This is a genomic window from Asanoa hainanensis (assembly GCF_900188485.1).
Taxonomy (GTDB): Bacteria; Actinomycetota; Actinomycetes; order Mycobacteriales; family Micromonosporaceae; genus Asanoa; species Asanoa hainanensis.
In genome coordinates this window covers 1-57,218 of record NZ_FZPH01000032.1, presented here as the reverse complement: position 1 = coordinate 57,218, position 57,218 = coordinate 1, and the positions used below count along the sequence as shown (strand labels likewise).

General features: G+C 71.2%; 49 protein-coding genes, 1 pseudogene and 1 riboswitch (1 of these 51 running past the window's edge). Of the genes and pseudogenes, 20 read left to right on the top strand and 30 right to left on the bottom strand.

The genetic code is table 11. From position 1 onward, the window contains the following. On the bottom strand, positions 1–1,175 hold part of the coding region annotated (locus CHC05_RS39430; RefSeq protein ID WP_089255813.1) for an ATP-dependent Clp protease ATP-binding subunit (this coding region is incomplete at its 3' end). Its footprint begins 669 nt before the window's first position; 1,175 of 1,844 annotated nt are visible. Between the two features lie 405 nt (positions 1,176–1,580). Then, positions 1,581–1,931 (bottom strand): histone-like nucleoid-structuring protein Lsr2, encoded by a 351-nt coding sequence (locus CHC05_RS39425; RefSeq protein WP_089255811.1) that lies wholly within the window; start codon positions 1,929–1,931, stop codon positions 1,581–1,583. 294 nt (positions 1,932–2,225) lie between these two features. Between CHC05_RS39425 and CHC05_RS39420 the strand changes: the two genes are divergently transcribed. Further along, a complete protein-coding gene (locus CHC05_RS39420) occupies positions 2,226–2,966 on the top strand; it encodes a class I SAM-dependent methyltransferase (RefSeq protein WP_089255809.1) in 741 nt (246 codons plus the stop codon). On the opposite strand, the gene CHC05_RS39415 is transcribed toward CHC05_RS39420, so the two are convergent. The 6 genes from CHC05_RS39415 to CHC05_RS39390 all read right to left on the bottom strand — a co-directional run bounded on the left by CHC05_RS39415 (position 2,939) and on the right by CHC05_RS39390 (position 9,037). Then, entirely contained in the window at positions 2,939–3,706 is a 768-nt protein-coding gene (locus CHC05_RS39415; RefSeq protein WP_089255807.1) for a type III pantothenate kinase, read from the bottom strand. The two genes, CHC05_RS39420 and CHC05_RS39415, sit on opposite strands and share 28 nt — an antisense overlap. Positions 3,707–3,712: 6 nt before the next feature. Further along, positions 3,713–4,615: a carboxylating nicotinate-nucleotide diphosphorylase gene (nadC, locus tag CHC05_RS39410; RefSeq protein ID WP_089255805.1), complete on the bottom strand. Its 903-nt coding sequence runs from the start codon at positions 4,613–4,615 to the stop codon at positions 3,713–3,715. Then, entirely contained in the window at positions 4,615–6,261 is a 1,647-nt protein-coding gene (locus CHC05_RS39405; protein WP_089255803.1) for an L-aspartate oxidase, read from the bottom strand. The genes nadC and CHC05_RS39405 overlap by 1 nt, the downstream gene beginning before the upstream one ends. 61 nt (positions 6,262–6,322) lie before the next feature. Further along, entirely contained in the window at positions 6,323–7,213 is an 891-nt protein-coding gene (locus CHC05_RS39400) for a septum formation family protein (RefSeq protein WP_089255801.1), read from the bottom strand. Positions 7,214–7,307: 94 nt separating this feature from the next. After that, on the bottom strand, positions 7,308–8,144 hold the full coding sequence (panC, locus tag CHC05_RS39395; protein ID WP_089255799.1) for a pantoate--beta-alanine ligase: 837 nt from the start codon (positions 8,142–8,144) through the stop codon (positions 7,308–7,310). Next, positions 8,141–9,037, bottom strand: a complete 897-nt coding sequence (locus CHC05_RS39390; protein ID WP_089255797.1) for a Rossmann-like and DUF2520 domain-containing protein — start codon at positions 9,035–9,037, stop codon at positions 8,141–8,143. Before CHC05_RS39390 ends, panC begins: the two co-directional genes overlap by 4 nt. 121 nt (positions 9,038–9,158) lie before the next feature. Between CHC05_RS39390 and CHC05_RS39385 the strand changes: the two genes are divergently transcribed. Continuing rightward, positions 9,159–10,214: an SAM-dependent methyltransferase gene (locus CHC05_RS39385; protein ID WP_089255795.1), complete on the top strand. Its 1,056-nt coding sequence runs from the start codon at positions 9,159–9,161 to the stop codon at positions 10,212–10,214. Continuing rightward, positions 10,189–11,340, top strand: a complete 1,152-nt coding sequence (locus CHC05_RS39380; protein ID WP_089255793.1) for an NADH-quinone oxidoreductase subunit D — start codon at positions 10,189–10,191, stop codon at positions 11,338–11,340. The genes CHC05_RS39385 and CHC05_RS39380 overlap by 26 nt, the downstream gene beginning before the upstream one ends. A gap of 4 nt (positions 11,341–11,344) precedes the next feature. Here CHC05_RS39380 and CHC05_RS39375 read toward each other — a convergent pair whose 3' ends face one another. From CHC05_RS39375 to CHC05_RS39360, 4 genes are all read right to left on the bottom strand, one after another. Then, entirely contained in the window at positions 11,345–12,820 is a 1,476-nt protein-coding gene (locus tag CHC05_RS39375) for a hypothetical protein (RefSeq protein WP_089255791.1), read from the bottom strand. Between the two features lie 150 nt (positions 12,821–12,970). Further along, positions 12,971–13,972 carry a glycine betaine ABC transporter substrate-binding protein gene (locus CHC05_RS39370; protein ID WP_089255789.1) on the bottom strand — a complete coding sequence of 334 codons (1,002 nt, stop codon included), beginning with the start codon at positions 13,970–13,972 and terminating at the stop codon, positions 12,971–12,973. 238 nt (positions 13,973–14,210) lie between these two features. Next, positions 14,211–14,930 carry an ABC transporter permease gene (locus CHC05_RS39365; RefSeq protein ID WP_089255787.1) on the bottom strand — a complete coding sequence of 240 codons (720 nt, stop codon included), beginning with the start codon at positions 14,928–14,930 and terminating at the stop codon, positions 14,211–14,213. Next, entirely contained in the window at positions 14,927–15,613 is a 687-nt protein-coding gene (locus CHC05_RS39360; protein WP_089255785.1) for an ABC transporter permease, read from the bottom strand. The genes CHC05_RS39365 and CHC05_RS39360 overlap by 4 nt, the downstream gene beginning before the upstream one ends. A gap of 2 nt (positions 15,614–15,615) precedes the next feature. On the opposite strand from CHC05_RS39360, the gene CHC05_RS39355 reads away from it, so the two are divergent. Further along, a complete protein-coding gene (locus tag CHC05_RS39355) occupies positions 15,616–16,632 on the top strand; it encodes an ABC transporter ATP-binding protein (RefSeq protein WP_089255783.1) in 1,017 nt (338 codons plus the stop codon). A 52-nt stretch (positions 16,633–16,684) separates the two neighbouring features. Here the strand turns inward: CHC05_RS39355 and CHC05_RS39350 are convergent, their stop codons facing one another. The 7 genes from CHC05_RS39350 to folP form a co-directional block, all read right to left on the bottom strand. Further along, entirely contained in the window at positions 16,685–17,179 is a 495-nt protein-coding gene (locus CHC05_RS39350; RefSeq protein ID WP_089255781.1) for a hypothetical protein, read from the bottom strand. Between the two features lie 56 nt (positions 17,180–17,235). Further along, positions 17,236–17,529 carry a hypothetical protein gene (locus CHC05_RS39345; RefSeq protein WP_089255779.1) on the bottom strand — a complete coding sequence of 98 codons (294 nt, stop codon included), beginning with the start codon at positions 17,527–17,529 and terminating at the stop codon, positions 17,236–17,238. Positions 17,530–17,548: 19 nt separating this feature from the next. Next, entirely contained in the window at positions 17,549–18,856 is a 1,308-nt protein-coding gene (locus CHC05_RS39340; RefSeq protein ID WP_245871467.1) for an ABC transporter permease, read from the bottom strand. A 73-nt stretch (positions 18,857–18,929) separates the two neighbouring features. Continuing rightward, on the bottom strand, positions 18,930–19,457 hold the full coding sequence (locus CHC05_RS39335; RefSeq protein WP_089255777.1) for a DUF3180 domain-containing protein: 528 nt from the start codon (positions 19,455–19,457) through the stop codon (positions 18,930–18,932). Beyond that, positions 19,454–19,981, bottom strand: a complete 528-nt coding sequence (folK, locus tag CHC05_RS39330) for a 2-amino-4-hydroxy-6-hydroxymethyldihydropteridine diphosphokinase (RefSeq protein WP_089255775.1) — start codon at positions 19,979–19,981, stop codon at positions 19,454–19,456. Before folK ends, CHC05_RS39335 begins: the two co-directional genes overlap by 4 nt. Next, positions 19,978–20,346: a dihydroneopterin aldolase gene (gene folB, locus CHC05_RS39325; RefSeq protein ID WP_089255773.1), complete on the bottom strand. Its 369-nt coding sequence runs from the start codon at positions 20,344–20,346 to the stop codon at positions 19,978–19,980. The genes folK and folB overlap by 4 nt, the downstream gene beginning before the upstream one ends. Next, a complete protein-coding gene (folP, locus tag CHC05_RS39320; protein WP_425426923.1) occupies positions 20,343–21,182 on the bottom strand; it encodes a dihydropteroate synthase in 840 nt (279 codons plus the stop codon). The genes folB and folP overlap by 4 nt, the downstream gene beginning before the upstream one ends. A 355-nt stretch (positions 21,183–21,537) precedes the next feature. On the opposite strand from folP, the gene CHC05_RS39315 reads away from it, so the two are divergent. From CHC05_RS39315 to CHC05_RS39285, 7 genes and pseudogenes are all read left to right on the top strand, one after another. Then, on the top strand, positions 21,538–21,855 hold the full coding sequence (locus CHC05_RS39315) for a hypothetical protein (protein ID WP_089255769.1): 318 nt from the start codon (positions 21,538–21,540) through the stop codon (positions 21,853–21,855). A gap of 15 nt (positions 21,856–21,870) precedes the next feature. Next, on the top strand, positions 21,871–22,233 hold the full coding sequence (locus CHC05_RS39310) for a hypothetical protein (protein WP_089255767.1): 363 nt from the start codon (positions 21,871–21,873) through the stop codon (positions 22,231–22,233). A gap of 1,378 nt (positions 22,234–23,611) precedes the next feature. Continuing rightward, positions 23,612–26,206 (top strand): annotated as a pseudogene (locus tag CHC05_RS39305) (ATP-binding protein); the annotation flags it as partial. After that, entirely contained in the window at positions 26,207–28,114 is a 1,908-nt protein-coding gene (locus tag CHC05_RS39300; RefSeq protein WP_089255765.1) for a hypothetical protein, read from the top strand. A gap of 12 nt (positions 28,115–28,126) precedes the next feature. Then, positions 28,127–28,684: a hypothetical protein gene (locus tag CHC05_RS39295; RefSeq protein ID WP_245871463.1), complete on the top strand. Its 558-nt coding sequence runs from the start codon at positions 28,127–28,129 to the stop codon at positions 28,682–28,684. Further along, entirely contained in the window at positions 28,684–29,823 is a 1,140-nt protein-coding gene (locus tag CHC05_RS39290; RefSeq protein WP_089255821.1) for a M23 family metallopeptidase, read from the top strand. The genes CHC05_RS39295 and CHC05_RS39290 overlap by 1 nt, the downstream gene beginning before the upstream one ends. Before the next feature lie 36 nt (positions 29,824–29,859). Continuing rightward, positions 29,860–30,462: a hypothetical protein gene (locus CHC05_RS39285; RefSeq protein ID WP_089255761.1), complete on the top strand. Its 603-nt coding sequence runs from the start codon at positions 29,860–29,862 to the stop codon at positions 30,460–30,462. Here CHC05_RS39285 and CHC05_RS39280 read toward each other — a convergent pair whose 3' ends face one another. Next, entirely contained in the window at positions 30,463–30,957 is a 495-nt protein-coding gene (locus CHC05_RS39280) for a hypothetical protein (protein WP_144022983.1), read from the bottom strand. A 77-nt stretch (positions 30,958–31,034) separates the two neighbouring features. Between CHC05_RS39280 and CHC05_RS39275 the strand changes: the two genes are divergently transcribed. The 5 genes from CHC05_RS39275 (at position 31,035) to CHC05_RS39255 (ending at position 37,027) form a co-directional block, all read left to right on the top strand. Beyond that, positions 31,035–33,608, top strand: a complete 2,574-nt coding sequence (locus tag CHC05_RS39275; protein ID WP_425426920.1) for an FtsK/SpoIIIE domain-containing protein — start codon at positions 31,035–31,037, stop codon at positions 33,606–33,608. Further along, entirely contained in the window at positions 33,605–34,399 is a 795-nt protein-coding gene (locus tag CHC05_RS39270; RefSeq protein ID WP_245871458.1) for a hypothetical protein, read from the top strand. The genes CHC05_RS39275 and CHC05_RS39270 overlap by 4 nt, the downstream gene beginning before the upstream one ends. 9 nt (positions 34,400–34,408) lie before the next feature. Next, positions 34,409–34,669, top strand: a complete 261-nt coding sequence (locus CHC05_RS39265; protein ID WP_089255755.1) for a hypothetical protein — start codon at positions 34,409–34,411, stop codon at positions 34,667–34,669. A 280-nt stretch (positions 34,670–34,949) separates the two neighbouring features. Beyond that, complete coding sequence (locus CHC05_RS39260) at positions 34,950–35,903, top strand: DMT family transporter (protein ID WP_245871456.1); 954 nt, start codon at positions 34,950–34,952, stop codon at positions 35,901–35,903. A gap of 551 nt (positions 35,904–36,454) precedes the next feature. Continuing rightward, complete coding sequence (locus CHC05_RS39255) at positions 36,455–37,027, top strand: class I SAM-dependent methyltransferase (protein WP_089255751.1); 573 nt, start codon at positions 36,455–36,457, stop codon at positions 37,025–37,027. A gap of 241 nt (positions 37,028–37,268) precedes the next feature. Here the strand turns inward: CHC05_RS39255 and folE are convergent, their stop codons facing one another. From folE to CHC05_RS43230, 4 genes are all read right to left on the bottom strand, one after another. After that, positions 37,269–37,931, bottom strand: coding sequence for a GTP cyclohydrolase I FolE (gene folE / locus CHC05_RS39250; protein WP_089255749.1), 663 nt, complete (start codon positions 37,929–37,931; stop codon positions 37,269–37,271). Continuing rightward, on the bottom strand, positions 37,928–39,949 hold the full coding sequence (gene ftsH, locus CHC05_RS39245; protein WP_089255747.1) for an ATP-dependent zinc metalloprotease FtsH: 2,022 nt from the start codon (positions 39,947–39,949) through the stop codon (positions 37,928–37,930). Before ftsH ends, folE begins: the two co-directional genes overlap by 4 nt. 249 nt (positions 39,950–40,198) lie before the next feature. Then, on the bottom strand, positions 40,199–40,780 hold the full coding sequence (gene hpt / locus CHC05_RS39240; protein ID WP_089255745.1) for a hypoxanthine phosphoribosyltransferase: 582 nt from the start codon (positions 40,778–40,780) through the stop codon (positions 40,199–40,201). A gap of 152 nt (positions 40,781–40,932) precedes the next feature. Beyond that, positions 40,933–41,067: a hypothetical protein gene (locus CHC05_RS43230; protein WP_281257797.1), complete on the bottom strand. Its 135-nt coding sequence runs from the start codon at positions 41,065–41,067 to the stop codon at positions 40,933–40,935. Between the two features lie 154 nt (positions 41,068–41,221). Between CHC05_RS43230 and CHC05_RS39235 the strand changes: the two genes are divergently transcribed. Next, a complete protein-coding gene (locus tag CHC05_RS39235; protein WP_089255743.1) occupies positions 41,222–42,169 on the top strand; it encodes a GlxA family transcriptional regulator in 948 nt (315 codons plus the stop codon). On the opposite strand, the gene CHC05_RS39230 is transcribed toward CHC05_RS39235, so the two are convergent. The 4 genes from CHC05_RS39230 to dacB form a co-directional block, all read right to left on the bottom strand. Beyond that, on the bottom strand, positions 42,166–43,233 hold the full coding sequence (locus CHC05_RS39230; protein ID WP_218824822.1) for a hypothetical protein: 1,068 nt from the start codon (positions 43,231–43,233) through the stop codon (positions 42,166–42,168). The two genes, CHC05_RS39235 and CHC05_RS39230, sit on opposite strands and share 4 nt — an antisense overlap. A gap of 20 nt (positions 43,234–43,253) precedes the next feature. Beyond that, positions 43,254–43,337, bottom strand: a riboswitch (ZMP/ZTP riboswitch). 10 nt (positions 43,338–43,347) lie between these two features. Further along, complete coding sequence (gene tilS / locus CHC05_RS39225) at positions 43,348–44,334, bottom strand: tRNA lysidine(34) synthetase TilS (RefSeq protein ID WP_425426919.1); 987 nt, start codon at positions 44,332–44,334, stop codon at positions 43,348–43,350. Between the two features lie 3 nt (positions 44,335–44,337). Beyond that, positions 44,338–45,417 carry a zinc-dependent metalloprotease gene (locus tag CHC05_RS39220; protein ID WP_089255739.1) on the bottom strand — a complete coding sequence of 360 codons (1,080 nt, stop codon included), beginning with the start codon at positions 45,415–45,417 and terminating at the stop codon, positions 44,338–44,340. 43 nt (positions 45,418–45,460) lie between these two features. Next, positions 45,461–46,891, bottom strand: coding sequence for a D-alanyl-D-alanine carboxypeptidase/D-alanyl-D-alanine endopeptidase (gene dacB / locus CHC05_RS39215; protein ID WP_089255737.1), 1,431 nt, complete (start codon positions 46,889–46,891; stop codon positions 45,461–45,463). Positions 46,892–47,367: 476 nt separating this feature from the next. Between dacB and CHC05_RS39210 the strand changes: the two genes are divergently transcribed. Then, positions 47,368–47,868, top strand: a complete 501-nt coding sequence (locus CHC05_RS39210) for an inorganic diphosphatase (RefSeq protein WP_089255735.1) — start codon at positions 47,368–47,370, stop codon at positions 47,866–47,868. Here CHC05_RS39210 and eccD read toward each other — a convergent pair whose 3' ends face one another. After that, positions 47,869–49,230, bottom strand: a complete 1,362-nt coding sequence (gene eccD / locus CHC05_RS39205; RefSeq protein WP_089255733.1) for a type VII secretion integral membrane protein EccD — start codon at positions 49,228–49,230, stop codon at positions 47,869–47,871. A 119-nt stretch (positions 49,231–49,349) separates the two neighbouring features. Here eccD and eccCa point away from each other — a divergent pair, with 119 nt between their 5' ends. Together eccCa and mycP are read left to right on the top strand one after the other, a co-directional pair. Continuing rightward, positions 49,350–53,084 (top strand): type VII secretion protein EccCa, encoded by a 3,735-nt coding sequence (eccCa, locus tag CHC05_RS39200; protein ID WP_089255732.1) that lies wholly within the window; start codon positions 49,350–49,352, stop codon positions 53,082–53,084. 243 nt (positions 53,085–53,327) lie between these two features. Then, a complete protein-coding gene (mycP, locus tag CHC05_RS39195) occupies positions 53,328–54,650 on the top strand; it encodes a type VII secretion-associated serine protease mycosin (RefSeq protein ID WP_089255731.1) in 1,323 nt (440 codons plus the stop codon). Positions 54,651–55,584: 934 nt separating this feature from the next. On the opposite strand, the gene CHC05_RS39190 is transcribed toward mycP, so the two are convergent. After that, complete coding sequence (locus CHC05_RS39190; protein WP_089255815.1) at positions 55,585–56,763, bottom strand: MarP family serine protease; 1,179 nt, start codon at positions 56,761–56,763, stop codon at positions 55,585–55,587. Positions 56,764–57,218 lie beyond the last annotated feature (455 nt).

Here is a 57,218-nt window from a genome sequence, read left to right as displayed (position 1 = left end):
AGGAAGCGGTCGGAGATGTAGCGGTCGGCGAGCGTCGCCGCGGCGACCAGCGCCGCGTCGGTGATCGACACGCGGTGGTGCGCCTCGTAGCGGTCGCGCAGGCCCTTGAGGATCTCGATGGTGTGCGCCAGCGAGGGCTCACCCACCTGGATCGGCTGGAACCGGCGCTCGAGCGCGGCATCCTTCTCGAGGTGCTTGCGGTATTCGTCGAGGGTCGTCGCGCCGATCGTCTGCAGCTCGCCCCGGGCCAGCATCGGCTTCAGGATCGAGGCGGCGTCGATCGCGCCCTCTGCGGCACCCGCACCCACCAGGGTGTGGATCTCGTCGATGAACAGGATGATGTCGCCGCGGGTGCGGATCTCCTTGAGCACCTTCTTGAGGCGCTCCTCGAAGTCACCGCGGTAGCGGGAACCGGCCACCAGCGCGCCCAGGTCGAGCGTGTAGAGCTGCTTGTCCTTGAGCGTCTCGGGCACCTCGCCCTTGATGATCCGCTGGGACAGGCCCTCGACGACCGCCGTCTTGCCGACGCCGGGCTCACCGATCAGGACCGGGTTGTTCTTGGTGCGGCGGGAGAGCACCTGCATCACCCGCTCGATCTCCTTCTCGCGCCCGATGACCGGGTCGAGCTTGCCCTCGCGGGCGGCCTGGGTGAGGTTGCGGCCGAACTGGTCGAGCACGAGGCTCGTCGACGGCGCGGCCTCGCCCGGGGTGGCGCCGGCAGCGGCCGGCTCCTTGCCCTGGTAGCCGGAGAGGAGCTGGATGACCTGCTGGCGGACCCGGTTGAGGTCGGCGCCGAGCTTGACCAGCACCTGGGCGGCGACGCCCTCGCCCTCACGGATCAGCCCGAGCAGGATGTGCTCCGTGCCGATGTAGTTGTGACCGAGCTGCAACGCTTCGCGCAGCGAAAGCTCGAGCACCTTCTTGGCCCGCGGCGTGAACGGGATGTGCCCGCTCGGCGCCTGCTGGCCCTGGCCGATGATCTCTTCGACCTGCTGGCGGACGCCTTCCAGGGAGATACCGAGACTCTCCAGCGCCTTCGCCGCGACACCCTCACCCTCGTGGATGAGGCCGAGCAGGATGTGCTCAGTGCCGATGTAGTTGTGGTTGAGCATCCGGGCTTCTTCTTGAGCCAGGACGACAACCCGTCGCGCTCGGTCGGTGAACCGCTCGAACATGCCCTCGTGCTCCTCACGTGCCGTGCGCCTGAGTCTGGCCGGACCAGCGACTTGGCGGAACCAAGCACAGTCGCCTGGGGAAGACGCCTGCGCACCCTCACTCTATCGCCGCGGGCCGAGTCAGCTACGGCCGTGCGCGCCGGACTGACCCCTGTCCGCGACGTATCTGCCAACTCTGCACGCTTATCGGGTGTTCCCGGGTAGGAACGTCTACGCGCAGAGCGAACACGGCGAGGTTTGATTCATGAAGATCAAGAGCGTTCGGTGTGACAAGGGACCGGTATCAGGCCCACAAAACCGGACAAACACCTAGGGCTTGTCCGAGGCGGCGGCCGGGGCGGGGACGGCCGGCCGCGTGGTGCGGCCGGCAGGGAGGAGTCCCCGCCCAGCGACGCTTTTCCTTGCCTAACGACCGGCCTTCGCGTGGTACTCGTCGACGATCTCCTGCGGGATCCGGCCCCGGTCGGAGATGTCTTTGCCTTCCTTCTTGGCCCAGGCGCGAATGGCCTTGTTCTGCTCCCGGTCGGCGGCAGCACCGCCACGACCGCGAGCCGCGCGCCCGCCAACCACGACCCCGCCCCGACCCACCTTGGAGCCGGCCGCCAGGTAGGGCGCGATTGCGTTCCGCAATTTGTCGGCGTTCTTCTTCGAGAGGTCGATCTCGTACTGAACACCGTCGAGGGCGAACTTCACCGTCTCATCGGCGTCGCCACCGTCGATGTCGTCGACCAGCTTGTGAATGATCTGCTTGGCCACGGGCCGTTGTCCTTTCGCGTGGTCCCTCCCACAAACAAGAGCACAATAGCCCGTTCGCCGCGCGATCGGTCAATAGGACGGCAAAATCAAGGCCGAGTCTTGCTTTTTCGTTAATTCGTCAGCCCGGGCCGGGCGCTGCGTTTCCGATTGCACGACAGAGCGTGGTGGCCCCGAACCCGGTCGCGAGTTGTTGTTAGGCGCGTCACGCTCTGATCCCAATCTCGTGGATCGGACCGGGAACGGTGGCCGACACATTGCCGTCGGTCACGAATAGCTGGGGTACGCTCCGCCGCGATGGATGCGAAGAAGCGCAGGGCCCTGTCGTTCGGAGCGGTCGCCGTCCAGTACGACCGATTCCGCCCGCCGTATCCGCGGGCCGCCCTCGAATGGGCGGTCGGCGCGCCGGCACCACGCCGGGTGGTGGACCTCGGCGCGGGCACCGGAATCCTCACCCGGGGCCTGATCGCCGCCGGTTACGAGGTGACCGCCGTCGAACCCGATCCGGAAATGCGTGCCCAACTTGCCGCCGCCACCGACGGCCGAACCGCGTTGCCCGGCAGCGCCGAAGACATTCCATTGCCCGACGGAAGTGTCGACGCGGTGATCGCCGGTCAGGCGTACCACTGGTTCGATCCGGATTTGGCACATGCCGAAGCGGCCCGGGTGCTGCGCCCTGGTGGCTATTTCGCGGCCGTCTGGAACCTGCGGGACGCCCGGGAACCATGGGTCGCGGCGCTCGACGTGATCACCACTGCCGCCGGTGACCGGGAACACGACCGACCGACCTCGTTCGGGGCCGCGTACGCCGCCGTGGAGCACCAGGAATTCACCCACGAGACGTCGCTCACCAGTGCCCAACTGGTGGAAATGATGACTACCCGCTCCTATTACCTGACCGCGGAGCCGGACGTCCGGAAACGCTTCGAAGCGGAGCTGACCAAGCTCGCCACGACACATCCCGACCTAACCGGTCGGGAATCCTTCCCGCTGCCCTACCGGACGGTGGTCTACCGGGCGTCGACGTTGCGCTCGTAGACCATCCGCAGGCCGATCAGCGTGATCATCGGCTCGTGGTGGGTGATGGTGCGGCATTCGCCCAGCACCACGGGTGCGAGCCCGCCGGTGGCGATCACGGCCTTCACGGAGCCGAGCTCCTCGGTCATCCGGTCGACGATGTGGTCGACCTGCCCGGCGAACCCGAAATAGAGGCCGGCCTGGAGGCACTCGACGGTGTTCTTGCCGATCACCGAGCGCGGCTTGGCCGGCTCGACCTTGCGCAGCTGTGCGGCCCGGGCGGCCAGCGCGTCGAAGGAGATCTCGATGCCCGGCGCGAACGCGCCGCCGAGGAACTCACCGCGCGCGCTGATCACGTCGAAGTTGGTGGTGGTGCCGAAGTCGACCACGATCGACGGACCCCCGAACAGGGTGTACGCCGCCAGGGTGTTGACCACCCGGTCGGAGCCGACCTCCTTGGGGTTGTCGATCGCGAGCTGCACCCCGGTCTTCACGCCCGGCTCGACGATCACGTTGGGCAGGTCGCCGTAGTAGCGGGCGAGCATGGTGCGCAGCGAGCGCAGCGCGGCCGGCACGGTCGAGCACGCCGCCACCCCGGTGATCTCGACCGCGTCACCCGCGAGCAGGCCGCGGAACATCAGCCCGAGCTCGTCGGCCGTCGACCGGGCGTCGGTCTTGATCCGCCAGTTGTGCACCAACTTGTCGCCGTCGAACGTGGCGAGCACCGTGTTGGTGTTACCGATGTCGATGCACAGCAGCATGTGGGGTCAGCTCCGGCTCAGGTGCGGCGGGCGAAGATCGAGTGCGATGTCCAAGATAGGTGACGAATGCGTCAGGGCCCCTACGGAAAGGTAGTCGACGCCGGTGGCGGCGTACGCCGGTGCGACCTCCAGAGTGAGTCCGCCGGTGGCCTCGAGCTCCGCCCGGTCACCCACCGCGGCGACCACCTCGCGGAGGACCGCCGGCGACATGTTGTCGCAGAGCAGGAAGTCGGCGCCCGTCTCGACCGCCTCGACGGCCTCTTCGACCGTGGTGACCTCCACCTGCACCGGGACGTCCGGGAAAGCCTCCCGGACCCGGCGGTACGCCTCGGCGACGCTGCCCGCGGCCAGCTTGTGGTTGTCTTTGATCATGGCGACGTCGTAGAGGCCCATCCGCTTGTTGGTGCCGCCGCCGGCCCGCACGGCGTACTTCTCCAACGCCCGTAGCCCCGGTGTGGTCTTGCGGGTGTCGAGGACCATCGCCTTGGTGCCGGCCAGCGCGTCCGCCCAGAGCCGGGTGTGCGTCGCCACCCCGGAGAGGCGGCTGAGCAGGTTGAGCGCGGTGCGCTCGGCGGTGAGCAGGGTCCGGGTCGGACCGGTCACGGTGGCCAACTGGTCACCGGCCAGGACCTCGTCACCGTCCCGGGCCTTGAGCACGATCTCCGGTGTGGTGCCCGCGGTGGCGAGCGCGAAGACCGCGGCCGCGACCGGCAACCCCGCGACGACGCCGTTGGCCCGGGCCACCACATCCGCGGTGTCGACCTGCTCGGCCGGAATGGTCGCCTCACTGGTCACGTCGCGATGCGCCGGGCCCAGGTCTTCGTCCAGGGCACCGCGCACCACCCGCTCGACCTCGGCCGGGTCGAGCCCCTTGGCGCGCAGGTCATTGGTGATCCACTGCGGCAACATCACGCCTCCCAGGTGAGGGTCGGGGTCCCCGCGCCGTCGAGGGCGGGGAACAGGTGGCCGAGCCACTCGGCGCGGGCCGCCGGGAAGTCCTCGCGCCAGTGGCAGCCGCGGGTCTCCTCGCGGGCGGTGGCGGCGGCGACCAGCGCCGCGGCCACGGTCACCAGGTTCGTCGCCTCCCAGCTCGCGGTCGCCGGTCGGCCGCGGGTGGCGCCGAGCCCGACGATCGTGCCGGCGGTGGCGGCCAGCGAGCCGGCGGAGCGCAGCACCCCGGCGCCTCGGGTCATCGCGCGCTGCAGGGCCGGCCGCACGCCCGGGTCGAGTACCCACGCGTCGCCGGTCGCCGGCGCCGCCTCGGACTGCTCCGGCAGGTCGCCCGCGATGTGGTCGGCGATCCGCCGGGCGAACACCAGCCCTTCCAGCAGCGAGTTGCTGGCCAGCCGGTTGGCGCCGTGCACGCCGGTGCAGGCCACCTCGCCGCAGGCGTAGAGCCCCGGGATCGAGGTGCGGCCGTGCAGGTCGGTGCGGACGCCACCGCTGGCGTAGTGCGCCGCCGGCGCGACCGGGATCGGCTCGGTGGCCGGGTCGACCCCGGCGGCCAGGCAGGAGGCCACGATCGTCGGGAACCGCTGAGAAAGGAAGTCGCCACCGAGGTGCCGGGCGTCGAGATAGACGTGGTCGGTGCCGTTGGCCAGCATCACCCGGTGGATGCCCTTGGCGACCACGTCGCGCGGGGCGAGCTCGGCCAGGTCGTGCTGGCCCACCATGAACCGCTTGCCGTCGGCGTCGACCAGGTGGGCACCCTCACCGCGCAGGGCCTCGCTGACCAGCGGCTGCTGGGCCCGCGGGTCGTCGCCACCGCCGAGGAAGAGCGCGGTCGGGTGGAACTGCACGAACTCGACGTCGGTGACCTCCGCGCCGGCCCGGATCGCCAGGGCCACACCGTCTCCGGTGGACACGACGGGGTTGGTGGTCGACGCGAAGACCTGACCCATGCCGCCGGTGGCCAGCACGACCGCGCGGGCCATGATCGCCCCGACCCCGTCCTCGGTGCCCTCGCCCAGCACGTGCAGCGTGATCCCGCAGGCCCGGCCGGTCGCGTCGGTGAGCAGGTCGAGCACCAGCGCGTGGTCGACCACCCGGATCCACGGGTCGCGCCGGACCGCGGCGTGCAGCGCGCGCTGCACCTCGGCGCCGGTCGCGTCGCCCCCGGCGTGCACGATCCGGTTGGCGTGGTGGCCGCCCTCGCGGGTGAGCATCAGGGAGCCGTCGGGGTTGCGGTCGAACTCCGCACCCAGCCGCATCAGCTCACGGACCCGGGTCGGGCCCTCCTCGACCAGCGCCCGCACCGCGGCCGGATCACAGAGCCCGACTCCGGCCGTCTCGGTGTCGGCGGCATGCGCCTCGGGGGTGTCGAACGGGTCGAGCACCGCGGCGATGCCGCCCTGTGCCCAGCGGGTCGAACCGTCGTCGATGTTCTCCTTGGTCACCACTGTGACGTGGCGGCCGGCCGCACGCAGGTGCAGCGCGGCGGTCAGCCCGGCGATGCCCGAGCCGACCACCACGACGTCGGTCGACTCGGCCCAGCCCGGCTCCGGGCCGGCGAGGCGTCGAGGCAGTTCCGGCAACTCCGCGACACGGGGGTCCATCTGTTCAGTGAACCCTGTCGGATCGGCGGGTGTCCGCCCGGAGCACCGAAACGTGCGCAGGCTAACTCGGGCGCGCGATGTTCGGCGGGAAGCCCTTCTCGCCGACGCCCTTCGTCGATGCCGTCAGTGGCCGGAACCGGATCCAGATGAAGCAGCGCACGCCCCGGTCGCCCAGCGTCCAGGCGTCCTTGGCGGCCATCACCGGGATGTATCCCGTCCGCGTCGCGAAGCCGCTGTCATACGGCATGTCCACGTACGCGGCGATGGTCTTCAGGCAGCCCTCGTAGAACGGCACGTAGTCGCGGTCCTTGACCGGGTACGGCACCTTGGCCGGCGCGGTCCAGACCCCGGCGAACTCGCCCTCGTGCTTGACGTCGCAGGCGCTGTCGGCGACCGTCTCGACGTTGCTGCGCTTGTCGAGCTTGACCAGCGCGCACCGCAGCAGCAGCGGCGAGTCGGCGGTGAGCGCGCCGGCCAGGCTGCCCGAGCGGGCCGCGACCTTCCCGTCGGGGCCGACGCCGGTCAGCTCGACCAGGTCACAGCGGTACCAGCGCTGGCCCGCCCGCCACGCCGCCGCCGTGGGCAGCACCACGTCGAGCCGGAGCCGGGCCGTGCGCCAGTCGGCGCCGATCGTCGCGGACGCCTGCTTGTCGCACTCGCCGAAGACGTCGCTCGCCGGCGGCGCCTTGGCCGCGTCGGCGTCGTCGAACGTTCCGGAGTGGATGGTCTCGGACTGGTGCGACGCGGCACAGTCGACAGTGCCTTCGAGCACGTCGGCGGTACGCGCGGCCACCGTCGCGTGGCAACGCGGCGGTGCCGGCGTGGTCACCGCCGGTGCCGGCGCGGCCACCGAGCCGCCTCCCCCATCGCCGTTCGTGCCGCACGCGGCGCTGCTCAGAACCGCGGCGCCGCTCAGAATCAACGCCACGACCGCTGCCGTCCATCGACGCATCGCGTCCTCCCCAGGGACCCCGGGCGCTGTGCTGTCCTAACCAGAGCACATCTGGACGGCGGAGCGCAACCGCCTGGTCACGCCAGGTTAGCTATCAACCAAGATCGATCGGTGCGTTGTCGATCAGACGGGTGGCGCCGACCTTGGCGGCGACCAGCATCCGCGCTGGTCCGTGGCCCGGCGACGGGCCGAGGTCCGGGTCGAGCAGCACCAGGTAGTCGAGGACCACGTCGGTCGTACCGTCGGCGAAGATCCGGTGTGCCGCGGCCAGTGCGCCGTCGGCGTCGGCGCCACCCACGGCGGCGGCCGCACCGGCCCGCAGGGCCGCCGAGAGCCGCAGCGCCGCCAACCGCTCCGCCTCGGTCAGGTAGCGGTTGCGGCTCGACAGCGCCAGGCCGTCGGCCTCCCGGACGGTCGGCACACCCCGCACCTCGATCGGCAGGTTGACGTCGAGCACCATCCGGCGGATCAGCGTGAGCTGCTGGTAGTCCTTCTCCCCGAAGAACGCGAGATCCGGCCGGACCAGGTTGAACAGCTTGAGCACCACGGTGAGCACGCCGTGGAAGAAGCCGGGCCGGCTGGCGCCTTCGAGCAGCTCGCCGAGCGGGCCGGGGTTGACCCGCACGTGCGGCTCGCCGCCGGGGTAGACCTCGTCCCGATGGGGCGCGAAGACCAGGTCGACGCCGGTCCGCCGGCACATCTCCAGGTCGGCTTCCATGGTGCGCGGATAGCGGTCGAAGTCCTCGTTGGGTCCGAACTGGAGCGGGTTAACGAAGATCGTGGCGACGACCGAGTCGGCGCCGGCCCGGGCGGCGCGCAGCAGCGCCTCGTGCCCCGCGTGCAGGGCGCCCATGGTCATCACGACGGCCACCGTGCCCGGCAGGGCCGCGCGGGCGGCGTCCAGCTCGGCCCGGGTCTCGACCAGCCTCATGCGACCCGCTCCGCGCGGTTGCTGGCCAGCACGCCGAGCAACGCCTCGGCGTCGCGCGGGCGCAACTGGCCCGCGGCGATGGCCCGGTCCGCGGTGCGCCGGGCCATGGCGACATACGCGGGTACGGAGTCCGGCGCGGTCGCCTCGATCGCGGTCACGTGGCGGGCGACCGTGCCGGCGTCGCCACGGGAGACCGGGCCGGTCAGCGCGGCGTCGCCCATCCGCAGGGTGTTGTCGAGCGCCGCGTGCAGCAGCGGGCCGATCACCTTCTCCGGGTAGACGACGCCCGCGTCGCGGAGCCGGTCCATCGCCTCGTTGACCAGGGTGACCAGGTGGTTCGCGCCGTGCGCGAGGGCGGCGTGGTAGAGCGCGCGATCGTCCTCGGCCACCCACTCGGGATGGCCGCCGAGGTCGTGCACCAGGTCTTCGGCGAACGCCTTGAGGTCGGCCGGCGCGGTGATCCCGTACGAGATGCCGGCCAGCCGGTCGAGATCGGCGGCCGTGCCGGTGAAGGTCATCGCCGGGTGCAGGGCGAGCGGCCGGGCGCCGGCGATCGCGGCCGGGCCGAGGGCGGCCAGCCCGTGCGCGCCCGAGGTGTGCAGCACGACCTGGCCGGTGCGCAACACGCCCATCCGGGCCAGGCCGGCGACCAGGTCGGCGAGCGCGTCGTCCGGGACCGCGATGATCAACAGGTCGGTGGCGGCCAGGGCGACCTGGTCGGCGGGAAGCACGGGGGTGCCGGGCAGCAGGCGGGCGATCCGGCCCTTGGCGGCGGGCGACCCGGCGGAGGCGGCGACCACGTCGTGGCCGGCGGCGCGGAGGGCCGCGCCGAGCACGGCGCCGACCCGGCCGGTGCCGATGATGCCGACGGTTTGGCGCTGCGGTGCGCTCATATTGATCCAGTCCTCGTAGGTTAGGTACCGGTCAACATCAAGTATGCGATCCGGAAACAGACCGGACACAGCATGTGTGAAGACTTTCACGGGCGGCTTCGCCCCCTACTAGGCTGCTTTGATGCGCTGGTCCACGGCGATGTCGCGCGCCCTCTACGGGTCGGGCGGGTTCTTCGTCTCCGGCGCGGGGCCGGCCGGCCACTTCCGCACCAGCGCCAACGCCTCGCCGGTCCTGGCCGCGGCGGTGCTCCGGCTGCTCGACCAGGTCGACAAGGCCCTCGGCCGGCCCGACCGGCTCGACTTCGTCGATGTCGGCGCGGGTCGCGGCGAGCTGCTCACGGGGGTCCTGGCGGCGGCCCCGACCGACCTGCTCGACCGGCTCCACCCGGTCGCCGTCGAGCTCGCGCCGCGGCCCGCCTTCCTTCCCGACGGCATCGACTGGCAGGACACGCTGCCGAAGGCGGTCACCGGGCTGCTCATCGCCACCGAGTGGCTCGACAACGTGCCGCTCGACGTGGCCCAGGGCGACCGTTATCTCGAGGTCGACCCGGCAACCGGAGAAGAGAGCGTCGGCGGTCCGCTCGACCCCGCGGACGCAGCCTGGCTGGACCGTTGGTGGCCCGCTTTGCTCTGCATCCATATGCGCATCACCGGTAGCGAGCCCACAGGTGATGCGCATCTGGATGCAGAGCAAGAGGCACGGCGTGAGGTCGGGCGGGCGCGCGACGAGGCTTGGGGCCGGGCGGTCGGTGCCGTCGAGCGCGGGCTGGCCGTCGCCGTCGACTACGGGCACCTGCTCGACGCGCGGCCGTTCGACGGCACGCTGACGGGATATCGCGACGGGCGGCAGGTGCCGCCGGTGCCGGACGGGAGCCGGGACGTGACGGCGCACCTCGCCATCGACGCCGTGGCGGCGGCTGGTTCCGTGGTCGCCGGGCGCCCGTACCAGTTGATGACCCAGCGGCAGGCGTTGAAAGCGCTCGGGGCCGCCGGCGGGCGACCGCCGATCAGCCTGGCGAGCACCGATCCGGCCGGATACGTGCGGGCGCTCGCGGCGGCGTCGGCCGCGGCGGAGCTGACCGCGGTGGGCGGCCTGGGCGATCACTGGTGGCTCGTCCAGCCGGTGGGTATCGACGGGTGGACGTGGGACGATGGCGGCTATGCCGGATCTCCGTGAGGTGACCGTCGGCACCGGTGCCGGGCTCGACACCGCCGACATGGTGCTCAACATCGGTCCCCAGCACCCCTCCACGCACGGCGTGCTCCGGCTGCGGCTGGTGCTCGACGGCGAGCGGGTGGTCTCCTGCGAGCCGATCGTCGGCTACATGCACCGGGGCGCGGAGAAGCTGTTCGAGGTGCGCGACTACCGGCAGATCATCGTGCTGGCCAACCGGCACGACTGGCTCTCCGCGTTCTCCAGCGAGCTCGGCGTGGTGCTCGCGGTCGAACGGCTGATGGGCATCGAGGTGCCCGAGCGCGCCGTGTGGCTGCGCACCGCGCTGGCCGAGCTCAACCGGGTGCTCAACCACCTGATGTTCCTGGGCTCGTACCCGCTGGAGATCGGCGCGATCACCCCAGTCTTCTACGCGTTCCGCGAGCGCGAGACGCTCCAGACGGTGATGGAGGAGGTCTCCGGCGGCCGGATGCACTACATGTTCAACCGGGTCGGCGGCCTCAAGGAAGAGGTGCCGGCCGGCTGGACCCGGCGGGCGCGCGCGGCGATCGGCGAGGTCCGGCGGCGGATGCCCGACCTCGACAACCTGATCCGGCGCAACGAGATCTTCCTGGCCCGCACGGTCGGCGTCGGGGTGCTGACGGCCGAGCAGGCGGCCGCCTACGGCGCGTCCGGCCCCGTCGGCCGGGCCTCCGGCCTCGACCTCGACCTGCGTCGCGACGATCCCTACCTGGCGTACGGCGAGCTGTCGGTGCCCGTGGTGACCCGCACGGCCGGCGACTGCCACTCCCGGTTCGAGGTGCTGCTCGACCAGGTGTACGTGTCGCTGGACCTCGCGCAGGAGTGCCTGGACCGGGTCGACCAGCTGACCGGGCCGGTCAACGTGCGGCTGCCCAAGGTGGTCAAGGCACCGGAGGGGCACACGTACGCGTGGACCGAGAACCCGCTCGGGATCAACGGCTACTACCTGGTGTCCCGGGGCGAGAAGACGCCGTGGCGGATGAAGCTGCGGACCGCGTCGTACGCGAACGTGCAGGCGCTGAGCACGCTGCTGCCCGGTTGCCTCGTGCCGGACCTGATCGCGATCCTGGGCTCGATGTTCTTCGTTGTCGGCGACATCGACAAGTAGCGCGTCAGCGCCAGCGGTCGTCGCCGCCCCGGTCGTCGTCGTAGGAGCCCCGGCCCCATTCGGCGGCGCGGTCCGCGCGCCGGCGACCGCTCCACTCGTCGCCGCGGCCACCGCCCCGGTCGTCGTCCGCGTCCTCGTAGCCCCGGCCGTACGTGCCGCCGCCTCCGCCGCCCTGTTGGCCCTGCCACGCGTCGGCGTACCAGGCTCCGGGCCCGTCGGCCGGGCGGTCGTCGTCGCGGCGGACCGCGGCCCAGCGGTCCTCGACCCGGTACTCGGTGCCGGACTCGTCCGCCCGCACGCTCGCCCGCCGCTCGCCCACCCGCAGCTCGCGGCCGCGGTCGTCGGATCGGACCGAGGCCCAGCGGTCACCGCCGCGGGCGGAGGACCACTGGTCGTCGTACGCGGGTGGGTCACCGCGCTCGATCGCGGGCTGGTCACCGCGCAGCTCGCGGAGCCGGCGGTCGGTGAACGACTCTTCACCGCTCGAACCCCACGCGGCTGGCGGCTCGTCGTCGGCCCGGCGCCGGCGCCCGTAGCCGCCGGTGTCGTAGTCGGCCTCGTCGTCCTGGCTCCGCCGGCTGCCGTAGGAACCGCCGCCGTACTCGACCTGGCCGGAGCGGCCGTCGTCGCCGTAGCGGTTGTCGTCGCCGTAGCGGTTGTCGTCCCGGTAGCGCTCGCCGTAGACGTCGCCGGTGCCGTACGTACCGCCGGAGCCGCCGCGTCCGTCGACCACCGTGTGGCGGGTGGTGACCTGGACGGTCTCGGTGTGCCGGACGACGCCACCGGGAACCCGCGCCCGTGGCGGCCGGGCCGAGCCGGCGGCCGTGCCGTCGGCCGGAGCGCCGTACGTGCGTCCCGTGGACGCCATGGCCGGCTGCGCGTTCGGTGCCCGGTCGTCGTCGACGGCCTCCCGGCCGTAGCTTCCGCCTTCGCCGCCGCCGTGCTGCGTGCCCGTGCGGCCCGAGCCGTAGGTGCCGCCGCCGTAGGTGCCGCCTTCGCGGGCGGCACCGCCGCCGTAGGTGCCACCGCTCTGCGCGGCGGCGGGTTCCCGCGGCTGCGCCTGTGGCGGCACACCGACCGCGGGCGGCCGTGGCGCGGCCCGTTGGGCGTCGAGCTGGGCCCGCATCGCGTCGACGGACTGCTGCAGCGCCTGGACCTTCTCGCCCAGCTGCCGGTGGGTGGCCCGCGCCGCGGTCTCGATGTCGCGGCGCACGTCACCCTGCAGCCCGTCGATCTCGTCGGCGACCATGTCCTCGAGCTCGACCCGCACCGAGTCGACGTCGCCGCGCAGCCCGATCGACAGTCCGATCAGGACGACCGCGAGCACGGCCAGGACGGCGGCGATCCGCAGCGGGCCGTTGCCGTCGGAGACGAGCAGGAGCAGCATCGCGATCGGGGCGAGCCCGATGCCGCCCCAGAACAACAACTTGAGCAGCGGACGGCCCCGCGGCTGCTCATCGTCGTCGTCGGTGTTCGGCATGGGTCGTGATGCTACCGAGACATCCGGACCAGCGGAATGGCCGGCACCGCGTGCCCCGAACCGCCATCGCCCGATCACCGCAGGTGACGCCGACCCAGACGGTTCGGGGCCGGCACCCCGGAAAGGAATGCCGGCCCCGAGCCCGCATCGCTAGCTGGCTAGGTCCGCGTCGGAGGACAGCACCAGGCCGACGCTGATGACGCCGGTCCGGAGCGCGTTCTTGGTCTGCGGACCACCGGCGTCCAGTGAGCTGAAGCTGCCGGCGTTGAAGTTGTAGGTGGCCACCAGACCCTGCTGGCACTTCGGACGCTGCGGGCACTCCGGCGGGCCGCCGAGGATGGTGGCGGAGCCGGAGCACTTGTCGGCGAGCTGTGACAGCGTCGTCACGCCGTATTTGTCGGAGAACTCCTTCGTCACCGCGAAGGCGTTCTGGTCCTGCGCCGAAGACGGCTCACCGAACGTGATGCCGACCTTCTCGCCGAGCGGGCGGAGCTGGCTCATCGTCTGGTTGATGTCGGGCGAGGACAGCGGCTGCGCGTTGGCGCCGTTGACCTTGGTGTTGAGGAAGTCCAACGCCGAGGCCGCGTATTCCGGGACGACCTGGATGTCGCCCTTCTCCAACGCCGGCTCGTAGAGCTCACGGTTGCCGATCGTCTGGACCGTGACGTTGTAGCCGGCCGCGGTCAGCACGATCTTGTAGAGCTCGCCGAGCGTCTGGTTCTCGCTGAAGTTGGCCGCGCCGACGATGATGTCGCCGCTCGCACCCGTCGGGATGCCAGCCGTCAGGTTGTTGGCGGTCGCGAACTCCTGCGCCGCCACCGCCGGCGTCTTCCGGTCGACGTTGACCGCCCGGTTGAGCTGGATCAGCTTCGGAGTGTCGAGCGCCTGGGCGACCTTGTTGGTGGCCGCGACGGCCTGGGGAGTGGCCGCCTTGGTGTTGATCGCGGCAACGACGTTGTCGCTGTTCTGCAGGTTCTTGTCGTCCTGCAGTGCGATGAGCTGCTGACCGGCGACCGGGGCACAACCCGCACCCCCGCCGGTGGCCGCGGGCGCCTGGGCGCCGGACGAGCCGGCGTCACCGCACCCCACTAGAAGACCAGCCACGAAGAGGACGCCTGCCGCCCCCGTCGCGAGCCGTGTAACTGCGCGCATGAATGCCCGCCTTCCGTGTCCCGGCGCGACCCTCCTGGGCCGGCCGCGTGTCCGACGGACGGAGGGACAAGCTTCCCGTCCGCGATTTCTCAACCAACCAACATGGTGTCAGTGGGGACCGACAAGAAACTGTGGTTGTTGTCATCGGATTGTCACTGTCGCGTAGTAATGCTCCCTACTGCGTGGAGCACCAAACACGGACTTTAGCCATGAAAAGCGGTAAGCGACCGTGAATCCGTCAGGCGGCACCGGTCGCAATGGTCTCCCGGTCCGTCTTGCGCCGCAACGGACGCAGCGGCGCCGGCGTGACCAGGCGCTCCAGCAGGGCGAGGATCCCCTCGACGGCCAGCGCGAGCGCGGCGACCAGCACGCCGCCCGCCAGGATCTGCCCGCCCGCGGCGGCGATGCCCAGCCCGAAACCGGCGGCGATGATCTGGCCGAGCCCGCCGCCGTTGACGTACGACGCCAACGCCGTGGTCGCGACGACCTGGACGGCCGCCGTGCGGAAGCCCGCCGCCAGATAGGGCACGGCCAGCGGAAGCTCGACCCGGCGAAGCAGCTGCGCACCGGACAGGCCCATCCCCTTGGCCGCGTCCCTGGTCTCGGGGTCGACCTGCCGGACGCCCGTGTACGCGTTGGAGAGCAGCGGCGGGATGGCGAACACGGCCAGCGCCACGATGATGGGCGGTTTGCCGAAGCTGAGGAAGGTCAGCGGCAAGATGGTCAGCAGTGCGACGGTCGGAATCGCCAACGTCAGGTCCGAGACCAGCACGATCAGCCCGCCGCCGCGGCCCGAGTGCCCGAGCCAGATACCGATCGGTAGCGCCACGACGCAGCCGATCGCCACGGCGGCCGCCGAGATGACCAGGTGCTCACCGAGGCGGTCCAGGATGCCGCCCGGGTTGGTCCAGTTGAGCGGGTCGTTGAGGTAGACCCACGCCGACTCGACGATGTTCATCGGGCTCTCCTGGTCCAGGGTGTGAGCACCCGCCCGGCCCCGATCAGGATCAGATCGAGGACCAACGCCAAGAGCACGCACAGGATCGTGCCGGTGAGGATCTCGGCTTTGAAGAAGTTGTTCTGGAACCCACCGAGGATGAGGTTGCCCAGCCCGCCCTTGCCGATGAGCGCGCCGATCGTGACGAGCGCCACGGTCGACACGGTCGCCAGGCGCAGCCCGGTGAGGATGCCCGGCAGCGCGAGCGGCAGGTCGACGCGGATCAGCCGCCCGAACCGTCCGTACCCCATGCCGGTCGCTGCTTCCTGCGCTTCCTTGGGCACCTGGTTGAGGCCCGCGAGCGTGTTGCGCACGATCAGCAGCAACGCGTAGAGCACCAGGCCGATCAGCACCGACGTCGACTTGGTCGGGCCGACCGCGGGCGCGATGAAGGCCAGCAGCGCCAGCGACGGGATGGTGTAGAGCACCCCGGACAGCGCCAGGATCGGTCCGCTGAGCGGGCGGAACCAGTACGCGACCACACCCAGCGGCACCGCGACGACCATGGCGAGCGCCACGGCTTCGGCTGTCAACGTGACATGCTCGCCAAGAGCGTCAAGGATGGTGCTCGAGTTGGTTCGGATGTAGTCCCAGGAGAACCAGGGATTGGCGGCATCCTGATACGCCAGGTCGCGGAGGGACATGAGTGGACGCTACCCCGGAAGGCGGTACCAGCGCGCCGGCCGATCGCAAGGCGGCGCCGATCGAGCTGCGCGAGGTGCGCAAGCAGTACCCCGACGGCACGGTCGCCGTCGACAAGCTGAGCCTGTCCGTCAACGCGGGCGAGCTCGTGGTGCTGATCGGTCCGTCCGGCTGCGGCAAGTCGACCGTGCTCCGCATGATCAACCGGTTGATCGAGCCGACCTCGGGCCAGATCCTGATCGACGGCGATGACGTCACCCACAGCGACGCGGTCCAACTGCGCCGGCGGATCGGCTACGTCATCCAGAACGTCGGCCTCTTTCCCCACCAGACGATCCACACCAACGTGGGTACGGTTCCGCGCCTGCTCGGCTGGCCCAAGCAGCGCACCCGCGACCGCGCCGACGAGCTGCTCGACCTGGTCGGCCTCGACCCCGCCCGCTACGGCAAGCGCTACCCGCACGAGCTCTCCGGCGGCCAGCGCCAGCGGGTCGGCTTCGCGCGTGCCCTGGCGGCCGACCCCGTCGTACTCCTGATGGACGAGCCCTTCTCCGCCGTCGACCCGATCGCCCGGTCCGGCCTCCAGCGCGAGTTCCTGCGCCTCCAGGCCGAGGTCCGCAAGACCGTGGTGCTGGTCACCCACGACCTCGACGAGGCGGTCCGGATGGGCGACCGGATCGTCGTGCTGTCGCAGGGCGCCCACCCGCAGCAGTTCGGCACCCCGGCGCAGCTGCTCGGTGAGCCGGCGTCGCCGTTCGTCCGCGAGTTCGTCGGCAAGGACCGCGGCATCCGCCGCCTGGCGGTGCTGCCGGTCACCGAGGAGATGTTGACCCCGCCCGGGTCCGTGGCCGTCAAGGGCCACCTCCCGACCGTCGAGCTGGGCGTTTCGCTGTACGACGCGCTCGCGCTGATGCTGGTCGCCAACGCCGACTACGCCGAGGTCAAGGACGGCGACCGGACGGTGGGCCTGATCAGCCGGCACCGCATCCTGAGCATCGACTATCCGGCCGAGGCCGACTGAGCTGTCTTCGCTTTTCGCGGACCCGGCTGGGGAGGCGCCGGGTCCGCGTAATTCAGCTGCGGGTGCCGCGCCAGCCGCCGAGGGTGGCCAGACCCACGACCCAGCCCACGAAGAGGCCGTAGGTCGCGCCCTGGCCGGCGGCGCCGAAGGCGGCCAGCAGCGTCGGGTTGCTGCGGAACAGCGCGGTGAGCAGGCCGGCGAACGCGCCCGCGAACACGTACGAACCCCAGCCGGCGAAGAACTGGCTGAGCGTGCCCCGGGCCCGGGCGAGCTGGCTGCCGGGCAGCAGGTAGAGGAACAGTGCGGTGAGCACCACGACGAGGATCGCGCGCAGGTCGTCGGCGAACACGTCCTGGAGAGAGTCGCTGGAGTCGAACCGCCAAGCCGGGTAACCCAGCAGCCGCAGGAACCAGCCGCCGGCCGTGTTGTCGGTGTAGTTGTCGCTGACCCAGTCGCGATACCAGGGACTACCGAAGACCAGCACCAGGATCAGGGCAGCGATCGTGCCTGATCCAACCGCTGACTTGTACCGGTTGGTGAGAGCCATGCCGCCGGTATTTCCCGACGGGATCCATCGACGAAACCTACCGGGGGTATCTACAGCTATTTGTCGTGCTTGAGCAGATAGTCGATGAACTTGGCCCGCAAGAGCGGTTCCTGCTCGCCGAAGTCGTGCCCCTCGGCCTCACGGAACAGTGCGACGGCCTCGTCGATGTAGCCGCCGGTCGCGCTGAGGTCGGGCTCCAGCCCCGCCGCCGGTTGGGCATCCGGGAGGTGGCGCAGCACGGACCAGAAGAAGCGCACGTCGAGGCGCTCGCGGGCGACGTGGAACGCCCGCTCGCGCAGCTCCTCCGTGGACTGCGCATCGAGCGCGGCGAACTCTGGCGATTCGGTCATGATCCGAGCGTAACGCGACCTAACGTTCGCCGTTGTTCCAGCGTTCGGTGTCCCAGGAGCCGGCGCGGCTCTCGGTCGGCTGCGCCGGGAGCGACGACCAGGAGTCGGTCCGCTCGCCGATCATGGTGCCGCGCGGCTGCGTGGTCTGCCATTGCGTCTGATCGGTGCCGGCCGACTTGGGCCGTCCGAACGTCTCGACCAGGCGGGTCACCACGAGCCCGGCCACCAGGGCGCCGGCGCCCAGCGCGGCGGGCGTGATCTCTTCCCAGCCGCGCTCCGCCAGGTAGCGCTGCCCGACGACGAGCAGCGCGACCGCGAGGACGGTGCCGAAGACGCCACCCCGGCGGCCGTACGCGCTGGTGCCACCGAGCAGCGCGGCGCCGACCGCGAGCCCGGTCCATTCGAGGCCGGTGGTCGGCGCGACGGGACCGTCGGACGACGACGCGATCAGGACGCCGGCGCCGGCCGCGAGCGGCATCGAGACCACGATGGCGCCGGCGGTGAACAGAGCGGCGACCGGGCCACGGCGCCGGGCCGGGTCGGCGACCGGGCGGAACCGGCCCACCGAGCGGCGGACGGACTTGACGGTGCCGAGCAGCCCGCCGAGCACGGCCACGATGGCGACGCCGACGAACAGGTAGAGGGCGTGGTCGGTGGGGTCGAAACCGCCCTGCACGTCGACCGGCGCGGGCCGGCGCTGGATGAACACCAGCGTGCCGAGGGCGGCGGCCAGGCTGGCCGCCCAGCCGGGCACGTGGAAGACCACCACGACGACGGCGACCGCAACGCCCAGCGCCAGCGCGCCGACCGTGGCCTGCGCGATGGTGGGCACGATGCCCCGGTCGCCGTTCTCGGCGAAGTGCAGCGCCGCGGCCACCGCGACCGGGCCTAGTGCGAGGTTGACCGCGCCGGCCCGCAGCGTCAGCCCGGCGGCCATGGCGATCAGGCCGAGGGCCGCACCGGCGACCAGCAGTTGCTCGAGGGCGGCGCCCCGCAACGCTCCTGAGTCTTCGCGGAGAAGCAGGTAGCCCACCGCGGCGACACCGAGCAGGAGGACGACCTCCCAGACGATGTGGAAGGCCAACCGGTCCCGGCCCGGCTCACCGTCCGCGGGGTCGTCGAACACGTCGTCGAGGACCGCCGAGGACACGGCCTGCCGCCCGGTGTCGTTCGGCTCGGTGGCCCGCAGGTCACCGACGCCGAAGTCGTTGGGCGGATAGTCGTTGGGCGAGTAGTCGCCGGCCGGATAATCGTCGCGGTAGTCGCCGGCCGGGCCCGGGTCGGTGTCGCCCGAGCGTCGCCGGTAGATCGAGTCGTCGTAACCCATCAGGTGCGCCTTCCTACCATTCGCACGCACCCTAACCGCGCTTCCGCCCGGACGTCACCCCCTGTGAATGCGCCTACCGGTGGGTAGATCTTGCGTCGTCGTCGCGGTTCTCGTCGTCGTCCTTGCGCTTGGGCACGCGGCAGGCGCGTTCGAGCAGCAGCGCGGCGATGACCAGGATGATGGATCCGACCACGCCACCGATCGCGGCCGGCAGGTCGTCGCGGGCCGCATCGGTGTGCTTGAAGATCAAGAAAATCAGCAGGCCGGCGAAGAACCCGCCGAAGATCGAGCCGACCAGCGACGACGACTTGGCGAGCACGGCGAACCGGGCGACCGCCAGCGGGTCGACCGGCTCGTGGCCGGGTTTGCGCTGCACCCGGGCCCGGGTGTTGAGCGCCAGGTAGCCCTCCAGGACGCCGAGACCGGCCAGCACGGCGGTCGGCGACCAGGGGATGTCGGGCAGGCTCGCGTAGGTCATGCTGACCAGCAGCCAGGCCAGGGCCGCGGCCACCAGTGCGGCCAGCACCAGCGTGGCCGGCTGGGTCGGGCCCATCCGTGGCCGGTGCGGCCCGTGGCCGCGTTGGGGAGACTGCTGGCTCATCCCGCCGACTGTATCCGCAGATCCGGGCGTTCACGCACCGCCGCGACGTCGCTCGCGGCGGGCTCGGCCCGCAGCAGGGCCGCCACCGGGCCGTGTCCGGGCAGCTCGGCCGCCGGGTCCAGGTCGGCCCAGGGCTTCAGGACGAACGCCCGCAGATGGGCCCTCGGGTGCGGCAGGGTGAGTTCCGGGTCGGCACCGCGCACCGGGCGGCCCTCGGCGTCGAAGACGGCGATCACGTCGACGTCCAGCGTCCGCGGGCCGAACTGGCGCTCCGGGTCGCGTACCCGGCCCTCGGCGGTTTCGATCGTCTGAGCCCTTTGGAGCCAATCCCGCGCGGTGGCCGCGTCGTCCCGGACCACGACCGCCGCGTTGAGGTAGCTGGGCTGGTCCGGATCGCCCCACGGTGGGGTCTCGTACACACCGGAGACGCCTACGAGTACGGGTTCCAGCGCGGCGACCGCCGCCCGCAGGTGGGCCAGCCGGTCACCCAGGTTGCTGCCGAGCGAGAGGACGGCCCGGGTCAGCGCTCCGCCCTCCCCCGGCGCATGCGGACCGACACGTCGGCGAACTCGTGGGGAATCGGCGCGTGCGGCTTGTGCACGGTGACCGTCGCCTCGGTGACCCGCTCGTCGTCGAGGCAGACGTCGAGCAGCCGGTCGGCGAGCGTCTCGATCAGGTCGACCGGCTCGCCGGTGATCACCTTGACCAGCCGGCCGGCCAGTACGCCGTAGTCGACGGTCTTGGTCAGGTCGTCGTCGCGGGCGGCGGCGCGCAGGTCGAGCTCGAGCACCACGTCGACGAGGAAGTCCTGACCCTCGGCCCGTTCGGTCGCCAGCACCCCGTGCCAGCCCCGCGCCCGAAGGCCTTTGAGCGTGATCCGATCGGTCATGTCCGGTCCTCCTCGTACGCCAGGCGGGGGCGCCCGCTGGCCTGCCACACCGCGATCGCGTCGGTGGTCTCGCGCACGTCGTGCACGCGTACGCCCCAGGCGCCGGCGGCGACCGCGAGCACGCTGGTGGCCACCGTGGCCGCGGCGCGCTGGTCGACGGGGCGGGGCGTGCCGTCCGGCTCGGCCAGCAGGCGACCCAGGTAGGACTTGCGGCTGGCGGCGAACAGGACGGGGTAGCCGAGCGCGATCAGCTCCGGCAGCCCCCGGGTGAGGGCCCAGTTGTGCTCGGCGCGCTTCGCGAAGCCCAGGCCGGGGTCGATGACGATGCGGTCGGCGGCCACCCCGGCGGCGAGCGCGTCGTCGACCCGCTGGCGCAGTTCGTCGCGTACCTCTTTGACCACGTCGGCGTAGTTGGCCAGGTCGGCCATCCGACGGGAGTGGCCGCGCCAGTGCATCAGCACCCAGGGACAGCCGGCACCGGCGACGACCTTGGCCATGTCGGGATCGGCGAGGCCGCCGGAGACGTCGTTGACCACGGTGGCGCCGGCTTCCAGGGCGGCGGCGGCCACGCTCGCGCGGCTGGTGTCGATGCTCATGGGCACGCCGCGGTCGGCCAGCGCGCGGATGACCGGCAGGACCCGGGCCGCCTCGGTTTCCGGGTCGACGCGATCGGCGCCGGGCCGGGTCGACTCGCCACCGACGTCGACGAGGTCAGCGCCGTCGCGGCGCATGGCGACACCGTGCGCCACCGCGGCCGCGAGACCACCGTCGGGGTCGGTGGAGAAGTATCGCCCGCCGTCGGAGAACGAGTCGGGCGTGACGTTGAGGACGCCCATCACGACCGGGTCGGGCGACCGCAGCAGATCGGTCACCTGTAGACCGTACCGAACCGGTTTTCGAACCCGTGTGCCACAGCGACCACACCGGTTACGAGGGGCGCAGCCGGGCGGATTCTTCGTAGCTTGTTCGAAGGAGGGCTCCGCCGTACGCTTTGCAATTGCTAATGATTCCGGCGCCAAGACGGAGGAGACAGGCCGAAACCGGGACAAAACACCCGAGGATGAGACACCGTTAGCGGTGAGCGCACAACATCCGGGCCGGCGGACAAGACGTACGACAAAACGTCACCCGAAGGCCTGACAATCACAGTGCCGCGGCTCCGCCGGCCGTCGGCACCGGGGAGGTTTTCCGATGATCGCCACTGAGCTCGTCCAGCAGGCGTGGAGTGCGTCCGCGCACGCCGCGTCGGGCGTGCTCGCCCACGTCATCGCGGGTGAGGCAGACCCGAAGGGCATCAACACAGAAGGCATCGTCACCTTCTTCGCCGGCAAGGTAGCCCCGATTCTCCTTGCGGTGCTTGGCGTGATCTTCATTGGCCGCGCCAGCAAGGGCGAGGTCTCCAAGGTCCTGACCAGCTCCGCCATCGCCATCGTCGGTCTCGCGTTCATCGCGGGCGCGGCGACGTTGTTCTTCGTCGGTGACTACCTGATCAAGCTGATCTTCGAATAGGCCGCGGAGCACGAGATGCGGCTGCGCACCGATGACGACATCTACCGGGCCCGCCTGGTCTACCTGGGCCCGCCGGGATACACGCTTCCGGTCCACCTGCCCTATGCGCAATACGGGCTGTTCATGCTGCTCGTGCCGCTCTACATGTTCATCCACTGGCTGTTCACGTTCAGTGTCGAGCTCTTCCCGGCCTGGGAGATCGCGCTCGCCATCGTGACGACCTCGTTCATCTTCCGCCACGTCGATCCCGACCGTCCGGCGCGCGTGGTCATCCGCACCGCGCTCACCGACTGGCGCCGCACCCGCGAGCCCGCCGTCGAGCAGCGCGACCCGCGTCTGGTCGCAACCAAGATCAGGATCCGCGAGGAGCTGGTATGAGCCGGCACGCAGCGGAACAGAGCGAGGTCCTCGCATGAATCGACCGGTCCCGCCGGAGTCCCGTCCGGCCGACACGCAGTCCGGAGCCGGTGGTCACCGTCCGCGATCAAGCGACTACCCTGCGACGGATCTTGATACCGCTGACCTCGACGAGGAGCGCACGGACACCGAGCTCGTGACCACTCCCGGTCACGGTTCGGTGGCGGTGTTCCAGGCTCCGGGACCGGTGCGCTCCCGGCCGGCCGAGGAGCGCGGCCGCGGTGTGCCGGCCGGGCGTCGGCCAGAGGCCGACATCGACTCACCATTCCTCGACCTGTTCGGCGGTGCCGCGCCACCGGAGAGCACCCCGGTGCAGGGCGGCTCCGCCCAGGGCGGAGCGGCCCAGGGCGCGGGGCCGCAAGGTGCCGTGACGCAGGGCGCGGGACCGCGCGGCGCAGGGCCCCAGGGCAGGGGAAACCAGGCCGCGGCGACCCACGACGCGGGCCTACACGACGCAGGATTCCAGGACGACCCGACCTTCGGCGCCGGGCCGCACGGCGCAGGAGCGCAGTTCGACGCCACCCACGGCGTGGGACCGCAAGGCGCGGGACAGGAGGGCGCGGCGACCCACGGCGCACGACCGCACCGCCCAGGACCGCAGGGCGACGCGACCCACGGCTCAGGACCGCACGGCGCGGGAGCCCAGGGCGCCGCGACCTACGGCGCGGGGCCGCAGGCCGCTGCGGCGCAGGGCGCGGGGCCGCAGGCCGCTGCGGCGCAGGGCGCGGGGCCGCAGGCCGCTGCGACGTATGGCGCTCCCGTGCACGGCGGTGAGGTCGCCGGCGGCCGGCACGCGCTCGCCAACGGCAACGGAGCCGGCCCGAACCCGTCGGCCGCCGAGCCCTACTACGGTGCCGATCCGGCGCTGACCGGCCACCTCGACGGCTTCGAGCCGCCGCACGGGGTCGACGCCGTTCAGCCCCCGCCGCGCCCGACGGGACCGTCGGTCGACCGACAGCGCATCGTCAGCCGGGCCAACCGGGCGCCGAGCGAGAGCGGCCGGGTCGACAACCGCGCCGGGCGGCGGGGCGAGCCCGCGCCGCATGCGGACGCCTATCTCGACCCTGGCAGTGAGCTGCTGCCCGAGCCTCGCCCTGAGCCACGCCGCCGCGGTGAGCCGCCGACCGCCAGTCGGCTCGCGCCACCGCAGCACCCGGCCCGGCCGCGCCGACCCGCCACGGGGCCCGTGCCCGGCGTACCCCCGCTGCCCGCTGGTCCGGAACGTGTCTCGGACGTCGCGCCGCGTTCGGAGCGCGCGCCCGACCGGCCCGGCGCGCGGTTGCCGATCGTGCGCGAGCCGGCGCAGCCGCCGCGCCGTCGGGAGAAGGGTCGCGAGCCGGCGAAGAAGCCGGCCACGGTCAAGCCGCCGCAGATCAAGTTCGGCGACCGCGACCCGAGCATCGGCCTGGCCATCACCGAGATCGCCGGGCACCTGACCTTCACGCCCAACACGGTGACCGCCTGGTACTGGCTGCCCGAGGTGCGCTGGGCGTTCCGGCCCGACGCCGAGCGCGAGGCGCTGCTGTCCGCGATCTCGGAGCAATATGCCGGCCTTGCGGGCTTCCGGCTGCACCTGCGCCGCACCACGCGGCCGTTCCCGGCCGACGAGTGGGCGCGCACCGTCGACGTCCACACGCCCTCGCCGCTGTCCAGCGTGCCGGGCGCGACGTCGTGGTCCGACCACCTGGTCGCGGCGCAACGGCACCTGCTGTCGGTCAACCACGCCGAGGGCCAGACCTACCTCGGCGTGACGTTCGCCCGGCGGTCGCTGGGCAACAGCCTGTCGGAGCGGGTGCTGCGCACCTTCGGCCGCGGTGTCGCCGAGGGCGAGCGCCGCAAGCTGAGCCGCACGGTCGAGCAGTTCGACGAGGTGCTCGGCGCGTTCGGCATGCGCGGCCGGCGGGTCACCCCGCACGAGCTCGAATGGCTGCTCTACCGCTCGGTCGCGCTGTGCATGGCACCGCCGACCGCGCTATCGCCGGTGACCAACGGGGCATGGGAACGCGGTGACCTGCTCGGGCTCACCGAGCAGATCGAGCGCTACCGCACGCCGTACGGCTCGACCGTCAAGCTCGTCAACCGGATGACCGGCGAGGAGCGGCACGTCGCCGTGCTCGCCGTCGGCCGCATGGAGCCGCTGGAGATCCCCGAGCGGCACGAGCCGTGGATGCACTTCCACGAGCGGCTGCCGTGGCCGATGGAGCTGTCGTCCCGGATCGACGTGCTCGGCTCGGGCGACTCGTTCCGCAACCTCGAGCACCGGCTCCGGATGATCCGGTCGCAGCAGCTCGACTACGCCGAGCACGGCATCGACGCCCCGCCGGAGCTCGAGCGGCTGGCCAAGCGCGCGCTCGTCATCGGTGACGAGATGACCACCGGCCTGCCGGTCGAGTCGGCCCGCGCACACGGCTGGCACCGCATCGCGGTCGGCGGCCGCACCCGCGACGAGTGCCTCGAGCGGGCGCGCCGGCTGATCCAGCTCTACTCCCGGGAGCTGCGCATCTCGCTGCAGCACCCGAAGAACCAGGACTGGCTGGCCCGCGAGTTCATCCCGGGCGAGCCGATCGCCAACACCGGCTACATCCGCCGGATGCCGGTCAAGCTGCTGGCCGCCGCGCTGCCGCAGGCGGCATCCACGGTCGGCGACCGGCGCGGCGACCTGATCGGTCGTACCGCTGGGACCTGCCGGCGGCCGGTCTTCCTCGACCTGCATTTCCCGATGGAGGTACGCGAGCGCTCCGGCCTGGCCGTCTTCGTGGCCGAGCCCGGCGGTGGCAAGTCGACGCTGCTCGGCGCACTCGGCTACCTGGCAGCCCGGCGCGGTGTCCAGGTCACCCTGCTCGACCCGTCGGGCCCGCTGGCCCGGCTGTGCGCGATGCCGGAGCTGCGGCCGTTCTCCCGAGTGCTCAACCTGACGGGTTCGGAAGCCGGCACGCTCGCCCCGTACTCCTTGATCCCCACGCCCCTGCGCACGGAGTTCTCGCTGGGCGCGCCGGGCGACCGGGAGTACGAGATCGCGGTCTCGAACTCCCGAGCCGAGCGCCGGATGCTGGTGCAGGACATCTGCCAGATGCTGGTCCCGCCGCAGGTCGCGCGCCAGGCGTCGACGGCGACGCTGTTCCGGCACGCCGTGCGCCAGGTCCCCGCCGAGGAGACCTCGACCCTGGACGACGTGGTCGCGTGCCTGGCCGGCATGGACGACGACGACGGCAAGGAGCTGGCCAACCTGCTGCTGGACACGGCGGAGATGCCCCTGGCGCTGCTGTTCTTCGGCCGCCCACCGGAGCACCTGCTGGGCGCGGACGCCGCGCTGACGGTCATCACGATGGCGGGCCTGCGCCTACCGGACCTGAAGATCGAGCGCGAGTACTGGTCGGCGGAAGAGGCCCTGGCGTTGCCGATGCTGCACACGGCGCACCGCCTGGCCGTCCGCCGCTGCTACGGCGGCTCGATGTCGTCGAGGAAACTGGTAGGCCTGGACGAGGCGCACTTCATGGAAGGCTGGCGCTCAGGCCGTTCTTTCCTGGTGCGCCTGGCCCGAGACTCCCGCAAGTGGAACCTGGCGGCCTTGGTGGCGTCGCAGAACCCGCGGGACATCCTGGGCCTGGACGTCCAGAACCTCGTGTCGACGGTGTTCGTGGGCCGGATCGCGGAAGACCAGGAAATCGCCTCGGAAGCGCTGCGCCTGCTGCGGGTCCCGGTCAACGATGGCTACGAGGCCACCCTCGCCAGCCTGTCGAACGTGGACACCTCATCGGCGTCCCGGCTGGGCTTCCGCGAGTTCGTGATGCGCGACGTAGACGGCCGGGTACAGAAGATCAGGGTCGACGTCTCGTACGTCGAGGGCCTGCTGGACCACCTGGACACCACCCCGGCGGCGGCGGCCACCACGCCGTCCCTCCTGCCGCCGCCCCCTGCAGACCTGGAGGAGTAGATGACTCGCGCGCGAGCACGGGTAGTCTCTCTGGTCCTCACCCTCCTGGTGGCGGCCGCAGCCACCATCAGCTGGCCAGCCCTAGCCGCCACCGCGGCCCCGCCAGCCAAAGCACCCGCTGAGGTCTGCACGGTCGAGGAGTGGGAAGCCAACTTCCGTGCCTGCGTAAGCAAGTTGCCGGATGTCGCTGAGGGCCGCCTGACCTGTCTCAGCGCACCGAACCCAAGCAACCCCGACGCGGGTCTTGCAGGATGGTTCGCGACTCGACCTGAAGGTTCCGCGCGTTCTGGCGTTGTAGGCATATACAGCGACTACGGCTACGCCGGTTATAGCTATTCCACGTACGACATAGAAGGCGGCTGTGCCTCAACCGTCCTGCATCCCGACTACCGTTTCTTGACGACGGTTGCCAACGGCGAGTTTATGATCGCCACTGCTGTCGTAGGCGCTTCCAACGCCGTGCGTGAGCGCGCATGGGATCCAGCGACTATGTGGGGCTGGGCGGACCCCTTGGTGGACCAGGCAACAAAGGCGGTCTATACGAAGGTATTTACCGCCTTTGGGGGCGTCACGCTGGCGATCGTTGGCCTTTACCTCATTTGGCGGTCCCGTCAGTCGGACATGAGCAACGCCATGACCACCACCGGCTGGGCGCTGCTTGTCATGGTCGCTGTTACCGCGCTCGCCGCATGGCCGGTCAAGTCAGCAAACATCGCCGATGACACGTTGGTAAGCGCACTCGGCGTTGTGCACGACGCCGTTGGCCCACGCCCCGATGACGGCCAGTGCCACCTAGGCGATCCCAACGCGTGCAAGGACAACCGGCCACCGGCCGTACGGGCTAGTGACACGGTCACCGAGACCATGCTTTACCGCAACTGGCTTCGGGGTGTTCTCGGATCCGCTGACAGTGTGACAGCTAAGAAGTATGGTCAGGCGCTCTACGACGCTAAGTCGTTCCGCTGGGACGAAGCCGAAAAGCTCCGTCAAAATCCTGGCACTCGGACCCAGATGCTCGCCGAGAAAAACACTCAATGGATGAAGGTCGCCGAGCAGATCAAGACGGAGGACCCCGAGGCATACGAATATCTCCAAGGTAAACGCGACATGGATCGGGTTGGTGCCGGCTTCATCGCACTGCTTGCCGCGTTCCTCTTCGCCCTGTTCGATCTCACCGCGTCACTGCTCGTTCTGCTCGGATTCTTGATCTTCCGCTGGGCGGTCATCGCGGCACCGATCTTGGGCACCGTCGGACTGATGCGCCCAGCGAGCGCCGGCATTCGACGGTTGGCGAACGCCGTAGTCGCAGCGGTCTTCAACATCGCAATCTTTGGCACTGGGGCCGCGATCTACCTGTTCGCCGTCGACTTGATCATGAACACTCCGACGCTGCCTGGTTGGCTCCAGGTAGTCCTCGTGTGGCTTTGCGGCGTCGTGGGCTGGCTGCTGCTTCGGCCGTACCGGCGGATCACTCAACTCGGCGGCAAGGACAGCACCGCAGCGATCACGTCGGCCGGCTCTTGGCATCGGCGATTTTTCCGCGACATGCGTGAGGCCGCGAAACTCGACGTCGTCGAACCCGGTGGCACCTCCGAGCCACACGTTGGAAAGCGCCGTGGAGTCCTTGCCGAAGGGACATCGCTGCGACCGGAAGCTCGGCACGAAGATCCGAGCCACGGTGCACCCAGCAGTGGAGAGCAGAACCGCCCAGAGGAGCGGTCCGACGTCCCGAGCGCGACTCCGCCGAGGACTCCGGCCGTGCGTCCGAACCGCCGGCAGCCCGAACGATGGGTGGAGCCAGACGTTCCACAAACCGCTCCGGCCAGCTACGCGATCTACCGGCCGGAATCCACCAAGGACGCCCCACCCGCGCCGACTTCGCCACGGGTCCGATCCGAGGCGAGGTGAGACGTGCGTCGGGTGTTCCAACTCCTCGGTACCTCGGCGCTGCGGTCACGGCTCGGAGTCGCCGTGGTCTTGGCGATCATCGTCTTCGGTGTCGTCGGCATCGCCCGAGTCGTTTCCGGTCCTGACGGTCGCTCCGCAGGGGTGTTTCCGGCGGTCGACAGTTCGAGCACGGCGACCACCGATCCAGAAGAGGCCGACGATGGCGTTGTCGAACCCCGCCCAGTAACTTCCACCGCAGTGGATCCGGGGCCGAGCCTAAGTCCCGGCGCCCAGGAGCCGGCGGAAATCGCAAAAGCATTCGCAACATCGTGGCTGGACCGCACCGCGAAAGTCGCGGACTGGTACGCGGCGCTGGTTCCGCACACCACTGCGGGCCTCGCCGCCAAGCTCAAAGGAGTGGATCCGGTCGTCGTCCCAGCAGAGCGACTGACCGGCACTCCAACGGTGGTGCCACGCGGCACGGGTCTGGTGGAGGTGTCCTATCCGGTCGATTCCGGAACGCTGCTGCTCCGGGTCGTCGTCGCAGACGGACGGTGGTTGGTGGACGGCGTTGACTGGGATCGCTCATGATGCTGACCGGTGAACTGGACGAGACATCCCGGCGACGTCGCCCGAAGCGGGTAGTTGCCCTGGTCGCGATCACGGCGACATTGGCGTTGCTCTGCTGTGGGGGCGGCACCGCCGCCTTTTTCCTCGACGGCTTGGGCAATGACAGCAACCAAGCACTGTCGTCCTACGGCTGCGGTGCCGCCGGACCGTTGCCGGAGGACGGCGACCTCCCACGAGTGTCCGGCTACAGCCCGACTCAGTTGCGGAACGCGGCCACGATCATCAACGTCGGCGCGGACCTGAAGGTGCCCCCAAAGGGTTGGGTCATCGCGATCGCGACGGCAATGCAGGAATCGTCGCTGAACAATCTGGGTAACCTCGGCTCCCGCAATGACCACGACTCGCTCGGGCTCTTCCAACAGCGCCCGAGTCAGGGCTGGGGCACGCCGGCGCAGGTTCAGGACCCGGTCTACGCCAGCCGGAAGTTCTATCAGAAGCTCGTGAAGGTCCGCGGCTGGGAGCAGATGTCGTTGACCGACGCTGCCCAGGCAGTGCAACGCAGCGCGTTCCCCGACGCCTACGCCAAGCATGAGCCCGATGCGGCAGAGATCGTGAACATGTTGGCTGACGGCGCGGCGCGAGCGGTCGGAGCCAACTCGACGTTGACCTGCGCCGCTATTGGCGACGTGGCGGCGTCTGGTTGGACTGCCCCGGTCAAGGCCGGCGTGGTATCCGGGTTCCGGACCTCATCGCGGCCCAGCCATCAGGGTGTCGACCTTGGCGCGTCGCGGGGTGACGACATCCTCGCCGCAGCGGCAGGCACCGTCATCGTGTCGCGGTGCGACAACGACCAGACACCGCCGTTTCGCTGCGACCGCGACGGTTCGCCATCGACGCCCGGTTGCGGATGGTATGTCGACATCATGCACGCTAGCGAAGTCATGACCCGCTATTGCCATATGCTTTACCGCCCCAAGGTCCGAGTCGGCCAAACAGTGGCCGCTGGCCAACCGATCGGCATCGTCGGCACGAGCGGTCACTCGTCAGGCCCCCACCTACACTTCGAGGTGCACCTGAATGGCGACCGCAGCTCGGCGGGTGCGACTGAACCATCGAAGTGGATGCGGGAAAAGGGCGCGCCGCTAGGCCCCGGTGCATAGCCGCCGGATCTTGGGCGTACGGAGCGGAGACAACTGATGAGCCGCGAGCCGATGCCGGACCCATTCGCCGACCAGCCCGACTGGGCGCCTCGGCCACCTCGGTCAATCGTGCCCACACCAGCGGCAGGCGTCGAGGACCTACGGGGCCGACGTCTGGTAGTCGGGTTCCCCGGCGCAGGTTGGCGTGGCGACCTGCGCGCCGACGACCGGATCGTGCAAGGCAGCCGCACGTACGTCCCGGCGATTCCGGAGCAGGAGTGGTACCGCGCCGAGTCCGAACAAATCGAGGTCTTCGCGCCCCTGGTACCGATCGACCGGGTCTGGGTCGAGACGTTGGGCGCTCCTGGGAAGGCCGGCAGTCATCGGGACGTAGTCTCCCGCCTTGTCTCGCTCGATTTCCCTGCCACCCGCGTAGCTGTGCCAGCAGTCGACGTGGACGCACTCTCTGGCCGACGCGTCGTTCAGGTGGTTGACGGGGTCGAACGCCGAGACCTTCGGGCAGTCACGGAAGTCCACACCAATGCGGATGGCGACATCTGCGTTCGGCTGGCGACCGAACTCGAATGGTATCGCTGGGCATGGAGCGGGCAAGCGCCAAAGACGGTCGAGGTCCCTGTGCACCTGCTTTGGATCGAATAGTTAGCCAAGCAGTTGTGCACCGCAGACCTTCCACCCGCCGCCTTCGTCCACGACCCTGAACTGCCAATCTTGCGTCGACCTTTCGGCGCCGGCGATGGTTCGGGTGAGTTGCGTGGCCACGGTCCGATCGGAACCAACCTCAGTCACCGTGAGCGGGCCCCAGGAAACGTCGATCGTGATTCCAAAGCCTTCTTCGCGACGGTCCACATCGGCCTTGAACGCCCGAATAGGCTCCAACGCGCTGTCGTCCGCGCATTCCAGCGACTCGGCACGAGCATCGTTACGTTGTACGAGAAACTCCCGCAGGTAGTTATCGACCGTCACATCCGGCTCGCCGCGGTCGATGGCGGTGGCTTCGTCGTAGAGGTTGATTCCTACGCCGACCCCGCCCAGGCAGAGCAAGGTCAGGACTCCGCCTACCACCAGCAGGAGGAGGCGCAGCGGGCGGACGCTTCGCTCGCTCGGGGTCGTGCGTGCGGAGGATGCCGGGGCCACGTGTCGAGGTTAGCCGCACGGCACGCGGAGGGGAGCGTGGGACATTCTGCCGCGCTGCTATACCGTCACTCCGGGAGGTGAGCGGTGTGTCCAGGACGCAGGCGCGAGCCTTGGAAGCCGCCGCGTTGCACCGGCGGGCTGCTGCGGTGGTCGATGCCGCCGAAGTCGCTCTTGCCGGTGTGAGGGCGCCTGTCGCTGACGAGCGCGCACAGCATGATCTGGCCGAGCGGCTCCGGGCCGCCGCCGGTGTGCTTACGCCCGGCTGGCTCGGTGGGCAGCTCGACGCGCGGTTCGAAGACACTCCGCTCGGTGGGCCACGGGTGCCGTCCTTCGTGCGGATCGGCACCGCGCAGCCGCTCGACGACGCCCGGTTCCCCGCCATCGTTCCGCTGCTCGGCACCGGTCACCTGACGATCGACGCCGACGCTCGTGATCCTCGCGTCGCCGGGTTGATCAGGGCCACCCTGCTCCGGTTGCTCGCCGCCGCGCCGCCCGGGTCGTTGCTCGTACGCGCGGTCGACGCGGCCGGCGGCGGAATGCTGTTCGCTCCCTTCGCCGCCCTCGCCGACGCCGGGTTGATGCCTCCTCCGGCCACCGATCGCACGGCGCTGCGGGCCGTGCTCGCCGAGGCCGAGCAGTGGGTGCGCCCCGCCCGCCCGACCGCCGTCCGGCACAACCGGCGCGAACGTACCCTCCTCCTTGTCATCGCGAGCTTGCCCGAGCTCACCGAGACCGCCGATCTGACCCGCATCTCCGCCTTGGCGCAGGCCGGGCCGGAGGCCGGGCTGCACCTGATCGTCGCCGGCTGGCCCCCGCCACCGCTGACCCTGGAGACCACCCAGCAGCCGCTGCCGCTGGCCACCCGGATCGCGTTGCGCAACCCCCACGCCCTGGTCAGCGACCCACCGGGCGCCAACTTCGCGACGTCGCCGCACGTCGGCCTCAACGCGCCCGTGTTCCTCGACGACGACCCGCCGCCGCACCTGTTCGAGCGGGTTTGTGCCGAGCTCGGCGCCCGGTTCGCCGCCAGTTCGCGGCTCAACCTGCGTGACCTGCTGCCCGACGAGGAGAGCGAGACCTGGACCGACGAGTCCGCGTCCGGCCTCGCGACCGTGGTCGGGCACGACGGAGACCGGCCGGTGAACCTCCAGTTCAACGACCTGACTCCACACTGGATGATCGGCGGTCGGTCCGGTGCCGGTAAGACCGCGTTCCTGATCAACGTCTTGTACGGCCTGGCCACCCGCTACGGCCCCGACGAGATGACGCTGTACCTGCTCGACTTCAAAGAGGGCATCTCCTTCGCCGAGTTCGTGCCGACCGAGCGCGACCGCACCTGGCTGCCGCACGCCCGCGCCGTCGGTGTCGAGTCCGACCGGGAGTACGGCCTTGCCGTGCTGCGCGAGCTCGACGCCGAGATGGGTCGCCGCTCGGTCGCCTACAAGAGGGCCGGCGTCACCCGGTTCACGGACCTGCGCGAGAGCCAGCCGCTGCCCCGGATCGTCTGCGTCGTCGACGAGTTCCAGGTGCTGCTCGCCGGCGCCGACCGGGCGGCCACCGAGGCGGTCACGCTGCTCGAGTCGCTGGCGCGCAAGGGTCGCTCGTACGGCATCCATCTGGTCCTGGCCAGTCAGACGGTGCTCGGTGTCGAAGCGCTCTACGCCAAGCGCGACTCGATCTTCGGCCAGTTCCCGGTGCGGGTCGCGCTCCCGGGCGGCGGCGACGTGTTGGAGCCGACCAACGACGCGGCCGCCGGCCTCCCGCTCGGCGCCGCGGTAGTCAACACCGCCGGCGGTCTCGGCGGCCCGCGCGGCGCGACCCGCGGGCACGAGCGAGTGATCCGTTTCCCGGACCCGCACGGCGACCGGTCCGCGTTGGTCAAGCTGCGCCACGCCCTGTGGGAACGCCGCAAACCCGATGCCGCACCGCCCAAGGTCTTCGCCGGGTACGCGCATCAGCACCTCAACGACGACCCCACCTTCCGGGCGGCCCTCGCCGGCCGGATCACCCGCCCCGCGGCACTGGTCGGCCGGCACATCGACGTGCCGCTCAGCACGGCGGCGTTCCCGCTCGACACCGCGCCCGGCCGGCACCTCGCGGTGATCGGTCCCAGCGCGGCCGGCGCCGGAGTGCTCGACGCCGCCGCCCGTAGCGTCGCCGCGCACCACGCACCGCGTACCGCCCGATTCGTGATCGCATCTCTGGTCGCCGAAGGCGACGATGTCGCCGCCGAGCTGGCCCGCGACCTCGCCGAGCGGCAGGAGGTCGAGATGGTCACCGCGGCCGAGCTCGCCGGAGCGCTGACCATCGACCGCCCGGGCTACATGGTCGTGTTCGGGATGGACGCGATGGCCGGCGGGGCGTTGCCACCCGACCGGCTGCGCCTCGTGTTGCGCACCGGCCCCGGGCGCGGCGTGCACCTGCTCTCGTGGTGGCGCGGCCTGCGACGGTTCACCGACGAGGTCGGCCCCGCCGCCCGCGAAGACGTCGCCGGTCTGGTGTTCCTCAACGTTCCCGGCGCCGACGTGAGCCTGCTGCTCAACAGGGCGGTCGACTGGCAACCCCGCGACAACCGGGCGCTGCTGCACGACCGGCACACCGACCGCACCTCGGTGATCGTGCCGTTCGCGCGCCCCGAGGCCGACCGATGACCACCGACCAGCCGACCAACGGCACCCCGTACAGCGTGCCGGACCAGCCGGTGCCCACCCCGCTGCCGGCGAACCCGCATCCCAACCCGGTGCCGCAACAGCCGTCCTACGGCCACGCGCAGCGGGCCGACGACACCGACCCGGGCACGGCCTGGTCCGACTACTGCGCCGCCGCCCAACGCCTCGACGCCGTGCGCCGGGGTGCGGCAACCGCGGCCGGCGAGCAGGCCCAGACGACGCGGGCGGCACGGGAGGAGCTCTCCGCGGTCCGGGCCCGGCTGGTGCCGCAACAGGCACGGTTGCGCGAGGCGGGCGTACCCGATGTCGATCTCCACCCGACCCAGGCCGACGCCGAGGCGGCCGGCCGGGCCATCGCCGGCGATCCGGCGGGGGTGTTGACCGCGTTGCACCAGGCCCGATCGACCGCCGACCGGGCCGACGCCGCCCTGCTCGGCGTGCCCGGAGCCGCGCTCGGCGTGACCGGCCCACGCACGCCGGTCACCAGCTGGGTACGCAACATGCTGGTATACGGCCCATTCGCCGGCGCCGTCCTGGTGGTCCAGATCGCGTTGCTGGTCACCGCCCACGGCACGCCGATGACGATCTACGCGCTCGGCTGCGGACTGGCGTTGCCACTGGTCGCGCTCGGGTTCGCGTGGGTCACGATCGGCGCGGCGTTCCCCGCGCCCACCGGCTGCAAGGTCGACCGCACCCTGCCGATCGGCGCCGCGACCTGCTTCGCACCCATCCTGATCACCCTCATCGGCCAGGCCGTCCTGGCCGTCACCTAGGCGGTCCGCATGCCGAACGTCGAAGAGGTCAAGCTCAACGTCGCCGCGTCCGTCGACCAGACCCAACGCGCCCTACAGACCCTGCGCGGGGTGACGGACGCGTTCGACGAGGCGCTGACCAGGCTCCGCTTCACGGCGATCGGCTCCGCCCACCCGTCCATCATGGACGCGATCGCGAACCTCGAGCAGGCCAGGTCACGGCTCGACGAGGCGCAATCGCTCGCCTCGAACGCCCTCACCTCCGCCGACAACTTCCGCAGCATGGTGTAAATCAAGATCGAGATGCGGCTTTCCCGGGCCCGCCGGGGGCGCGACCGTTGCTCCCGCCGGGGACCGGGCCGGGCCCGAGGGGGCCCGTCCCTGCCAGGTCCGCGGGACACAATCCACATGCCACAGCGAGACCGCTGCGGTATGGTCGCCCGGTGACTCGGTTCGTGCTTTCGCCGCCCGCTATTCGCTAACGATCATCGTTAGCTGACCCGGCTCTTGTTTCTTTCCCGAGCCCGGGTCCTTCAGTGGCGCCCGGGCGGCGATGACACGGAGAACTGAGTTGCACTCGAAATCAACCCTGCCCGTCGAGCGGGGAATCCTCTACATCCTCGTAGCGGCCGTGGCCTGGGGCACCGCCGGCGCCGGCGCCGCGATCCTCTACGACACCAGTGGCCTGGGCCCGATCGCGGTCTCGTTCTGGCGCTTTGCCTTCGGCGCGCTATTGCTCGGCGCGGTCCAGTTAGTTGCCCGCCGCCGGAGGCCGACCGCCCGACAACCGCTGCGCCAGGTGGTGATCACCGGCGTGGGCCTGGTCGTCTTCCAGACCGCGTACTTCGCGTCCGTCCAATACGCCGGCCTCGCCATCGCGACCGTGGTGACGCTGGGCTCCGGCCCGATCCTCATCGCCGTCGGCGCCCGTCTCACCAGCGACGAACGCCTGGGGCTGGGCGGCGCCCTGACCGTGGCGCTCGCGCTGCTCGGCCTGCTCCTGCTCGTCGGCGGCGGAGGCGCTACCACCGGTTCGGCGCCGGCACTGGGGCTGGCCTGCGCGGCCGTGTCCGCCACCGGCTACGCGGCCGTCACCCTGCTCAACCGCCGATCCGGTCCGACCAGCGACCCACTGTCCATGACCCTGGGCGGCTTTACGGTCGGCCTGCTCTGCCTGTTCCCGGCGGCCCTGCTCGAGGGCCTGCTACCCACCACGGGCGACGCGGCCCAGACGGTGGCCCTACTCGCCTACCTGGGCGCGGCGCCTTCGGCCCTGGCCTACGCCCTGTTCTTCGCGGGACTGACGGTGGTGCGGGCGACCACCGCCTCGATCCTCGCGTTGGTCGAGCCCTTGGCCGCTGCCATCATCGCGGTCCTCTGGCTGGACGAACGGCTAACGGCATCGGCGACGGCCGGTTCGATCCTGCTGGGCGCGGCGGTGGTCGCGCTGACACTGTCAGAGCGCTGGACGAACCGCGCGGCCACTGAACCAAGCCCAGCGCCAATCCTCAGCACGACCACCTAACGGTGACCTAGGCACTGTTCGCATCTGAGATCGGGGCGAGGCGGAGTCCAGGTGTGCGGCGGCTCTGCCCCGATACCGGGGTCGTGTCCGGGAAAGTGCCGTGTGGGCGGGCGGCCCTGGGCCCGCCGCTTGCCCGGCCCCAGATACGAAAGGCGCCGGCGGGCGCGGAACCTCAACGTCCGCCGGCGCCACCCACGGCCCAACGCCTGCCCCTTCCGCCGCCGGCCAGGTGGCGGTGGTGAGAGTAAAGCCTTCGCGCGCGGCACCGTCGGCGTCGGCGTCGGCGTGAAGAAACGGCCGGAGTCCTACAACCAAAGCGTCGGAAGCGAACTAGGAAGACCCGCCGACCAGAACGCTGAAGCAAAGTGGCAGGGAGAACGCCCAGCCAGGCGCACCGCGGATCCGACTCGGCCATCGCCGTACCAATCGCCCGTCGGCCACACCAAACGTTGGGCCGTAGACAGCCCGCGGCTCGGCCCGACGGGTGCCGACCCGGCAGGACGCGGAAAGTGCCGTGCGTCCGTGCAGTGCCCGCGCATACTGTTCGGACCGTGGTCAGCACTCAGCAGTTGGCGTCTGCCTTTGATGGCGTCGCAGGTTTCTATGACGATGACGGGCGGCACGACGAGATCGCGCGCCGGCTTGTTGCGACCGTTGGTGCTCTTGGCGGGGTCGTGGTTGATGTCGCTTGCGGCACTGGGGCGATCGCGCGGGCGATCGTCGGCCGGGCTGAGTCGATTCTCGCGATCGATGCCTCGCCCGCCATGATCGCTCGCGGGCGGGCCATCGGCCCCGAAGCGGGGATCACTTGGCAGGTGGGTTCGGCGTTGCCGTTGCCCGTCGCCGACGGGAGCGTCGACGTCGTCCTCTGCGCGTCCTCGTTGCATTTTCTCGGACGCGCCGCCCTCGACGACTGGCGGCGCGTCCTTAAGCCCGGCGGGCGGGTCGGCTACACCCTGCCGCTTCGGTCACGGTTCAACCCGAGCGAGCAGTTCGCGAAGCTGCTGGCCACAGACCTGACGCTGCCGGAAACAGTGGAAGAGGCCTACGCGCTCGCCGAGGGCTTCGAGGACGTCACCGTGACGGTCGGGACGGACATCGTGATCACCACGGCGCGCCGCTGAGAGGAAACCCCCGCGGACCTGGCAGCGACGCGAAGCGAGCGGTCCCCGGCGGGAGCAACGGCCGCGCCCACCGCGAACCCGGGAAATCAATTAATGACCAGCGCCACCGCTTCGGACCAACTCTCGACCTGGCAGCGACGCGATGCGAGCGGTCCCCGACCGGAGCAACAGGCCCCGCCCACCGCGAAGCGGGGCGGTCCCCGGCGGGAGCGACGGCCGTGACCGCCGCAGACCCGGGAAATCAATTGATGATCAGGGCCATCGCTTCTGATCGGCTCTTGGCGTCGCTCTGGAAGATGCCCCGGACCGCGGACGTGATTGTTTTTGCCCCGTCCTTCTGGATGCCGCGCATCGCCATGCAGAGGTGTTCGCATTCGAGCACCGCGATCACCCCGCGGGGGTCGAGCTTGTTCATCAGCAGGTCGGCTATCTGGGTGGTGAGCCGCTCCTGGACCTGCGGGCGGCGGGCGTAGATCTCGACGATGCGGGCCAGTTTGGACAGGCCCGTGATCCGGCCGTTCGGGCCCGGGATGTAGCCGATGTGCGCCACGCCCTTGAACGGGAGTAGGTGGTGTTCGCAGACGCTCATGACCTCGATGTCGCGGACCAGCACGAGTTCCTCGTGCGACGCGTCGAAGGTCGTGTTGAGCACCTGGGCCGGGTCGACCCGCAGGCCCGCGAACAGTTCCGCGTAGGCGCGGGCTACCCGTAGCGGGGTTTTCACCAGGCCGTCGCGGTCCGGGTCCTCGCCGATGGCGATCAGGATCTCGCGGACGGCCTTCTCGATGCGGCCGAGGTCGACCGAGTCTTCGACCGGACGGCCGGCGAGCTTGCCGTCTACGAGCCGGGCGGCGAGGTAGTCGAGCTCGACCTCGCCGTCCGACTCGTAGTCGATGCTGCTCAGTGTGCGCCGTCCGAGTTGTTGTTGGGCGAGCCAACCCGGGCCTCGGCCCCGTCGGCCTCCGCCTGGACCTTGAGCGCGTCGCGCTCGGCCGGGGTGAGGACCGGCGGCTCGGTCGACGGGCGACGCTTGCCGAAACCGTTGAAGGGCGCCATCGGCGGCCGCTTGACGACCCGCGCGGCGATCCGCGCCATGTCGGCGGTCGAGATGGTCTCCTTCTCGATCAGCTCCAGCACGAGGCTGTCGAGGACGTCCCGGTATTCCACCAGGATCTCCCAGGCCTCGTCGTGCGCGAGCTCGATCAGCGAGCGCACCTCGCCGTCGATCTCGGCCGCCACCACGTCGGAGTAGTCGCGCTCGTGGCCCATCGTGCGGCCCAGGAACGGCTCGTCGCCGCTGGTGCCGTACTTGACCGCGCCGAGCTTCGACGACATGCCGTACTGCGTGACCATCGCCCGGGCCAGCGACGTGGCCTTCTTGATGTCGTCGCCGGCGCCGGTGGTCGGCTCGTGGAAGACCAGTTCCTCGGCGGCCCGACCGCCCAGCGCGTACGCCAGCGTGTCGATCATTTCGGCCCGGGTCTGGGTGTATTTGTCTTCCGTCGGCAGCACCAGGGTGTGACCCAGCGAGCGCGAACGCGGCAGGATCGTCACCTTGTGCACCGGCGCCGAGTGCGGCAGCGCCCAGGCGACCAGTGCGTGACCGCCCTCGTGATAAGCCGTGATCTTCTTCTCGTGGTCGCTCATCACCCGCGTGCGGCGCTGCGGGCCGGCGACCACCCGGTCGATCGACTCTTCGAGGTTGTCGTTGCTGATCGCCCGGCCGTCGTGGCGGGCGGTGAGCAGCGCGGCCTCGTTGATCACGTTGGCCAGGTCGGCACCGCTGAAGCCAGGGGTACGCCGGGCGACCGCGTCGAGGTCGACGTCAGGCGCGAACGGCTTGCCCTTGGCGTGCACCCGCAGGATCGCCTTGCGGCCGTCCATGTCGGGGGTGTCGACGGCGATCTGCCGGTCGAAGCGGCCGGGACGCAGCAGCGCCGGGTCGAGGATGTCGGGCCGGTTGGTGGCCGCGATCAGGATGACCCCGCCCTTGGTGTCGAAGCCGTCCATCTCGACGAGGAGCTGGTTGAGCGTCTGCTCGCGCTCGTCGTGACCGCCGCCCATGCCGGCGCCGCGGTGGCGGCCGACGGCGTCGATCTCGTCGACGAACACGATCGCCGGAGCGTTGGCCTTGGCCTGCTCGAAGAGGTCGCGGACCCGGCTGGCGCCGACACCGACGAACATCTCGACGAAGTCGGAACCGGAGATCGAGTAGAACGGCACACCGGCCTCACCGGCGACCGCGCGGGCGAGCAGCGTCTTGCCCGTACCCGGCTGGCCGAAGAGCAGCACGCCCTTCGGGATCTTGGCGCCGAGTGCCTGGTACTTGGCCGGGTTCTGGAGGAAGTCCTTGATCTCGCGAAGCTCTTCGACCGCCTCGTCGGCGCCGGCGACGTCCGCGAACGTCGTCTTCGGCGTGTCCTTGGTGATCATCTTCGCCTTGGACTTGCCGAAGTTGAGGACGCGGGAACCGCCGCCCTGCATCTGCGACATGAAGAACAACAGCAGCACCACGAGCAGCACGATCGGCAGCAGGTTGACGAGCAGGCTCAGCAGCACGTTGTCGCCGGAGACCTGCGTGTCGATGTCACCGCTGATCCGGTCGGCGGTCTTCGCGTTCTGGACGTCGTTCCAGATCTCGTCGCCGACCTCGGCCGGGAACTGCGCCTCGATGCGGTTGGTATTGGTGTCGCCGAACTTCTGCGGTTGGGCGAGCGTCATCTGGAGGGTCTGTTCCTTGTCCTGGAACGTGACCTCTTGGATGCTGTTGGCGGGTCCGCTGTTGAGCTGCTGCAGCGCGACGCTGGTGTCCACGCGGTGGAAGCTGGGTCCACCCGTGAACAGCGAGCTGAGCGCGATTGCGCCGGCGATCACAAGGATGATCCAGACCACCGGTCGGCGGAAGAAACGCGTACGTTCCATACTGTTGTCGAGCGGCGAGCCGCCCGCATCCTCCTGATCGACGTTATGACCGTGCCGGACTGGTGTTCCGGGGTGTCGGCCCCCGCCACGACCAGCCCCTATCAGGGACGACCGCGGCCCGCGCCGCCGGGTGCGCCACGGTCATTCGAAGGTACACCCCGAGCGCGAGGCGCAAACCACTGAGCCCCGCGCTAGTCCATACGGTAGCCGGGGATGCTGTAAGTCCGCTGTACGAAGCTGAGGAGATCCTCAAACTCGGGCGTATACCTCTGGCTTGAGGACGCCGACGTAGGGCAGCTCACGGTAGCGCTCGTTGAAGTCGAGCCCGTATCCGACCACGAACTCGCTCGGGATGTCGAACCCGACGTACTTCACCGGCACGTGCACCTTGATCGCGTCCGGCTTGCGGAAGAGCGCGACCACCTCGACGCTGGCGGCGGCCCGCGACTCCAGGTATTTGAGCAGCCAGGAGAGGGTCAGCCCCGAATCGACGATGTCCTCGACGACGATCACGTGGCGGCCGGCGATGTCCCGGTCGAGATCCTTGAGGATCCGGACGACCCCGGAAGAGGTCGTGCCCTGCCCGTACGAGGAGACGGCCATGAACTCGAGTTCGACCGGGGGGCCGTGGCGGCCGAGCTCCCGGGCGAAGTCGGCCACGAACATCACAGCGCCCTTGAGTACGCAGACGAGCATCAGCCCGTCCGTGACGGTCGCGTAGTCGCTGGCCACCTGCTTGGCGAGGGCTCCGGTCTTCTCCCGGATCTCCTCTTCGGTGATGATCACGTGATCGATGTCGGCGTCGTACCAGGTGCCGGAGCCGTCGGTCATGCCCCTAGCCTGCCCCACGCGGGTTACGCCCCGATGGCCGACCCACCAGGAAGAAAGGTGGCCACCCAGGGCAACTGGGTGGCCACTTGTGAATCTTGATTCCTCAGAACCGTCGAGGCTGCCGCCTCGTCGGTTCTTCCGGTCACCCAAGATCAGTAAGTCTGTGGTTCGCGGAAGCCGCCGCGTGATGGCTTCCAGTCGGCCGAGTCGTGGGTGTCAGCTGTGAAGCCGGCAGCCGAAGCGACGGCGAGTACCAGCAGGAAAGCGACAAAAAGGACGAGAAACATGGCGGTATCCCCTTGTTCGATGTGGGCTTTTGAGGACCGCCGGCGCGCACCGGGCTTGACATAGATAAGTCTGCGCCGAGACCGGACATCCAGACAGTGGCAGAGATGCCATAGTCCCTCGAATTTCTGCCACTCTTCCGCTAGCCTGACGAGCATGCTTCGCAACGTCGCGGTGGTCGTCATGGACGGCGTCGCCGCCTTCGAGCTCGGCGTGCTGTGCGAGGTCTTCGGGACCGACCGGACGGCCGACGGCTTCCCCGGCTACCGGTTCCACGTGTGCTCGCCGGATGGTGGCCCGGTGCGCGCCCAGAACGGCTTCACCCTGATGCCCGCCGCCGACCTCAGCCCACTCGAAGACGCCGACCTGGTCGCCGTGCCGGCGCACAAGGACGGCTCGACCGTCCCGCCGGAAGTGCTGGCCGCGCTGCGCCGGGCCGCCGCCCGGGGCGCCCAACTGCTCAGCGTCTGCTCGGGCGCGTTCGTCCTGGGCGAGGCCGGCCTGCTCGACGACCGCGAGTGCACCACGCACTGGCGCTACGCCGACGCGCTGCAGGCCCGCTTCCCGCGCGCCAAGGTCGCCTGCAACAACCTCTACGTCCACGACGGCAACCTGCTGACCAGCGCGGGCACCGCCGCGGGCATCGACGCCTGCCTGCATCTGGTACGCCAGCAGCACGGCTCGGAGATCGCCACGAAGCTGGCCCGGCGGATGGTCGTCCCACCGCACCGCGACGGCGGGCAGGCACAATACATCGAGGCCCCGATCGCGCGTACGCCCGACGCCCCGACCCTCGAACCGCTGCTCACCTGGCTGATCACCAACCTCGACCGGCCGATCACCGTCGACGACCTGGCCGCCCGCGCCCACATGGCGCCCCGCACGTTCGCCCGCCGGTTCCGCGCGGAGACCGGCACGACGCCGCACGACTGGCTGACCGGGCAGCGCGTCCTGCTGGCCCGCCGTCTGCTGGAGGAGACGGAGCTGGCGGTCGAAGCGGTCGCGGGCAAGAGCGGCTTCGGCGACGCGGCGACGTTGCGGCACCACTTCAGCCGGCGGGTCGGCGCGACGCCGCACGCCTACCGGTCGACCTTCCGGAGCTAATGCCTGAACAGCCTCGTGCCGGTCTGGATCAGCGTGATGCCCCGGCGGCCGCTGTCGGCGGCGACCTCGGCGGACCGGATCGAGCCACCGGGTTCGGCGATGTAGCGCACGCCGTGCCGGCCGGCCTCCTCGACGTTGTCGGTGAAGGGCAGCGCGCCGTCGGACACGAACGCGACCTGGTCCAGCTCGCGCAGCCACGCGGTCCGTTCCGGGTCGCTGATCGGCGCCCGGAGCTGCTCCTCGACCAGATCCTGGATCCTGGAGCCGTGGCCGGCAGGGACGTCGGGATGGCGCCGCAGCCACCACGTGTCGACCTTGGCGCCGGCCAGCCGGGTGCAGCCGATCCGCGACTGCTGGCCGGCGCCGATGCCCAGGGTCATCCCGTCCCGCAGGTACGCCACCGAGTTGGACTGGGTGTGCCTGACGACGACGAGACCGAGCAGCAGGTCGTCCACCGCCTCGTCTGGCAGCTCCGGGTCCCGCAGCAGGTCGCGGGTCAGCGGGACGTCGTCGCGCGGCTGGGTGAGGCGCAGTCCGTAGACGTCGCGTGACTCCGTCCGCGGCGGCTCGAACGGGTCGTCGGCTTCGACGACCAGGAAGCGGCCGCCCTTCTTGGCGGAGAGCGTGGCGACGACCCCGGGCTCGTAGCCCGGCGCCACGATGCCGTCCGCGACCACCCGGCTAAGCAGGTCGGCGAGCTCCGCGTCGACGGGCTCCGAGATGGCGACGAAGTCTCCGTAGGAACTCTGCGGATCGCAGTCCCGAGCCCGGGCGTACGCACTGGTCAGTGGTCCGGTCTTGCTCGGGTCCAGCCGGTAGATCCGGGCCATGACGGCATCCAGCGGACCCGCGGTCGCGGCGCCGGCCGGCGAGACGTGCTTGAACGAGGCCGCGGCCGGTCGTCCGAGGGCGGTGGCGGCCTCCCGGACGAGCTGCCAGCCGGCAGCGGCGTCGAGGACGTTGATGTACGACGGGTCGCCGTGCACGAACCGGAACGGCGGACGCACCGGGTCGATCGCGGTGACGGTGGCCGGCCGCTGGTGGGGGTTCATTCCATAACGCACGCTGCTGCCTCCGCTGGCTCCGGAGGCACCCAGGCGGTCGGCGCCACACAAACGTCGGGCCGCTCCCCGGTGGTGATCCACCCTCGCCAGTCGCGGCCCGGTCAGGCTACCGGGTCAATCGGTGACGACGCGCAGGATGCCAGCGACGCGGGCGGCCCGGATTCCGCCGGGTAGGTGCACCGCGCCCTGGCCGTGCCAGGCGGTGACCAGGGCCTCGAGCGCGGTCACGTGCCGGTGCGACAACGCGGCCGGTGAGCAGCCGAGCGACAGCGCCCACGAGTGCAGGGCGCGGGCGCGCAACGCCGGCAGCAGGGCTTCGAGCATCGCGACCGACAGGCCTTCGTCGATCATGGACCGTTCCAGCTCTTCGGCGGCGAGCACGTCGAGCGCCTCGGCGTCCTGGGCCAGCAGGCGTGCGGTGCGGGCCAGGTTGGACACCACGCCGGGGCCCAGCGCGTCGACCAGCGACGGCAGGGCGGAGGCCCGAACCCTTGACCGGGCGTACGACGGATCGAGGTTGTGCGGGTCCTCCCACGGCTCGAGCCCCATCGCGGCGCAGGCCTTGCGGGTCTCGTCGCGGGACATGTCGAGCAGCGGCCGCAGCAGCGCCACGCCCTCGACGTCGCGGCGGTCCGGCATCGCCGCCATGCCGCGGGGGCCGGCGCCGCGGGCCAGCGCGAGCAGCACCGTCTCGGCCTGGTCGTCGCGGGTGTGGCCGAGCAGCACCGAGTTGGCGTCGTGGGCGCGGGCGGTGTCGAGCAACGCGTCGTAGCGGGCCTCGCGGGCGGCCGCCTCGGGCCCGCCGGGCCGGCCGGAGACGTCGACGGAGACCACTATGGACGGGCGCAGGTCGACGGACTCACCCCAGGCGGCGACCGCGCTCGCGCGGCGGTCGGAGCCGTCCTGGAGGCCGTGGTCTATGGTGATCAATCCCGCGCGCAGGCCCATCCGGGGAGCGACGAACGCGGTCGCGGCGGCCAGCGCCAGCGAGTCGGCACCGCCGGAGCAGGCGACCAGCACCAGCGCGTCCTTGCGTATCCCGTGCAGCATGCGGCGGACCGCGACGCGGGTCGCGGCGACCGTTGGCGCGGGACCGACCACGGCTCAGTCCTGTGCCAGCACCGGGCCGGAGCCGCCGCCGGGGCCGTGGACCCGGGCCACCCAGGCGTCCGGATCGCCGAGCTCCTCCAGCCGGGGCAGCGTCAACGGCGAGCTGAAGATCTTGTTGAAGCCGGCCATGCCGACCCGCTCCACGACGCCGTGCACGAACTTGCGGCCCTCGGCGTACTGCCGCATCTTCACGTCGATGCCGAGCAGCTTGCGCATGGCCTTCTCGAGCGGGTTGCCCGCCTCGCGGCGCCGGTTGAACCGGGCGCGGATCTGCTCGACGGTGGGGATGACCTCGGGGCCGACGCCGTCCATCACGAACTCGGCGTGCCCCTCGAGCAGCGTCATCAGGGCGGTCAGCCGGTCGAGCACGGCGCGCTGGCCAGGCGTCTGCACCAGGTCGAGGACGCTGGCGCGGCTGTCGGGCTCGCGTATCGCGTCGGACAGCGTGGCCACCGCGCGCCGGAGCCGGTCGGTGAAGTGCTCGCTGCCCGCCTGCGACGCGTCGACGAAGGACTGCACCTCGCCGAGGAAGTGGGCGCGCATCCAGGGCACCGAGGTGAACTGGGTGCGGTGGGTGACCTCGTGCAGGCAGACCCAGAGGCGGAAGTCGCGCGTGTCGGCGCCGAGCTTGCGCTCGACCTCCACGATGTTCGGGGCAACCAACAACAATTGCCCTGGATCCGACGAAAACACCTCATACTGCCCAAGAACCCGGCCAGAGAGGTACGCCAGAACGCTGCCCGCCTGGACACCGGTCAACCGGGAGCCGATCGCATCGGTGAACGCACCCGGCTCCTTGTCACCGGAGAGCCGGGTGATCAACGGGCTGATCACCTCGCGCAGGCCGGCCACGTTGACGGCGGCCCAGTCGCGGCGGTCGACCACCCGCACCGGAGGATGGGCGACCTGCGAGCGCAGGCCCGTGTAGTCACTGACGTGCCCAGCCGCCTCTTCGGTCAGGCGGCGCAGATCGGCCACCACCTCGGTGGCTTCCTCGTAGGAGGCCCGCGGGCCCGACTTTCCGAGCGCGCCCGCTGTCGCGGCGGCCAGATCCCAGTCCACGAACTGCGCCATCACCCCACGGTACCCGTGCGAGACACCCCCAGCGCTGGTTCCGTCAGCGGCAGCCGCAGCGGGCCAGGGTCGCCGCGATCCGGTCCAGGGCGCCGCGGGTGGTGTCGCTGCTGGCCGTCACCCCGTCGGTGAGCACGGAGAACGCCAGCAGCCGGCCATCGACCGTGGTCACGACGCCGGCCATCGCGTGGTTGCCGGTCAGCGTGCCGGTCTTGGCCCGGACGATGCCCGCGGCGGCCTTGCGGTCGTTCGCCTCGCCGAACCGCTCGCCGAGGGTGCCGGTCCACTGCGCCACCGGCAGGCCGGCGAACATCTCGGTCAGCTCCGGGCGCTTGCCGGACGCGGCGAGCGCGAGCAATGCGGTCTGCAGCTCCGGGGTCAGCCGGTCGGTGCGGGACAGGCCGCTGCCGTCGGCCAGGACCAGGCCGTCGGCCTTCAGCCCCAGCTCACCGACGACCTCGGTCATCGCCGCGCGGGCACCGACGTACGAGGCCGGCTTGCCCTTGGCCAGCGCGACCTGGCGGGCCATCGCCTCGGCGATCACGTTGTCGCTGTCGACCAGCATGTATTCCACCAGCCGGACCATCGGCGGTGACTCCACCCGGGCCAGTTCCGTGCCCGGGTCGATGCTGCCGGTCGGGCTGGTCGGTGCCGCGCTCGGACCGGCGGGCACCGAGCCCTTGGGCGCCGGGGCGGGCGTGCCCGCCACGCCGAGGGCCTTGGCGAAGGCCTTGGCGGCGGCGACGTCGGGCTTGCTGAACCGCTCGGAGTAGCCGTTGTCGAGCTGCTTCGGTGTCGTCCGGGCGCCGTCGATGGTGAGCGCGGTGGACGGCCCGCCGAAGCCGCCGGTCGGGATGTCGGAGTCCCAGCCCGGCTCGTAGACAGGCCCGGAGAACAGCGAGCTGTCGTAGTAGACCTTGGTCGGTGCGGTGCTGCCCAGCGCCTTCTTGGTGGCCGCGGCCAGCTTGTCGAGCCGGGCCGCGCCCGGGTAGAAGGTCTTGCCGCTGGCCGCGAGCGTCGGGTCGCCGCCGCCGACCAGAATCACCTCGCCCGGGTTGGGTCCCGCGACGACCCGGGTCGGGATCCGGTGGGCCGGGCCTCGGGTCGCCAGCACCGCGGCCGCGGTGACCAGCTTCATCGTCGAGGCCGGGACGGTCGGCACGTCGCCCTGGTTGGCGTAGATCACGTTGCCGGTGACCACGTCGCGGACGACCACGCTGGCCCGGCCGCCGAGGTCGTTGTCGGTGACCAGCTTGCCGATGGCGGTGGTCAGGCCGGCCTCGCTCGGGATGGGAGCGGTGCCGTCGAGCGCGCCGAGCACGGGCCCGGGTGCCGGGTCGGGCGGGTCGACGACCGGTGTGGGCCGGGACCCGGCATCGTCACCGAGCCAGGCCGCGACCGGGCCCGGGCGGAGCACGACCAGGCCGGCGGCGAAGACGACCAGCACGAGTACGCCGGTCAACGCGACGAGCATCGCGGCGCGCGGGCGACGGCGCGGCTTCGGTGCCGGAGCGACGGGCGGCGGCTCGTTCGGATGGCGGCCGACCGGTCCTAACGGGATCGGCGGGCCGCTAGGCCCGGGGGAGATCGGCGGGCCGCCCGTACCCGGAAAGCTCGGCGGTTGGTTGGCTGGGACCGGTGGGACGGGTGGGCCGGCCGGCACGGCGGCGCGGGCCCGGGTCGGTCCCGCGGGCGGGAACGGGCCCGGCGGCGGTGCGGGCTGTCCGGGGCCCGAACCGTGTAGGTTGGCTTCCGTCGGCGGGGGCGACTTCCGCACGGAATCGGACGGCGGCGGCGTGGCGCCGGGCACCTGTGCCCGACCGCGCGCGGGGCGCGGTTGTGAATCTTCCCCCACCCGCCCCTCCTCCCGTTCGAAGCCCGGCCTAGGCGACACTACTGGCGTCCGTGCGTATGCAGGGGGCCAACGCGGTCAGCAAGGAGAGCATGAGAATGGATTTCGACGTCACCGTTGAGATTCCCAAGGGGAATCGCAACAAGTATGAGGTCGACCATAAAACCGGCCGCATCCGCCTCGACCGCACGCTCTTCACGTCGACCCAGTATCCGGCCGACTACGGCTTCATCGAGGACACCCTCGGCGAAGACGGCGATCCGCTGGACGCGCTGGTCCTGGTGACCGAACCGACTTTCCCGGGCTGCCTGATCCGCTGCCGGGCCATTGGCATGTTCCGCATGACAGATGAAAAGGGCGGCGACGACAAGGTCCTTTGCGTGCCGTTCGAGGATCCGCGCCAGGAGCACCTGCGCGACATTCACCACGTCGGTGAGTTCGACCGGCTGGAGATCCAGCACTTCTTCGAGGTCTACAAAGACCTGGAGCCCGGCAAGTCCGTCGAGGGCGCGACCTGGGTCGGCCGCACCGAGGCCGAGGCCGAGATCCTGGCCTCGTACCGCCGGGCGGAAGAGGCCAAGGCCGCCGGCACCTACTAGCTAGTCGATCAGTGTCTGGGCCTGTGCGAACAGGCCCAGCACAGCGCAGGCCACCGGGATGACCGCGACCAGCAGGCCGGTGTCCAGCAGGTCGGCGGCGCGGCCCAGGTAGGGACCGGCCGGGCGCCGGGCGTAGCCCACGCCGGCGGCGGTCAGCAGCAGTGCGACGGCCAGGCCGAGCACGCCGGCCAGGACCGTGGCGAGTTGGGCCACCGCGAGCGCCACCGCGGTCAACGCGACGGTGCCCGCCGCCAGCAACGGGACGCGCTGGCGGACGGTGCGGAAGACCCGGGCCCGGAGCAGCAGCGCGACACCACACACGCCGGCCAGGGTCCGACCCCAACCACCACCGGTCGTCGCGAGTACGGCGGCCGCCGCGGCGGCCAGGACGGCGTGGCCGATCAGCAGGCCGCCGAGGAGTTCCTCCGCTCGGGTGACGGCGGTGCGGACCTGGTCGGTGTCGGTGCCGGCGCTGGTCGACCCGGTCACCGGCGGAATCGGCAACCGGGCCAGCCGGATCGCCAGCACTGGCAGGGACCCGACGCCACAGACCAGCACCGCGAGCAGGATCGCGGCGGCGCCCTCGGCGGTCAGGGCGAAGCCGATGCCGGCGGTCGCGGCGCCGAGCAGGCCGGCCAGCACCGCCGCGGCGAAGATCCGGCGGCCGGCGCCGACCCCGATGATGCCGAGCACGCCGTGCAGGGCCAGCGCCGCCGAGCCGAGCAGGAGCTCCGGCGCGCCGATCCAGGTCAGGCCGGGCACCGGACCCACCGCGTCCCCGCCGGCCAGCAGCAGGGCGCCGGCGGCGAACGCGTACGGCAGCGAGTAGGCGCCCAGGGCGATGCCGGCGGGGCGGTGGCCGTAGGCCCGGGCCGCGAGGATGCCCGCGACCGTGAGACCGGCGGCCACACCGAGGGTGGTCAGCATCGCGGCGGCCGAGTCGGGCCCGGCCCGGAGCAGGGCGACGAGCGCGACTCCGAGCGCCACCCCGGCTCCGGCCAGGGTCGCGGTCACCGTCTGCTCCCCGGACCAGGCCGTGCCGTGGCTGCGGGCCCCGTCGGCGATCGCCTCGACCACGTCGTCGAACTCGAGCTCCGGCCAGTCCTGACCGGCGGGGACGAGGTGCAGCAGCTCGCCGTCGCGTACCCCCTGTGCCGCCAGAGTCGCACCGCCCTCGAGCGCCGTGCCGTCCGTGCGGCGCAGGACCCAACCGCCGTGCGCCTCGCCGTCGTCGGCGAGCGCGGCACCCGCGTGCCGCACGATCTCGGACAGCAGATCGGCCAGGGGTACGTCCTGCGGCAGCGCGACGTCGACGCGGCGGTGCGGAGCGTTGACGGTGACCAGGGCGAGGCCGGTGTGCATCGATCATCCTCCATCACGGGGGGAGCCGGGACGAGGGCACGCTATCGGTCTCGTGGGTTATCCACATGACCCCTTTTCGGCCATCCACACCCCGACGCGATTCCCTACGATGAGCGTCGATGTCTACCGTGTTGGTCCGCCGGCCGCCGCGTCGGCCCGCGCCCGCGATCCCCGGCGGCGAGCTGCGTGTCGAGGCCCCGCCGGAGCTGCCGCGGGCGGCGGGCGGGCGCTGGCAACAGCTGATGCTGCTGTTGCCCATGCTCGGCGGCGGCGTCGCGATGGCGATGATGATGGGCCGGGGCGGCGGGGTGTTCTCCTATGTGGTCGGCGGCATGTTCGGCGTCTCGTCGCTCGCGATGCTGGCGACCTCGTGGGGCTACGGTGGCCCGCGCAAGGCCGAGCTCGTCGCGGCCCGCCGCGACTACCTGCGCCACCTGTCGCTGCTGCGGGGGCAGGCCCGGGCCACCGTCACCCGGCAGCGTGCCAGCCTGCGCTATCGGCATCCCGACCCCGCGCGACTCTGGTCCACGGTCGACAGCCATCGGTTGTGGGAGCGGCGCCCGGCCGACAGCGACTTCGCCGTGGTCCGGGTCGGTGTCGGTCCCCAGTCGCTGGCCACCGCTCTCGCCCCGCCGGTCAGCCGGCCACCCGACGACCTGGAGCCGATGACCGCCGGCGCCTTGCGGCGCTTCCTCGACGCGTACTCCGTCGTGCCCGACCTGCCCGTGGCACTGTCGATGCGCGGCTTCGCCCGGGTGCACGTGCGCGGCTCGCCGGCCCTGGTCCGGGCGCTGCTGGCCCAGCTCGTGACGTTCCACGCGCCCGACGACCTCGTGGTCGCCGTCGCCGCCGGCCCCGACCGGCGGGCCGACTGGGAGTGGGTCAAGTGGCTGCCGCACGCCCGGCATCCGACGCGGTCCGACGCGCTGGGCCCGGTGCGGCTGGTCGCCGACACGGTCGCCGGGCTGGAGCGGCTGCTCGACGGGATCTCGGCGCACGCGGTCGTCGTGGTCGACGGCGCCGGGGCCGCGCGGTTCTCCGGCACCGACGGGTTGACCGTGGTTGAGGTCGACGGCACGCCGCCGCGGCTGCCGGACCCGTCGACCGTGGTGCTGACCTGCCGGCCCGACGGCGCACTGGAGACGGCCACGACCGACGGGGTGTCCGTGGTCGGCGTCGCCGACGGGCTCGACCTGGCGTCCGTCACGGCCCTGGCCCGGCAGCTCGCACCGCTGCGGCTGGCCGGCCCCGCCGGCGCCTCGTCGTTGCCGGCCGCTGACGTCGGAGTGCTCGGCATGGCCGCGCCCGACGCCTGGACGGTCGCCGAGTGCTGGGCACCGCGGTCACAACGCGACCAACTCCGCGTGCCGATCGGGGTCGCCGCCGACGGCAGCCCGGTCGAGCTCGACCTCAAGGAGTCGGCGCTCGACGGCATGGGTCCGCACGGCCTGCTGATCGGGGCCACCGGCTCGGGCAAGTCCGAGCTGCTGCGGACGCTGGTCCTCGGGCTGGCGGCCACGCACTCGTCCGAGGACCTCAACCTCGTCCTGGTCGACTTCAAGGGCGGCGCGACGTTCGCGAGCCTCGACCGGCTGCCGCACACGGCCGCCCTGATCACCAACCTGGCCGACGAGCTGCACCTGGTCGACCGGATGGTCGACGCGGTCAACGGCGAGCTGATCCGCCGGCAGGAGCTGCTCCGCCGGGCCGGCAACTACGCGAGCCGGCGCGACTACGAGCAGGCCCGGTCGGCCGGCGCGCCGCTGGCACCGCTGCCGTCGCTGCTGGTCGTCTGTGACGAGTTCTCCGAGCTGCTGTCGGCCAAGCCCGACTTCATCGACCTGTTCGTGCAGATCGGGCGGTTGGGTCGGTCGCTCGGCGTACACCTGCTGCTGGCCTCCCAACGCCTCGAAGAGGGGCGGCTACGCGGCCTCGACACCCACCTGTCCTACCGGATCGGGTTGCGCACGTTCTCGCCGTTCGAGTCGCGGGCCGTGCTCGGCGTGCCGGACGCCTACGAGCTGCCCCGGGCGCCCGGCCACGCCTATCTGAAGGCCGGCACCGATCCGCTGCGGCGCTTCCGGGTCGCGTACGTGTCGGGTCCGGTGCGTCGACCTCTTGGGTTGGTGCCGGTTTCTTCACCGTCGGTGCTGCCGTTCACCGCTACGCCGCTGGCGTCGTCGGCTCCGCCCGTCGGGCCCGCGCCGGGTGGGCCGAGTCTGCTCGACGCGCTGGTCGATCGGATCGCCGGGCAGGGCCCGCCCGCCCACCGGGTGTGGCTGCCGCCGCTGGCCGAGCCGGCGACGTTCGACGAGGTGCTGGGGCCGCCCGTGGTCGTGCCGGGGCGTGGCCTGACGTTCGCCAACCCCGAGCTGCACGGTGCGCTCCAGGTCCCGGTCGCGGTGGTCGACCGCCCGCTCGACCAGCGCCGCGACCTGCTCTGGTTCACGCTCGACGGCGCGGCCGGGCACGTCGCGGTGGTCGGCGCACCGCGCAGCGGCAAGTCCACGGCCCTGTGCACCCTGGTGTTCGGTCTGGCGCTGGCGCACACCCCCGACGAGGCGCGCTTCTACTGCCTCGACTTCGGTGGCGGTTCGCTGGCCCCACTGCAGGACCTGCCGCACGTCGGCGGGGTGGCCGGCCGGCTCGACCCGGCCGCGGTCCGCCGCACGGTCGGCGAGCTGGGCGCGCTGCTCGCGGCCCGGGAGCTTTCGCCGGCGGCCGACGCGCCGCACGTCTTCCTGGTGGTCGACGGCTGGTCGACGGTGCGCACCGAGTTCGACGACCTCGAGCCGGTGATCACCGACCTGGCGGCGCGCGGCCTGGCGTACGGCATCCATGTCCTGGCCTCGGCCAACCGCTGGCTCGACCTGCGCCCGGCGACCCGCGACCTGTTCGCGGCCCGCCTGGAGCTGCGGCTCGGCGACCCGAGCGACTCGTTGATCTCCCGCCAGGCGGCCTTGGACGTGCCAGCCGACTCTCCCGGTCGCGGCATCACCAGCGAGGGGCTGCACCTGCTGACCCTCCGGCCCGCGCTGACCGGCGACATCCCGCTGGCCACGGCGGTGGCGGCCGCGTGGACCGGGCCGTCCGCGCCGCCGGTCCGGCTGCTGCCGCCCTCGGTCCCGTACGCCGAGCTCGATCTGACGGCGACCACCGGCTTGACGCTGCCGATCGGCATCGCCGAGGCCGACCTGGGCCCGGTGGCGGTCGATTTCGCGGCCGACCCGCACTTCGTGCTCTTCGGCGACCAGGAGTGCGGCAAGTCGTCGTTCCTGCGCGCCCTGGCCAGCACCGTCACGCGGCGCTTCACACCGTCGCAGGCCCGCCTGATCGTCGTCGACTACCGCCGCAGCCTGCTCGAAGCGGTGAAGACCGAGCACCTGATCGGGTACGGGACGGCCGCCGGCGACACCGCCGAGCTGATCGAGTCGGTAGCGGGTTACATGCGGCGCCGGCTGCCGCCGCCCGAGGTCACCCCCGCCGCGTTGCGGGCCCGGAGTTGGTGGACCGGCCCGGAGTTGTTCGTGCTGGTCGACGACTACGACCTGGTCGCGGCCTCGCCCGCCAACCCGCTGCTGGCCCTGGTCGAGTTCCTGCCGCAGGCCCGCGACATCGGGTTGCACCTGGTGCTGACCCGGCGCACCGGCGGCGCGGGCCGGGCGCTCTACGACCCGATCGTCCAGCGGCTCCGCGAGCTCGCCACGGCGGGCCTGGTGATGTCCGGCGACGCCGACGAGGGCCCGCTGGTCGGTCCCGTCCGGCCCGGCCCGCTGCCCGCCGGCCGCGGTCGCCTGGTCACCCGCAAGACCGGCGCGCGCCTGGTCCAACTCGCCCACCTGCCGGCACCCTGACCCGGGCGAGCCCACCGAAAGAGGAGCGATCGATGGATCACGCTACGCACACGTCCGAGGTCACGGGGCCCGCACCTCGGCCAATGGCGAACTGGTCGCACATTGTGTGTCCCGAACAGGTGGGACCTCGGGGTAATCTCCCAGCACAGGAACTTCCCGGGGTGAAAAGGCCGTGAGGTGACGAGGCTGACGCACCAACGCCGAAGCGCCGTCCCACGGCTAGGTGGGGCGGCTCTGGTCGCTATGGCGGCGGCCCTGGCTCTGACGACCGCACCGCTGCCGATCCCGCGTGGCCAATTCGGCCCGGTCAGCCACGGTCAGGCGGCCGCCCGCACGCCGATGCTGCCGATCCCGGCCGACTCGGTCCGCGACGAGCAGTGGCAGTTGGGTGAGCTTCGCGCCAAGAACGCCTGGCGCTACTCGACCGGCAGCGGCGTGATCGTCGCGGTGATCGACTCGGGCGTCGACGCCAGCCACGAAGACCTGGCCGGCCAGGTCCTACCGGGCAAAGACCTGGTCAAAGAAGGCGGCGGCGACGGCCACACCGACCCGGTCGGCCACGGCACCACGGTCGCCGGCCTGATCGCCGGCCGCTCAGACGACGACAACGGCGTCATGGGCCTGGCCCCCAACTCCAAGATCCTCCCGATCCGCGTCCTCGATGCCGACAACCGCTACAGCGACGCGATGATCGTGGCCCGAGCGGTCCGCCTGGCCGTCGACAGCGGCGCCAAGGTGATCAACCTGTCCCTCGGCGGCGCCGGCACCAGCCCTGCGCTGGCCGCGGCCCTCGACTACGCCTTCGCCCGCGACGTGGTCGTCGTCGCCTGCACCGGCAACGTGCTGCCGGAAGCGACCACCAACGTCTGGTACCCGGCCCGCGAGCCCGGCGTGATCGCCGTCGCCGGCCTGGAGAAGGAAACCGACGTCCTCTGGACGGGCTCGATCACGGGCGACGCGACGGTGCTGACCGCACCCGCGACCGACCTGGTCGGTGCGAAAACAGGAGGATTCTGGCGGGTCCGCGGCACCAGCTTCGCGGCCCCCCTGGTGTCGGCGGCGGCGGCCCTGGTCCGCTCCCGCTGGCCGGCGATGCCGGCCGGAGAGGTGGTCAACCGCCTGATCAGCACCGCCGACGACCTGGGCGCCCCAGGCCGCGACAGCACCTACGGCTTCGGCCGCGTCGACCCGCTGGCCGCCCTGACCGCCCAACTGCCAACGGTCGCCCGCAACCCCCTCGACGACGACAAGTCTCCTGGCGTGGCCGGCTTCGGCCGAGCGCCGGGCCAGGGCACCGACACGGTCACCGGCGGCGGCGCCAACGAAGCCGACACGAGCGCGGGAGCGTCCGGGGCGTCGGGCGCGGCCGCGCAACGCTCCGCGACCCCGACCGACCCGACCAGCCCGCTCGGCTGGCGAATAGCCGCAGCGATCTCCCTGCTGATCCTGGCCGCCGGCGTCGTCTTTGTCGTCCTGTTCGCCCGGCATCCGGCGATGGCTCTGCTAGCCAGCCGCTCGAGCCGGTGGGCACGCTCCCGAACACGAGAGCCAAAACACGGCCGCTAACGCCCCGATGTTCCGCCGGCGCCACCCAACGACGATCACCGCGCCAGCGGCATCCTCAAATCCTGGTGACCCTTGACCATCCGAGCGATCGCGGGCGCGGCGTAGGGGTTAAGGGCGGCCACCGACCCGATTCGCCGCCAGAAGCCGCGCGCGCGGGATCGCGGTGGTGGCGCGGGACTGAGGGCGGCCTCCACGGGCCAGGCCGCATCGGAACCGCCCACAGGCCGAGCCGGAATTCGCCACCAGAAACCGCCCGCCCGGGATCGCGGCCGTGGCGCCGGACTGAGGGCAGCCTCCACGGGCCACGCCGCGCCGGAACCGCCCACAGGCCGAGCCGGAATTCGCCACCAGAAACCGCCCGCCCGGGATCGCGGCCGTGGCGCCGGACTGAGGGCAGCCTCCACGGGCCACGCCGCGCCGGAACCGCCCACAGGCCGAGCCGGAATTCTTCCCCAGAAACCGGCCGGCCGGGATCGCGGCCGTGGCGCCGGACTGAGGGCAGCCTCCACGGGCTCGGCCGCGCCGGAACCGCCCACAGCCCGACCCGGAATTCGAACGGCGACCAAAGCCGGCCCGGAATCACCCGGGGCTCAGCCCAAAGCCGCGACCAAAGCCGGCCGGAACCCACAGCAACCCACAGGCCCAGCCCAAGACCCAGAGCCGCAACCAAAGCTGGCCCGGAACCGACAGCCCGCCCACGGACCCGGCCCAGGACTCAGAGGCCAACCAGAGCCGGCCCGCCACCTGCGGCCGCTCGCTCGGGATCCGGGGCGCGTCCGTCCCCGCGCGGGTTCGGGTGTGCTACGCGGCGGCCCGGAGCGTTCGGCTGTCACGGATGGTGCCTACGACCCAGGACGTCCGCGTGTGGGTGACAGGGTCCGGGCTCCGGCCACCCGGGCTGAGCATCGCCGATCGCTCGACCGGCCCGTCGCGGTCAGACGCACTCGCCGGTTGCGGTGGCCTTCGTGCGCTGGATGCCGGCGGTGGCCACCCGCGACGCCTCGTCGGCGGTCACCGCGAACCCGGTGTTCCGGTCGTCCGCAGCGGCGGCGAAGATCACGCCGAGGACGGTGCCGTCCGGGGTGACCAGGGGGCCGCCGGAGTTGCCGCTGCGTACCAGTGCCCGGATCGTGTAGATCTCCCGGGTCACCTCGCCCGACTCGTAGATGTCAGGGCCGGTGATGTCGCCGACGTCCCGGATGCGGGCCGACTGGGCGTTGTAGGGCCCGTCCAGTGGGAAACCCAGCACGATCGCGTCGGCCTCGGCCTTGGCCAGGTTGCGGGCGAACGGCATCACCGGGGCGTCGAGGTCGGGCACGTAGATGACGGCCAGATCCCGCTTGGGGTCGTAGACGACCACCCGGCCGCTCTCCCGGTCACCGTCGACCTCGATCGACACCCGGTCGGTCCCGGCCACCACGTGGGCGTTGGTCATCACGCGCTGCGGCGCGTACACGAAGCCGGATCCCTCGATGCGGCGGCCGCAACTCTGCGCGGACCCGAGCACCTTGACCACCGACTTCTTCGAGTTGATGACGACCTGGGAGTTGGCCAACGCCGGGTCGGGCGCCGCCACCTCGCGGGCGCGGGTAGCGGTCAGCCCACCGAACACGTCCGGGAACCCGCGCGTATCGACGGTGTCCCGCAGCGACTCGGACAGGGCCTGGGCCTGCTCCGGCAGGACCTTGTCGACACCGTCGAGCAGAGCGCTGTTGCGTACGGAACTCGCCAGCCAAGGCACCGACGACGACCCGAGCGGAACCGCCACCAACCAGGCGACGATCAGCACGGCCAACGTCGAGACAACCGCCCCACCGGCATCGTCGACCCGGCGGCCGGCATGGCTCGTGATCGCGTGCCGCAGACGGGCACCGACCCAGCCGGTGAGGGCCTGCCCGAGCACCGCAAGCCCAAAGATCGCCACCAAAGAAATGACGACGCGAATCGCGCCGTCATCGAAGCGTTGGGCCACCAGCGGCCCGACCTGAAGGCCGATCAGCGCACCGCCGAAGAACCCGCAGAAGGACAGGGCACCGATCACAAACCCCTGCCGGTAGCCACTGACGGCGAACACAACCATCAGCAGAACCAACACAAGGTCGACGGCGGACACCCTGACAGGGTACGGGCGTCCGGCCACCCACGCCCCCGCCCTGCGCGACTCGGCGCCCCCATCGGTGGTCTCGACACCGTCGAAGAGGGACACAGCCCCCAAGACAGATAAGTCGGACCTGCTCTCGTTTAGACCTGATCATCCGATGGCCCGGCCCGTCAGAGCCTGGGCCGCGGGGGGGGCGAAGCTCGAGGCAGGTTCCAGGAGCAAGCCGGCCGCCAGGCAAAGCCATAGCACAAAAGTCAGGCGCACAACGTAGCTGTGGCCGTAACGCCGGCGGCGGCCATTAGGCTTCGCGCAGGCGGTGATCCGGTCGGTGGCGTCGGCCGGGTCGTAGACGGGCAGGCCAGCAACGCTGCCAGGCCCGGCGCAGCCCCAAGGCCCGGCGCAGCCCCAAGGCCCGGCGCAGCCCCAAGGCCCGGCGCAGCCCCAAGGCCCGGCGCAGCCCCAAGGCC

What these genes read in the sequence shown, in the direction of transcription:
- CHC05_RS39420 (WP_089255809.1), top strand. Translation starts at nt 2,226, where the DNA reads ATGGATGCGAAGAAGCGCAGGGCCCTGTCGTTCGGAGCGGTCGCCGTC.
- CHC05_RS39415 (WP_089255807.1), bottom strand. Translation starts at nt 3,706, where the DNA reads ATGCTGCTGTGCATCGACATCGGTAACACCAACACGGTGCTCGCCACG.
- nadC (WP_089255805.1), bottom strand. Translation starts at nt 4,615, where the DNA reads ATGTTGCCGCAGTGGATCACCAATGACCTGCGCGCCAAGGGGCTCGAC.
- CHC05_RS39405 (WP_089255803.1), bottom strand. Translation starts at nt 6,261, where the DNA reads ATGGACCCCCGTGTCGCGGAGTTGCCGGAACTGCCTCGACGCCTCGCC.
- CHC05_RS39400 (WP_089255801.1), bottom strand. Translation starts at nt 7,213, where the DNA reads ATGCGTCGATGGACGGCAGCGGTCGTGGCGTTGATTCTGAGCGGCGCC.
- panC (WP_089255799.1), bottom strand. Translation starts at nt 8,144, where the DNA reads ATGAGGCTGGTCGAGACCCGGGCCGAGCTGGACGCCGCCCGCGCGGCC.
- CHC05_RS39390 (WP_089255797.1), bottom strand. Translation starts at nt 9,037, where the DNA reads ATGAGCGCACCGCAGCGCCAAACCGTCGGCATCATCGGCACCGGCCGG.
- CHC05_RS39385 (WP_089255795.1), top strand. Translation starts at nt 9,159, where the DNA reads ATGCGCTGGTCCACGGCGATGTCGCGCGCCCTCTACGGGTCGGGCGGG.
- CHC05_RS39380 (WP_089255793.1), top strand. Translation starts at nt 10,189, where the DNA reads ATGGCGGCTATGCCGGATCTCCGTGAGGTGACCGTCGGCACCGGTGCC.
- CHC05_RS39375 (WP_089255791.1), bottom strand. Translation starts at nt 12,820, where the DNA reads ATGCCGAACACCGACGACGACGATGAGCAGCCGCGGGGCCGTCCGCTG.
- CHC05_RS39370 (WP_089255789.1), bottom strand. Translation starts at nt 13,972, where the DNA reads ATGCGCGCAGTTACACGGCTCGCGACGGGGGCGGCAGGCGTCCTCTTC.
- CHC05_RS39365 (WP_089255787.1), bottom strand. Translation starts at nt 14,930, where the DNA reads ATGAACATCGTCGAGTCGGCGTGGGTCTACCTCAACGACCCGCTCAAC.
- CHC05_RS39360 (WP_089255785.1), bottom strand. Translation starts at nt 15,613, where the DNA reads ATGTCCCTCCGCGACCTGGCGTATCAGGATGCCGCCAATCCCTGGTTC.
- CHC05_RS39350 (WP_089255781.1), bottom strand. Translation starts at nt 17,179, where the DNA reads ATGGCTCTCACCAACCGGTACAAGTCAGCGGTTGGATCAGGCACGATC.
- CHC05_RS39345 (WP_089255779.1), bottom strand. Translation starts at nt 17,529, where the DNA reads ATGACCGAATCGCCAGAGTTCGCCGCGCTCGATGCGCAGTCCACGGAG.
- CHC05_RS39340 (WP_245871467.1), bottom strand. Translation starts at nt 18,856, where the DNA reads ATGGGTTACGACGACTCGATCTACCGGCGACGCTCGGGCGACACCGAC.
- CHC05_RS39335 (WP_089255777.1), bottom strand. Translation starts at nt 19,457, where the DNA reads ATGAGCCAGCAGTCTCCCCAACGCGGCCACGGGCCGCACCGGCCACGG.
- folB (WP_089255773.1), bottom strand. Translation starts at nt 20,346, where the DNA reads ATGACCGATCGGATCACGCTCAAAGGCCTTCGGGCGCGGGGCTGGCAC.
- folP (WP_425426923.1), bottom strand. Translation starts at nt 21,182, where the DNA reads ATGGGCGTCCTCAACGTCACGCCCGACTCGTTCTCCGACGGCGGGCGA.
- CHC05_RS39315 (WP_089255769.1), top strand. Translation starts at nt 21,538, where the DNA reads ATGATCGCCACTGAGCTCGTCCAGCAGGCGTGGAGTGCGTCCGCGCAC.
- CHC05_RS39310 (WP_089255767.1), top strand. Translation starts at nt 21,871, where the DNA reads ATGCGGCTGCGCACCGATGACGACATCTACCGGGCCCGCCTGGTCTAC.
- CHC05_RS39300 (WP_089255765.1), top strand. Translation starts at nt 26,207, where the DNA reads ATGACTCGCGCGCGAGCACGGGTAGTCTCTCTGGTCCTCACCCTCCTG.
- CHC05_RS39290 (WP_089255821.1), top strand. Translation starts at nt 28,684, where the DNA reads ATGCTGACCGGTGAACTGGACGAGACATCCCGGCGACGTCGCCCGAAG.
- CHC05_RS39285 (WP_089255761.1), top strand. Translation starts at nt 29,860, where the DNA reads ATGAGCCGCGAGCCGATGCCGGACCCATTCGCCGACCAGCCCGACTGG.
- CHC05_RS39270 (WP_245871458.1), top strand. Translation starts at nt 33,605, where the DNA reads ATGACCACCGACCAGCCGACCAACGGCACCCCGTACAGCGTGCCGGAC.
- CHC05_RS39265 (WP_089255755.1), top strand. Translation starts at nt 34,409, where the DNA reads ATGCCGAACGTCGAAGAGGTCAAGCTCAACGTCGCCGCGTCCGTCGAC.
- ftsH (WP_089255747.1), bottom strand. Translation starts at nt 39,949, where the DNA reads ATGGAACGTACGCGTTTCTTCCGCCGACCGGTGGTCTGGATCATCCTT.
- hpt (WP_089255745.1), bottom strand. Translation starts at nt 40,780, where the DNA reads ATGACCGACGGCTCCGGCACCTGGTACGACGCCGACATCGATCACGTG.
- CHC05_RS43230 (WP_281257797.1), bottom strand. Translation starts at nt 41,067, where the DNA reads ATGTTTCTCGTCCTTTTTGTCGCTTTCCTGCTGGTACTCGCCGTCGCT.
- CHC05_RS39235 (WP_089255743.1), top strand. Translation starts at nt 41,222, where the DNA reads ATGCTTCGCAACGTCGCGGTGGTCGTCATGGACGGCGTCGCCGCCTTC.
- CHC05_RS39220 (WP_089255739.1), bottom strand. Translation starts at nt 45,417, where the DNA reads ATGGCGCAGTTCGTGGACTGGGATCTGGCCGCCGCGACAGCGGGCGCG.
- dacB (WP_089255737.1), bottom strand. Translation starts at nt 46,891, where the DNA reads ATGCTCGTCGCGTTGACCGGCGTACTCGTGCTGGTCGTCTTCGCCGCC.
- CHC05_RS39210 (WP_089255735.1), top strand. Translation starts at nt 47,368, where the DNA reads ATGGATTTCGACGTCACCGTTGAGATTCCCAAGGGGAATCGCAACAAG.
- eccD (WP_089255733.1), bottom strand. Translation starts at nt 49,230, where the DNA reads ATGCACACCGGCCTCGCCCTGGTCACCGTCAACGCTCCGCACCGCCGC.
- eccCa (WP_089255732.1), top strand. Translation starts at nt 49,350, where the DNA reads ATGTCTACCGTGTTGGTCCGCCGGCCGCCGCGTCGGCCCGCGCCCGCG.
- mycP (WP_089255731.1), top strand. Translation starts at nt 53,328, where the DNA reads ATGGCGGCGGCCCTGGCTCTGACGACCGCACCGCTGCCGATCCCGCGT.